Consider the following 57,052-nt stretch of genomic DNA (forward strand, 5'->3'; position numbering starts at 1 on the left):
CCGGGGAGATCAACGAGGAGGAGATGCTCCGGCGCACGGATTATTTCGAGCGCTGGCGCTTCGACTACCGCCTCTACCGGCCCATCCTGCGCTTTGCCCGCGAGCATGGCATCCCCGTCATCGCCCTGAATCTGGATGGGGCGATCACCGCCAAGGTCGGCAAGGAGGGTCTGGATGGCCTGGACGAGGGGCAACGGGCCCAGGTGCCGGTGGACATGGATCGGGACGACCCGGCCTATCGGGAGCGGATCAAGCAGGTTTTTGACAGGCATCCCATGGAGGAGGGCAAGGACTTCGAGAATTTCCTCCTGGTGCAGCTCCTCTGGGACGAGGGTATGGCGGCGCGGGCGGCGGCCTATCTGGAGGGCCAGCCCGGCAAGCGGCTGGTGGTGCTGGCGGGTCAGGGTCACCTGGAGTACGGTCAGGGTATCCCGCAACGCCTTCTGCGGCGCCTGCCGGCGTCCTCCGCCATCCTCCTCAATGGCTGGCCGCGCGAGATGGACCCGAAGGCCGCTGACTATCTGCTCTTTCCGCAACCCCTGGAGCTACCCGCCACTGGGCGGCTCGGGGTCCTGCTGGATACCGATGGCCAGGGGTCGGGCGTCGGGGTTCAGGGATTCGGTGACAAGAGCGGGGCCGCCGCCGCTGGGATCAAGGAGGGGGATCGCATCGTCCGGGTCGGCGGCAAGGAGGTCGCCATCTATGCCGATATCCGCCTCGCCCTTATCGATAGCCTCCCCGGCCAGAAGCTGCCAGTCGAGGTGGAGCGGTTAAGCGCGGAGGGCCAGCCGGAGCGTCTGACCTTGGAGGTGGAATTGCATTGAGGGGTGGCGGACCGGATTCGGACCGCATGGTTCATGCGGTCACAGCCGCGACTCGAATCCGCGTCCCCGGCGCCCCAGACGCACCTGGGGCAGGAAAAAGCCAATGAGGATGCCCCCGAAGATGACGCCACCCCCGATGAGGAACCAACGTTGGGCGTTCTCGTGGTCGAGTTCGCGGTTGATCTGTTCCAATTCGCCGACCTGGCGGGTCAGGTCGGCGACGGTCTGACGGAGTTCGCCCCGCTCGCGCAGGATGCGCGGGGCATCGCCGGCGGCCTGGCGAATACTGAGTAATTCCTCCTCCAGGCGGTGCTTGTCGGCCAGGGCGGACTCCAGGCTGGCCTGAACCTCCTTCAGCGAGGGCGGCAGCTTGTCGAATTTTTCCTGGAAGTCGGCGACCTTGGCCTCCAGAACGGCCACCTGGTCGCGGGGGATGGGCTCATCTTGCAGCCGGTCGCTGGCCACGAAGCCGGTGCGGCCGTCCTCGGTCCGGACTCTGGAATAGCCGGACTTGGCATTGCTGCTCAAGACTTCGAGGGGGGTGCCCGAGGGCAGGCTGCGCAGTACCTTGTACTTGAGGCTCTCCCCAGCGCGCAGGGGGATCTCGAACTGGTCCGTGACATAGCGGGTTTCGGCCATCGCCATCGGCGCGGCGAAGAGGCAGAGGAGCAGGGCCAGCAGGCGTTTCATGACCCAGGGGCTCAATGCCGCTCCACCAGCAGGAATTCCAGGAGGGCCTTCTGGCTGTGCAGCCGGTTCTCGGCCTCGTCCCAGACCACGGACTGGGGCCCATCGATGACCTCCGCCGCGACCTCCTCGCCCCGGTGGGCCGGCAGGCAGTGCATGAAGAGGGCCTCGGGATGGGCGAGGGCCATCAGGGCCTCATCGACGATGTAGCCCCTGAAGGCCTGCTCCCGCGCCTTTTGCTCCTCTTCCTGACCCATGCTGGTCCAGACATCGGTGGCCACCAGGTTCGCCCCCGCCACGGCCTCGCGCGGGTCGCGCAGCAGGATGCAGCGGTCGGCGACCGTTGCCAGTAGCCTGGCGTCCGGCTCGTAGCCCGCGGGACAGGCCAGGCGCAACTGGAAATCGAAGAGGCGGGCGGCCTCCATGTAGGACAGGCACATGTTGTTGCCATCCCCGATCCAGACGACGGTGCGGCCCTGGATGTCGCCCCGATGCTCGAACCAGGTCTGCATGTCCGCGAGCAGTTGGCAGGGGTGCAGGCGGTCGGTGAGGCCATTGATCACCGGCACCCGGGAATGGGCGGCGAATTCCTCCACGATCTGGTGGGCGAAGGTGCGGATCATGACCACGTCCACCATGCGCGACAGGACCCGGGCGCTGTCCGCGATGGGCTCGCCGCGTCCCAGTTGGGTGTCGCGGGGCGAGAGGAAGATGGCGTGGCCGCCAAACTGGGCCATGCCCGCCTCGAAGGAGACTCGAGTGCGCGTGGAGGCCTTCTCAAAAATCATGCCCATGACCTTGTTGGTCAGGGGGGCGTAAAGCGTGCCGGCCCGCAGCAACCCTTTGAGTTCGGTGGCGCGCTGGAGCAGGGCGCGGGCCTCGGTGGCCGTGATATCGGCAAGGCTCAGAAAATGTCTTGGCTGGCGGGGATGGTCCATGACGTGCGTTATCCTCCGGCGACCTTGGGGGCTGGCGTGGCCAGGAAGGCAACGATCAGCCGGGCGAGCTGATCGACCAGTAACTCCACCTGGTCCCGCTCCAGAATCAGGGGCGGCAGCAGGCGGATGACGCGCTCGGCGGTGACATTGATGAGCAGCCCGGCCGCCAGGGCCTGGCCCACCAGTTCCGCGCAGGGGCGGTCGAGTTCGATGCCGATCATAAGTCCCAGGCCGCGGATGTCGCGGACGCCGGGCTGGCGGGCCAGGGCCTGGCGGAAGCTCGCTTGCAATTGTTTGCCCAGGCGGGCGGCCCGGTCGACGAGGTGGTCGCGTTCGAGGATTTCCAGCACGACGCTGGCGGCGCGACAGGCCAGAGCGTTGCCGCCGAAGGTGGAGCCGTGGCTGCCGGGACCCAGCACCGTCGCCGCCACCCCGCGCGCCAGGCAGGCGCCGATGGGCACGCCATTGGCCAGCCCCTTGGCCAGGGTCATGACGTCGGGCTGGATACCGGTATGCTGGTGGGCAAAGAGGCGGCCCGTGCGGCCCATGCCGGTCTGGATCTCATCCAGCATCAGCAGCCAGCCCTGGCGGTCGCAGATAGCGCGCAGGCGTGGCAGATAGTCCGGGGCCGGGATGTTGATGCCGCCCTCGCCCTGGATGGGCTCGACCAGGACGGCGACGATGTCCTGGCGATTGGCCGCCGCGGTTGCCACCGCCCCCAGGTCGTTGTAGGGGACGCGCACGAAGCCCTGCACCAGGGGCTCGAAGCCGGCCTGGACCTTGCGGTTGCCCGTGGCGCTGAGGGTGGCCAGGGTGCGGCCATGAAAGCTGTTCTCCATGACCAGGATGGCGGGTCGCTCGATGCCGCGATGGTGGCCGTGGAGGCGGGCCAGCTTGATGGCGGCCTCGTTCGCCTCGGCCCCCGAGTTGCCAAAGAAGACCCGGTCCATGCCCGCGCACGCCGTCAGCCGGGCGCCGAGCTCGGTCTGGGCGGCGATCTGGTAGAGGTTGGAGGTATGAATGAGGCTGCCGGCCTGCTCGCAGAGGGCGTCGCGCACCGCCGGGTGGGCGTGGCCAAGACCGCATACGGCGATACCCGACAGGGCGTCGAGATAGCGTTTGCCCGCCTCGTCCCACAGCCAGGCGCCCTCGCCATGGGTGAAGGTGACCGGCAGGCGCCGGTAGGTCGCCATCAAGGGATCACTCATGCTGAAACCCGCTCCAAGCAAAAAAAGAAAAAGGCGGCTCCTTTCTGGACGGGAACCGCCTCTATTCGCTGAATCAAGTTGTCGGATTATAGCCAGGTGCGGCAAGCGATGCCAAGCCCTTGACGTTCATTACGTTTTCGCGACATGTCGCGGATGGGCCACAAATTGGGGTCTGCTGGGTGTTTAGATATTAACTAATTGAATGTTAGCTATTATTTATCAGGGAGGCGCGGGTCGTTCGCCGAGGGCTGCCGTCGTCACGGCGGCCTTCGGGAAAGGGGCTCCCGGTTTCGCCAGGCGCCGCACCGTATTGGGCAGATGGTCCAGGAGAATACCGGCGAAGGCCTCCAGGGCCTGGACCCGGGGAAAACTGCGGCGGAAGACCAGCGAGATGCGCCGGAAGGCATCGGGCAGTTCCAGCCGGCGCGCGACAATGCCGGTGTCCGTCATCCAGCTCCCGCGGATGGCCAGGGCTGGCACCAGGGTGCAGCCAAAGCCGGCGCTGACCAATTGCAGCAGGGTTTCCAGGCTGGCGGCGCGCAGGTCCGCCATCTCGCCCCGCTGGGGGCGCTCCGTCAGGTGGCAGACCTCCAGCACCTGATGGGTCAGGCAATGGCCCTCCGCCAGGAGCAGCAGGTCAATCTCGGTCAGATCCTGGGCCGTGATTTCGTCCTTGGTATAGAGGGGGTGATCGCGGTGGTGGGCCAGCCAGAAGGGCTCGTCGAACAGGGGGATCACGGTCAGGTCCGGCTGCTCGACGGGGGTGGCGATGAGGATCGCGTCCAGGTCATGGCGCTGCAGGCGGCCGAGGAGGGACTCGGTGAGTTCCTCGGACAGTACTAGGCGCAGTTGCGGGTACTGGCGTTTGAGGGGCACCAGGATCAGGGGCATCAAATAGGGGCTGAGAGTCGGGATGGCGCCAATGCGCAGCGGACCGTCCAGGGGATCCTGATGGGCACGGGCGACCCGTTCGATGGCATCGGCCTGTTCCTGCAGCAGGCGGGCGTGGCCCAGAATGGCCTCCCCGATGGGCGTGATATCCACGGAGCGGTTGGTGCGCTCGAACAGGGTCACCCCCAGTTCTTCCTCCAGCTTCTTGATCTGGCCGCTCAGGGTCGGCTGGCTGACAAAGCAGCGATCCGCCGCCCGGCCGAAGTGGCGGGTATCGGCAACCGCAAGGATGTATTTGATGTCGCGCAGATTCATGGCGAGGGTGTCGAATGTTAGCTATCTCCAGCAGCCCGCGGCCAGGGATAATGAACAGGAGCCTGGATCACCTTGGTTGAGCTACCCGATGTATTTGAATATTGCCCTCTTATCAGCGCTAATGCCATGAAAATTATCATAGCTCCCAATGCCCTCAAGGGCAGTTGCGACGCCAGTGCCGCTGCCCGGGCCATGGCCCGGGGCTTGCGGCGCGTGGCGCCCCAGGCCGAGTTGGTGGAGATTCCCGTCGCCGATGGCGGTGATGGCATCCTGGCCTTGGCGATCCAGGCCCTGGGCGCGGAGCGGATTCCCGTCCAGGTGACGGGTCCACGCCTTGCCCCCGTCGCGGCGGCCCTGGCCTGGTTGCCGCGACGGCGCCTGGCCCTGATAGAGATGGCTCTGGCCAGCGGCCTGGCCTTGCTGACGGAGGAAGAGCGTGATCCCTGTCTCGCCACCAGCCTGGGTACGGGGGAACTGATGCGCGCGGCCCTGGATTTGGGGGCCGAGACCCTGGTGGTGGGTATTGGCGGGAGTGCCACCAACGACGGCGGTATCGGCATGGCTAGCGCCCTGGGATGGCGCTTTCTTGACGGCGATGGCCAACCCCTGACTCCGAATGGCGCCGGCTTGACCGCCCTGGCCCGCATCGATGGGTCGGGCCTGGACCCGCGTCTTGCCCGAGTCCGCATCCTGGCGGCCTGCGACGTGAACAATCCCCTGACGGGTCCCCAGGGTGCATCCGCCATTTATGGTCCTCAGAAGGGAGCTACTCCCGCCCAGGTGATGGCGCTGGATGTCGGGCTTGCCCATCTGGCTGATCTGATCGAGGGCTGGGATCAGGCCTGGCCGGACCCGCGACGCGATCAGCCCGGTGCCGGCGCGGCCGGGGGCCTGGGCTTCGGCTTGCGGGCCTTTTGTGGCGCCCACTTGCGGCCCGGGGCGGAGCTGGTCCTGGACATCCTGGATTTTGATGCCAGGCTCGCTGGGGCGGACCTGGTGCTGACGGCGGAGGGTCGATTGGATGGCCAGACCCTGTCCGGCAAGGCCCCCGCCCAGGTCGCGGCCCGTGCCCGGCGGCAGGGCATTCCCTGTATCGCCCTGGCCGGTGCTCTGGAGGCGGACCTGGAACGCCTCGCCGAGGTGGGAATCCGCGCCGCGGTCAGCCTTTGCCCCGGCCCGCTCGCCCTGGCCGAGGCCATGGCCCGCGCCGAGGAACTGCTTGCGGATACGGCGGAGCAGGTGTTGCGCATCTTTCTGGCGGGGCGAGCAGCCGGACCAAGAGGCCGGCCTTTCCGCCACCGGTCCGAAAGGGCAGAATAGTCCCCCATTCCCCTCAGCCCCGGCCTCATGCCATGAAGTCTCGCCATCTCCTGCCTCTTGCCGTCCTGATGCCCCTCCTTCTCGCCCCCAGCCTCGGGATCGGCGCCAAGGCTACCAAGCTGCCGCCGATCTGGGGCTATGGCGTCAAGTCCTGCACGACCTTTCTCGCGGCGGCGGACGGCCGCGCGGCGGGGGACGCCCTCCAGGACCTGGAATTCCAGCGTTACGAGGATTGGCTCACCGGCTTCATTACCGGGCTCAACCTCTCCATGGGCAAGGATGTGCTGGTGGGGGCGGATATCAACGGCGCCCTGAAGCGTATTCATGCCTATTGCCAGGGGCATGGCAAGGAGGATGTCTTCACCGCCACCATGGACCTGGTCCGCATGCTGGGCCGCCTGAAATGAGGCCTGGGCCCCGGCGATGACCCCAGCGGGGCCGGCCAGTCCCCTTGCCCTGCTGCGCCAGGTCTTCGGCTATCCGGAATTTCGTGGCGCCCAGGAGCGGATCATCGACCGGGTCATCGCCGGTGGTGATACCCTGGTCCTCATGCCCACGGGCGGCGGTAAGTCCCTCTGCTTCCAGATCCCGGCCCTGGTGCGGCCCGGCACCGGCATCGTCGTCTCGCCCCTCATCGCCCTGATGCAGGACCAGGTGGACGCCCTGCACCAGCTCGGCCTGCGGGCAGCCTTTCTCAACTCCTCCCTGACCGCGGGGGAGGCGCGGGCGGTGGAACAGGGCCTGGTGTCCGGCCAGTTCGACCTGCTGTACGTGGCACCGGAGCGGCTGCTCAGCGAGCGTTTTCTGGCCCTGCTGGACCAAAGTCGCGTCGCCCTCTTCGCCATCGACGAGGCCCACTGCGTCTCTCAGTGGGGGCACGACTTCCGGCCCGATTACATCCAGCTCAACCTGCTGCATGAGCGCTGGCCGCGGATCCCGCGCATCGCCCTCACCGCCACCGCCGATGGCTTGACTCGCCAGGAGATCGTCGAACGTCTCGGCCTGGCGGAGGCCGAGCAGTTCGTCTCCAGCTTTAATCGGCCCAACATCCGCTATCGCGTGGTCCAGAAGGACCAGCCGCGTCGCCAGTTGCTGCGCTTCCTGCGCGAGGAGCACGCTGGTGATTCGGGCATCGTCTATTGTCTGTCGCGACGCGGGGTGGAGGAGACCGCCGACTTCCTGAGCAGCGAGGGTTTTCGCGCCCTGCCTTACCACGCCGGCCTACCCGCCGAGACCCGGCGCCGGAATCAGGCCGCCTTCCTGCGCGACGATCAGGTCATCATGGTCGCCACCATCGCCTTCGGCATGGGCATCGACAAGCCGGACGTGCGCTTCGTCGCCCACCTCGATCTGCCCAAGAGCGTCGAGGGTTACTACCAGGAGACGGGCCGCGCCGGGCGCGACGGTCTGCCGGCCAATGCCTGGCTGGCCTACGGCTTGTCCGATATGGTCACCCTGCGTCACTTCATCGAGACCTCGGAGGCCGAGGAGCGCTTCAAGCGGGTCGAGCACCACCGGCTCAACGCCATGCTCGGCTTCTGCGAGACCACCGCCTGTCGCCGCCAGGTGCTGCTCAACTACTTCGGCGAGGAACAGGCGCGGCCCTGCGGCAACTGCGACACCTGTCTCGAACCCGTCCAGAGTTGGGATGGCACCCAGGCCGCCCGCAAGGCCCTGTCCTGTATCTTTCGCACCGGCATGCGGTTTGGCACCAACTATCTGATCGAAGTCCTACTCGGCAAGGACAGTCCTCGCATCAAGAGTTTCGGCCATGATCGCGTCTCCACCTTCGGCATCGGCCAGGAACTGAGCGCGGACGAATGGAAGTCCGTCTATCGGCAACTGGTGGCCGCCGGCCTGGTGACGGTAGATCTGGCGGGCCACGGTGCCCTCCAGCTCACCGAGCAGAGCCGCCCCGTCCTGCGGGGCGAGTGCGAGGTCCGGCTGCGGCGCGATCCCTCATCCCGGGGCCGTGCGGTTGGGGGCCACCCTGCCGAGGGCCGAGCCGCCGGGGGACGCCAGGAACGGGGGCGGCGCAAGTCCGGCTTCGAGGGCGACCTGGAGGCCAGCGCCCTCTGGGAGCGCCTGCGCGCCCTGCGCCTCGCCCTGGCCCAGCAGCAGAATCTGCCGCCCTATGTCATCTTCGGAGATATCACCCTGCGGGACCTGGTCCGGTACCGTCCCCGCAACCTGGATGAGATGAGCCGTATCAGCGGCATCGGCGCGGTCAAACGGGAGCGCTATGGCGAGGCCTTCCTCGCCGCCCTGGCGGCCCATGCCGCCGAGTACGGCTACCCGGCCAACTGGCGGCCTATCTAGCGCGGGGGATTGGGTCACGCGGACTGGGCCAGCCAGAGGTTTCGTTAACGGTGCTCAGCCATCTCTTTGGGGTCGGTGATATCGATGAATCGCGAAGGCAAGCACCAGCCGGAGGCCAGGTGGTCGCCCTGGACATGACAAGCGGCCCTTGTGCCAGGAACCCCGGGAGGCGCCTGGCGCCTATCGGGCACCTCCGGTCGGCGGCAACCGGGATTCAATCACCGTCTTTGCCCTCCATTTCCCTGCCGAGATCCAAGGGGCGGAAGGCGGCGAGAAAGGCGGTCATCTCCTTGGCGGGGACAGGGCGGCAGATCCAGTAGCCCTGGATGGCATCGCACCCTAGATCGCGCAGGCATTCGGCCTGGCCCCGGGTTTCCACGCCCTCGGCGATGAGCTTGAGGCCGAGGCTATGGCCCAGGGCGATGATGGCCTTGGCAATGGCCACGCTGTTGCGGTCGGTAGTCAGCCTGCGCACGAAGGAGATATCGATCTTCAACTCGCTGACATTGAGTTGCTGCAGGTAGGCCAGGGAGGAATAGCCGGTGCCGAAGTCATCGATGGACACGCCCACGCCGAGGGCATTGAGTTCGGCTAGGACCTGCATGGACTGGTCCCTGTCACCCATAATGACGCTCTCGGTGATCTCGAGGACCAGCTGGCGGGGCGTGACCCCCGTTTCTTCCAGAATCCCGGCGATGGTCTTGGTTAGGTCGCCGCGGTTCAACTGCATCATGGAAACATTGACCGCGATCGGTCCATGGGGCAGACCCGTCTCCGACCATTGTCGGATTTGGCGACAGGCGGTGCGCAGGGCCCAATCCCCCAAGCGGGCGATCAGGCCGCTTTCCTCGGCGAGGGGAACGAATTCGGCGGGAGAGATCCAGCCGCGCTTTGAATGGTGCCAACGCGCCAGGGCCTCAAGGCCGAGGATGCCGCCCTGGCGCAGGTCCACCTGCGGCTGGAAGTGCAGGCACAGGCCCCCATGGTCAATGGCATGGCGCAGATCGGCCTCCAGGTTGAGGCGGTTCCTGGCACCTTGGGTCATCTCCGGGGAGGAGAAGCGCAACAGGCCCCGGCCCTGGGCCTTGGCCAGATGGAGGGCGGCGTCGGCGCTGCTCCTCAGGGAGGCGGCATCCCGACCATTGGCGGGATAGAGGGCCACGCCGATGCTAGCCCCGATGAAGAGGTTGTTGCCATCCACCGGAATGGGGTGGTTGATGGCCTCAAGTATGCGCTGGGCCAGCTGGACGATGCCGGGGAGGCTGGCGTCCTGTTGCAGGATAATATTGAACTCGTCGCCGCCAATGCGGGCGACGGTGTCCATGTCCGGGAGCAGGGCGCGCAGCCGGTTGCCGACCTCCAGCAGGACGCGATCGCCAGCGTCATGGCCCAGGCTCTCGTTAATGGTCTTGAATTGGTCGAGGTCCAGTAAGAGGAGGCCAAATTCCTTCTGGGCATGCTCGTTCTGCTGGATGGCGAGATTTAATAACTCGATGAAGAGGGTGCGATTGGGAAAGCCCGTCAGGGGATCGCGGTGGAGGAAGTAGTCCAGATCCTGTTCGGCGCGGCGCCGATCGGTGATGTCGCGGTTGGACCCCCGCCGCCCCAGAAAACGCCCCTCGGCGTCGAATACGGGCTTGCAAACATGTTCAAGCCAGCGTTCGTTACCGCTACGATCCAGGATCCGGACCAGTCGCGACTCGGGTTCCGGCCTCGACAGGTTGGCGAGGTGGGCGTGCCAGTCTTCGAGGTCCTGGGGGTGGACCAGCTTTTCCATGAGGTCCGGATCGGCGAAAAAGTCCGCCGGGGGATGGCCGGAGACGGCCTGGCAGGCGGGTGAGACATAGAGGTAGCCCCCGTTGGGGGCCCGCCAGTACTCCCAGTTGGGGGAGTAGTCAGCGAGGATGCGGTAGCGCTGCTCGCTCTGCTGAAGCAGGGCCGTGCGTTGGGTCACCCGTTCCTCGAGCCGGTTGCGCAAGTTCGCGAGTTCCAGGTGGGTGCGCACTCGGGCGCGCACCTCGTCGATGTTGTAGGGTTTGGTGATGTAGTCGGCGGCACCGATAGCGAAGCCCTTGACCTTGTCCTGGGTGGCATCGACCTGGGTAACGAAGATGATCGGAATGCGCTGGCCATAGGACAAGGCCTTGATGCGTTGGCAGACCTCGTAACCGTCCATGCCCGGCATGAGGATGTCGAGCAGAACCAGGTCCGGCGGGGTGGGGCCAGTGACGATTTCCAGGGCCTTGGTGCCTAAGGTGGCGACCAGAATGCGATGCTCTTCCTTGAGGGCCTCGATCAGGCCGTGGATATTGTCCGGGATGTCGTCCACCACCAGCAGGTGCGCCGGGCGGTCGGCAACCAAGGAGGCGTGGGCCAGGGTGATGGCCTGTTCCCCGCCATCCTTCGGCTGCCAACCGTAGGCAGGGCCACGCCGCCGGTTGCGTAATTCCACTTGGGTGCGCACGCGTTGGCGTAACAGATCGGGATTTACCGGCTTGGTGACATAGTCGGCGACCCCGAGCTGGAGTCCCCGCACCTCGTCCTCCGTCTCGGCCAGGGAGGTGACGAAGATGACCGGGATCTCGGTGGTGAGGGGGTTGGCCTTGAGGTGGGCCAGTACCGAATAGCCATCCATGCCGGGCATCTTGACGTCCAGCAGAATCAGCTCGGGTTGGGGCTCGCGTTGGGCCAGGTCAAGCGCCTTCTCGCCGCTGGTGGCGGCGGCAATGGCATAGTCATCGCGCAGTATCTGCATCATGACATGCAAATTTTGATGCATGTCATCGACGATCAGAATGCTCGGACGCTGATTTGGCTGAAGGGTCATGATGTTCTCTAGGATGCGGACTCCAGCCGCTGTTGCAAGCCTGCTAGCGATTGCCTGGCGGCGTCAATCTCGAACAGGTCCACCCGCGCGCCGAGCTCGGCGATCTCCGCCGCCAGGGGCGTGCCCACGACCCCAGCGGTCATTCGCTCCAGCAGAGGTTCCGCTTCACCCAGGTCAAACGCCAGGGCCTGGTCCAGGCGCCCCAGGAGTTCCCGGACCTGCCGGGGTTCCAGGAGGGTGGCCTTGCCGGGGGGTCTCGCCACGGCGGCCAGGCGATCGATATCCGCCATGACCTCCCCCAACCGATCCCGCAGTGCCTCCAGAGCGGCGGTGTCCGGCATCTGGTCCTGCTTGAATTGGTTATCGATGGTGGCGATCTGGTTGAAAAGCGCCAGGGCGCCCAGGTTACCCGCCACGCCCTTGAGGGCATGGCAATAGGCCCGAGCCTCGGCTATGCCTTGATCGGTCAAACGTTGCTCTAACTCCTGGACCGCATCGGGGTAGTGCTGGCGGAAGCGGAACAACTGTCGGCGATAGGCATCGATCTTGCCGCCAATACGGTGGATACCGGCCCGGGTGTCGAGGCTCGCTAGGCTGGCCAGCAGATCCACCTCGTCGGGTTCATCCGTTATCGGGTCGGAGGTGGGCGGGTCGGAGGCTGGCAGGGTAGGGGAGGCTCCGGCACTGGCCCGGTGCGCGGGCAGCCGCACCCAGTGGTGCAGCGTTGCCATCAGCAGGTCGGGGTCCACCGGCTTGGTGACATGGTCGTTCATGCCAGCGGCCTTGCTCTTATCCGCGTCTCCGGCCATGGCCAGGGCGGTCATGGCGATGATCGGGAGGTGGGCGAAGTGCTCGCCGCCGGGCTGCTCCGCTAGCGAGCGGATGCGGCGCGTCGCCTCCAGGCCGTCCATCACCGGCATTTGGATGTCCATGAGCACGGCATCATAGTCCTCCGTCCGTACCTTATCCAGGGCATCCAGGCCGTTGACGGCCTCCGCCACGGTCATGCCTTCGCTGGTCAGGAGTTCAGTGGCGAATTCACGGTTGATGTCGTTGTCCTCCACCAGGAGGATGCGGGCCCCGGCCATCGTACTCGGGGAGGGGCGTTTGGCCGGGGTCGGGACCGGGGTCGGTCTGTGTTGGCGGCCGAGCAGGCGCCCGCGGCCCAGGACCGAGATCAGGGTATCCAGCAGCAGGGAGGGCGTGACGGGCTTGATCAGGAAACCCTCGACCCCTGCCTGCTCCGCCAGACGGATGACATCCTCGCGGCCATGGGCCGTCACCATCACCACCTTGGGCTTGGGTCGGATAGTCGGATCACCCTGGATGCGCTGGGTGGCCTCGTCGCCATTCATGCCAGGCATGCGCCAATCCATGAGCACCAGGTCGAAGGGGGGCGAGGCGGTCCCGAGGATGTTCATGGCCTCCGCCCCACTGGCCGCGGTGGCGATGCTGACATGGAGGCGCTTGAGCATCGCGGTCAGGATTCTCCGCGAGACCTGGTTGTCGTCGACCACCAGTACCCGCGCGCTCGCGAGCAGCCGGCCCGCCTCCGCCACCAGGTCCCGGCGCTGGGATTGGGCCTGGGGGGCGATCCGCAGGGGAAGAGTCAGGCAGAAGGTGCTGCCCTGGCCGGGCTGGGACTTCTCGATCCAGATCTGGCCATCCATTAGGTCCACCAGGCTGCGCGTGATGGCCAGACCCAGGCCGGTGCCGCCAAAGCGGCGGGTGGTGGACTGGTCTGCCTGACTGAATTTCTGGAAGAGGCGGTATTGGACGCTTGGGGACATGCCGATGCCGGTATCGCGCACGCAGATTTGCATCAGCAGTTGGGTTTCGTCCCGGGTGAGACAGCGAAAGGCCAGCTCGATCTCGCCTACCTCGGTGAATTTGAGGGCGTTACCACAGAGGTTCAGTAGGATCTGGCCGATGCGCAAGGGGTCCCCCACCAGCACGGGGGGGAGGGCGGTGTCATGGCGCACCAGGAACCTGATGCCCTTGAGTTCCGCCTGGGGGCCTATGGTGTCGGTAAGGTGCTCGCTGAGGGTGTCGAGGCTGAACTCGACCGCCTCGATTTCCATCTTGCCGGCCTCCATCTTGGAGAAATCCAGGATGTCGTTGAGGATGCCCAGGAGCGAGTGGGCCGCGCCTTGAGCCTTGCCGAGCTGGGTGCGCACGGCCGGCGGCAAATCGGCCTTGAGGGCCAGATACAGGATGCCGAGGATGGCGTTCATCGGCGTCCTGATCTCGTGGCTCATGTTGGCCAGGAAGTCCGACTTCATGCGGGTAGCCTCCTCGGCCAGGTCTCGCCCCCGCCGCATCTCCTCGACAGCGGCGCGTTCGGCGCTGATGTCGTCGATGATCCAGACCGTGCCCTTCACCGGATCCTGGCTATCGACGGCCTTGCCCGTGAGGCGCGCCCAGAAGCGGCTGCCGTCGCGGCGCAGCAACAGCTGTTCCCGGCTGTAGACCTCGCCACGCCAGATAGCCGCGTAGTCCGGGTCGCTCGTGGCGATATTGGCCTCCTCGTCGGGGTACCAGATGGTGATCGGCTTGCCTCCCATCTGCCCGGGCAGCCAGCCGAACATTTCATGCAGCCTGTGGTTGCAGCGTTGGAGGATGCCGTCCTTGATCAGGGCGATGCCCGAGGTGGCGGTCTCCAGGATGGCCTCTTGCTCGACATTGGCGGCGCGCAGGGCCAGTTCGAGCTGCTTGCGCGCCGTGAGGTCGGTGTGGGTACCCACCGCCCGGACGGGATTGCCGTCCGCATCGCGGGTGACGACCTTGCCACGGCTCAGGATCCACTTGTAGCCGCCGTCCCGGGTGCGCAGCCGGAATTCCAGTTCAAAGTGACCGGGATCCGCGAGGAGGCGTTGAGCCTGCTCCAGGGTAGTATCGCGGTCGTCCGGGTGGAGCAAGCCGAACCAAAGGGCGATTGCGGTGGGCGGGAAATCGTCCGGCTGGAAGCCGAGCATGGTGAAGTAGGGGGGGCTGCAGTAGCCTTCGTTGGTGGGGATAGTCCAGTCCCAGAGGCCGTCCGTGGAGGCATCCATGGCCAGCGTCAGGCGCTCCTCGTTGTGCCGCAGTTGTTCCTGGAGGCGGCGGTCCTCGGTCAAATCGACGAGGGTGACCAGTAAGCCATCCTCGCGCAGGCGGCCGCAGATGAGCAGGACGCGCTCCTGGCCATTGCAGGTAACGCGGTATTCGTGTGCCGTGACCACGCCCTGGGGCCTTTCCGCCTTGGCGATGGCCGCGCTCCAGGTCTCCTGGAATCCGCGCCGATACGCGGGGTCTGGAAAGGCCTGGTGCCACCAGTCCTCCGTATTGAGCAGGTTTCCGCGGGTAAGACCAAAGAGATCCAGGAAACGCTCGTTGACGATCTCGATCCGGTCCCCGCGCAAAAAGGTGAGTGCCACCGGGGCGGCATCGAAGAGGTCACGGAAACGCCGGTCACCCTCGGCCGCGAATGCTTGCCTCAAGCCTCGGGTCTGGGCTTGGATGCCTCGGCGCAACTGGATATTCCAGGCGGCCAAACCCAGTACCACCAGGCACAGGGTTATCAGGACATAGTCGGTTGGGGGTAAGTTCATTCGGCATTCCCGAGTCCGTGAGTGCCATGATGATAGGCGAGGTCGCCACGGATGCCCAGAACAAGCGGCGGGTCGGGCGGGGCTGGCCGGGACAAGATCCCGGGGGCCACCTCGATTTGCCGATGAGTTCGGGTATTCTCGCTATACGACTTGTCCCATACCGCAAATTATCATTTGTTATTTTACTTATGAAGTATCCTCCGCTAAGGTACTGCCCGAGTACCCGAGCGCTGGTTTTTGACCGGGGACCGGGAGGGGGGGACCGCCCCTGGGGTGGCCCGTAGAATATCTAAAATAGAATGGGTAAAAAACATGGCACTCGACCAGTCCGCGCGCTACTCCGACCTCAGCCTGAAAGAAGCCGACCTGATCGCGGGTGGCAAGCACATCCTCGTTGCTTACAAGATGAAGCCCAAGGCCGGTCACGGCTACCTGGAGGCCGCCGCCCACTTCGCCGCCGAGTCCTCCACCGGCACCAATGTTGAAGTCTCCACCACCGATGACTTCACCAAGGGCGTCGATGCCTTGGTCTACTACATCGACGAAGCGACCGAGGATATGCGCATTGCCTATCCCCTGGACCTGTTCGATCGCAATATGACCGATGGTCGCATGATGATCGTGTCCTTCCTGACCCTGGTCATCGGCAACAACCAGGGCATGGGGGACATCGAGTACGGCAAGATCCATGACTTCTACATGCCCGAGCGTGCCATCCAGTTGTTCGATGGCCCGGCCAAGGACATCTCCGACATGTGGCGCATCCTCGGCCGCCCCATAAAGGACGGTGGCTACATCGCCGGCACCATTATCAAGCCCAAGCTGGGTCTGCGCCCCGAACCCTTCGCTGCCGCCGCCTACCAGTTCTGGCTGGGCGGGGACTTCATCAAGAACGACGAGCCCCAGGGCAATCAGGTTTTCTGTCCCGCCAAGAAGGTTTACCCCCTGGTCTATGACGCCATGAAACGCGCCCAGGATGAGACCGGCGAGGCCAAGCTCTTCTCCGCCAACATCACCGCCGATGACCACTATGAGATGTGCGCCCGCGCGGACTTCATCCTGGAGACCTTCGGGCCCGACGCGGACAAGGTCGCCTTCCTGGTGGATGGTTTCGTCGGCGGCCCTGGCATGATCACCACCGCCCGCCGTCAGTATCCCGGCCAGTACCTGCACTACCATCGCGCCGGTCACGGCATGATCACCTCGCCGTCCGCCAAGCGTGGCTACACCGCTTTCGTGCTGGCCAAGATCTCCCGTCTCCAGGGTGCTTCCGGTATCCACGTGGGCACCATGGGCTACGGCAAGATGGAAGGCGAGAACAGCGACAAGAACATCGCCTACATGATCGAGCGCGACGAGGCCCAGGGCCCGGTGTACTTCCAGAAGTGGTATGGCATGAAGCCCACCACACCCATCATCTCCGGTGGCATGAACGCCCTGCGTCTGCCCGGCTTCTTCGAGAATCTGGGTCACGGCAACGTCATCAACACCTCCGGTGGCGGCGCCTACGGCCACATCGACTCCCCGGCGGCCGGCGCCATCTCGTTGCGCCAGTCCTACGAGTGCTGGAAGGCTGGTGCCGATCCGATCGAGTTCGCCAAGAGCCACAAGGAATTCGCGCGTGCCTTCGAGTCCTTCCCTCACGATGCCGACAAGCTCTACCCGGGTTGGCGCGAGAAGCTGGGCGTACACAAATAGGCGGCTGGCCCGAGATTAGGGCGCTGGTGGTGGGGTAGGGATACCCCGCCTGTCTGGGGGCGCTCCCGCGTCCGTGGTCTATGAATCAGGGAAGACGGGGAGGACTCTCGCGCAAGGCCCCGCGGTCTGGCCCTGTGTCGGAGTGAAAACGATAAGTCGGGTAACGACAAGCCGCCGGACTCCTTCTGTTCAGTCGGTGGAGGCGGGTACCGGTGGCGCCTCTTCCGATGCACCCCATGATTTCGTGCGACTTTGGCTGGGTTGGCCATCTGGCCAGGCTAGGCGTTTCAGTGTCACCGCCACGGCAAAAAGTCCGGCGGTGGCCGTGAGGTGGGTGGCGGAACCAAGCCCGCCGCAGTTGAGATGGGATGGCTGGCCTGCAATCCCGCAGGAAGGGACCCCGTCCGGCGACAGGATACTGTCCTCCATGGAATAGATGGCGGGCACGGCAAAGCGCCGCTTCGGGTTGAGCGGAAAGCCGAAGCGCTGCCGTAACTCCTTGCGGGTCCGCGAGAGCAGGCTATCCTTTTCGGTGCGACTCAAATCGGCGATGCCAAGGCGGGTGGGATCGACCTTACCCCCCATCCCCCCCACGGTCACCACGAACTGCTTGCGACGGCGACAGCCGGAAATGATCAGGGCCTTCTCGCGGTAGTGGTCGATACAATCGATGACAGCGTCGAATCCACTGTCCAGCAGGCTGTCCAGGTTGGCGGTATGGACGAAATCATCGACCAAATGGATCTGGGTGGCGGGATTGATGTCCGTCACCCGCTCGGCCAGGACCTGAATCTTGGCGCGGCCCAGGGTCGAACTCAGGGCCGGGAGTTGGCGGTTGATGTTGGACTCGGCGATATGGTCCATATCGACCAGGGTCAGGCGACCCAGGGCACTCCGCGCGAGGGCCTCCACCACCCAGGAGCCGACACCGCCGACCCCAATGACGGCGACGTGGGCCAGCCGCAGCCGCTCCAGCCCGGCGCGGCCATACAGGGCCGCGATGCCGCCGAAGCGGCGTTCCGCGTCCATCACGCCGCCTCCTGGCGAGCAGAGGGGGGACGCCCCTGGCCCAGGGGACTAGAATGCCGCCAATCCCGCTCGCCAGGCCGCCGGGCCCGCGGTATAAAATTACCAGGAGAAGTCACAGTGCCGAATACCATCACTCAATACAAAGTCACCCGAGAGCCCTATTACAACCCCCAGGGTGACGAGATCATCCTCTTTGAGGCGGCCTACGCCGAGCGCCTGCCGGTCATGATCAAGGGACCGACCGGCTGTGGCAAGTCCCGCTTTGTCGAACACATGGCCTGGCGTCTGGGCAAGCCCCTCATCTCGGTCGCCTGCAACGAGGACATGACGGCCTCCGACCTGGTGGGCCGCTATCTGCTCGACGCCCAGGGTACCCGCTGGGTGGATGGCCCCCTGACCACGGCGGCCCGCATCGGCGCCATCTGCTACCTGGACGAGATCGTCGAGGCCCGTCAGGACACCACGGTCGTCATCCATCCCCTCACCGACCATCGCCGCAATCTGCCCCTCGACAAGAAGGGGGAGCTGGTCCAGGCGCACCAGGACTTCCAGCTCGTCATCTCCTACAACCCCGGCTACCAGAGCCTGATGAAGGATCTCAAACAATCCACCAAGCAGCGCTTCGCCGCCATGGATTTCGATTATGCCCCGGAGGCGCTGGAGGTCGAGATCGTCCGCAAGGAGACGGGCATGGACCAGGACATCGCCGCCAAGCTGGTCAAGATCGGCATCGCAGCGCGCCATCTCAAGGGTCATGGCCTGGACGAAGGCATTTCCACCCGCCTGTTGGTCTATGCCGGCCAGCTCATCCGTCGCGGCATCGCCCCCGGGCCTGCCTGTCGCATGGCCATGGTGCGTCCCATCACCGATGACGCGGACATCCGGGCCACGCTCGACCACGCCATCGACGCCATCTTCGGGGCCTGATCCCGCGCGATCTGGGCAAGGACTTCGGCAAGCACGACCCTAGGCGGCACTCCGGGACATCCTCATGGCCAATAACGACGACCCGCTCAAGCGTTACCGCGAGCGCCTGACCTGTAACTTCCCCCAACTGGAGCAGGTCTTCCCCGATTGCATGGTGGATGCGGCCCAACGCCTGACCCCCGCGGGCATCGAGGCCTACCTCGCCGGGGCCTCCCTGGTCTGCATGATCGGGCGCGGCTTCGAGCCCGTGCTGGTCTATCTGGAGGAGATGCCCCGGGTCGCCGCCCAACTGGGGGAGGGCAGCCTGGAACTGGTCTCCCAGACCGTCTGGAAGCTGTCCCGCACCCCCAACGGCAAGGCCATCCTGCCCTTCCTGCAGACCATCGCCGAGGCGGCGCGGCGCTTTGGTAGCCTGGAGCTGCTGGAGCGCTACATTGGCCTCATCCTGGATCTGATGGCCAGGACCACGGGCTCCATCCACGGCTTCCACACCACCATCCCCAGCCCCGGCCTCCCGGATATGCTGGAACAGATGCCCCAACTGCTGCGCCATCTCAGCGTTCGAGGCCTGGGCAACTGGATGGATTACGGCATTCGCAATTACGGCAAGCACCCGGAGCGCCAAAAGGAGTATTTCAGCCTCCAGTCCGCCGACAGCCGCGCCATCCTCCAGCGCGAGCGCCACGGCACCCTCTTCGCCGACAAGGAGCGTCAGCTCGACCTCTATCTTATGGCCCTCTGGGATCTCAAGGAACATCTGGTGCCCTACTCGGAGGGCTGGGAAGACCAGAGCAAGCCCTTACCCTATTGTGATGACTTGGGCATCCGCATCCCGGATGTTTACGACGATCGGAATGGGGTGCGGGGGATCGACCGCTATCGGGCCACCCTGGCCCACCTGGCGGCCCACAAGCGGTGGAGCGGCCAGGCCGTGGCCGACAACTTCAGCCCCTTCCAGCGCATCGCCATCGAGCTGTTCGAAGACTGCCGGGTCGAGCAATTGGCCATGCGCCTCTACCCCGGGTTGCGCCACCTCTGGCTGGCCCTGCATCCCAACCCCGGGGAGGACGACTGCGACCCCGCCAAGGAATCCTGCATTCGCCATCGCCTGGTCCTGCTCTCCCGCGCCATCCTAGATCCTGGCCATGGCTATCGTAATCCCGATATCCTGGCGTTCGTCGAGCGCTTTCGAGGTCTCCTGGCCCAGGGCGAATCCAGCAACCAGGACATGGTCGATCTCGGGCTCGCCTTCATCGCCCGCACCCGTCGCCAGCAGGACCAGATGGCGCGGGTCTATTTTCGCGACACGGAGGTGGACTACCGGGACGACAACCGCCACCTCTGGCGTTTCATCGAGGAGGGTGATGAGGAAGAGACCGCCCCGGACCGCCGGCCCCAGCAGCAGGCCGAGGAACTTCAGGGCCTGCCGCCGCGCCACTATCCCGAGTGGGACTATCAGTCCCAGACCTACCGCCCGGACTGGGTCAGCCTCTACGAGAGCCTGCACCCCAGGGGTGATGCCGGCGCCATCGACCGGCTGCTCGCCAAGCACGCCGCCCTGGCCAAGCGACTGAAGCAGATCCTCGATCTCCTCAAGCCCCAGCATCAGGTGCGGGTGCGCTACCAGGAAGAGGGCAGCGAACTGGACCTGGACATCGCCATCCGCTCCCTCATCGACTTCCGGTGCGGCTTCACCCCGGACCCGCGCATCAACATGAGCCATCGCCATGATGACCGCGACATCGCCGTCATGCTGCTGCTGGACCTGTCGGAATCCCTCAGCGAGACCCCCGCCGGCGCGAGCCAGACCATCCTCGAACTCAGCCAGGAGGCCGTCGCTCTGCTCGGCTGGTCCGTTGACCACCTGGGGGACGAGTTCGCCATCGCCGGCTTCTCCTCCAACACCCGCCATGAGGTGCGCTATCAGCACATCAAGGGCTATGGCGAGTCCTGGGACGATCGCGTCAAGGGCCGCCTCGCCGCCCTGGAGGCGCGCTGGTCCACCCGCATGGGGGCCGCCCTGCGCCATGCCGCTCACTACCTCGCGGCCCGCCCCGCCGAGAAGAAGCTGCTGCTCATCCTCACCGATGGCAAGCCTTCCGATATCGACGTCGAGGACGAACGCCATCTGATCGAGGACGCGCGCAAGGCCGTGCAGGAGATCAAACAGCAGGGCATCTACCCCTATTGCATCAACCTGGACGCCGGCGCCGACGACTATGTCCGCGACATCTTCGGCAAGCAATATAGCGTCATCGACCGGGTCGAACGCCTGCCCGAAAGGCTGCCTCAGCTCTTTTTGGCCTTGACGGGGTGAGGCGTGGCTTAGGGGGGTAGGGGCTAACAGGGAGGCCAAGCGGTTGTGTTCCCCATCCTGGCTCCCCTACAATCCCGCGTGGCTTTTCCAATCAAACAACCGCGGTATCAGGAGGCATGATGGAGCGTCGTTCATTTTTGCAGGGCGCCGGCATGGCAGGCATTCTGGCTTCCGGCATCGCCCCGGCCTTCGTCCGGGCCCAGGAGCCCATCCGCTGGCGCCTGGCGTCCAGCTTCCCGAAATCGCTGGACACCGTCTATGGCGCCAGCGAGTCCTTCGCCCAGTATGTCGCCGATGCAACCGGCGGGAATTTCCAGATCTCGGTGCACCCCGCGGGTGAAATCGTCCCCGCCTTCGGCGTGGTGGACGCCATCCAGCAGGGCACGGTCGAGTGCGCCCACACCGCGCCTTACTACTTCTTTGGCAAGGACGAGACCTTCGCCCTGGATTGCTCGGTGCCCTTCGGCATGACCTCCCGCCCCATGACCGCCTGGATGTATGACGGTAATGGTATGAAGCTGCTGCGCGACTTCTATGCCCGTTACAACATCGTCAACTTCCCCTGTGGCAATACCGGCGCCCAGATGGGTGGCTGGTACCGCAAGGAAATCAAGTCGGTCAAGGACCTGGATGGCATGAAGATGCGCATCTCCGCCTTCGCCGGGCGCGTCCTGGCCAAGGTGGGCGTGGTGGCCCAGACCCTGCCGGCCGGCGAGATCTATCAGGCCCTGGAGAAGGGCACCATCGACGCATCCGAGTGGATAGGTCCCTACGATGATCTGAAGTTGGGCCTGCATCGGGTGGCGCCCTACTACTACTACCCGGCCTGGTGGGAAGGCAGCACCCAGTTCTCGGTTTATATCAACACCGAAAAGTGGCAGAGCCTATCCAAGGACTATCAGGCCATCGTCGCCGCGGCCGCCTCCGCCGCCCATGTCCAGTGCCAGGCGCGCTACGACGCCCGCAACCCGGGTGCCCTGAAGCAACTGGTCGCCGAGGGCGCCAAGCTGAGCCGCTTCCCCAAGGAGGTCATGGACGCCGCCTTCAAGGCCGCCCAGGAGGTCTATAAGGAACTGGACGAGAAGAACGCGAACTGGAAGAAGATCTATCCCGACTACAGCAGCTTTCTGGCCCAGCAAATGCAGTGGCAGTCGGTGGCCGAGGCCAACTACACCCAGTACCTCGCCGCGCAGAAGCTCTAGGCCCCGGCCCGGTGATCCGGCGCGCGACCCGCGGGTTACCGGTTCCCTCACCCCTTGTTGATCGCGGAGGCCCAACGACGAGCGCCACCCCACTGGCCTCGGCGTTTTGCCATCCCTATGGTCTCGGGCCATCTCCATGAAGATCCTTCTCCGCCTGTCTCGGGTCATCGACGGCATCAGTGGCCTCCTGGGCAAGCTGATCCCCTGGCTGGTGCTGGCCGCCGTCCTCATCAGCGCCTCTAACGCCGTGGCCCGCAAGGCCTTCAATCTCAGCTCCAACGCCTTCCTCGAGATTCAGTGGTACCTCTTTGCCGCCGTCTTCCTGCTCGGCGCCGGCTACGCCTTCCTGGTGAATGCCCATGTCCGCATCGACGTCCTGGCGGGCAAGCTGACGCCGCCAACGCGCAACATGATCGATATCGTCGGCATCCTGGTCTTTCTCCTGCCCTTGTGTGGCTTCATGATCCACCTCTCCTGGCCCTATGTCTGGCAGGCCTTCACCTCGGGGGAGATCTCGCAAAATTACGGTGGCCTCATCCGCTGGCCCGCCTACGCCCTGGTGCCCATCGGATTTGGCTTCCTGGGTCTGCAGGCCCTGTCGGAACTCATCAAGCGCCTGGCCTTCCTGAGCGGGCAGGGGCCCAATCCCCTGGCGGTGGGTAGCACCGACGAGGAGATCATCGAGCAGGGGCATCGGGTCGATGCCACCGCCGCTAGCCGCACCGCTGGAGGCATCACGAAATGATCGCACTCCTCACCGCCCACATCCCCGAACTCATGTTCGCCTCTCTGCTGCTCTTTTTGCTCACCGGTTTTCCGGTGGCCTTCTCCCTGGCCGCCGTGGGCATGACCTGGGGCTTCATCGGCATGGAGCTGGGCCTGCTGCCGCCGATTCTCTTCCAGGCCTTGCCCCTGAGGGTCTTTGGCATCATGCAGAACGAGACCCTGCTGGCCATTCCCTTCTTCACCCTCATGGGCCTGATCCTGGAACGGAGCGGCATGGCGGAGGACCTCCTCGACACCGTCGGCCAGGTCTTTGGGCCCATCCGCGGCGGCGTGGCCCTGGCGGTGATTCTCGTCGGGGCCTTGCTGGCCGCGACCACCGGCGTGGTGGCGGCCTCGGTCATCTCCATGGGTCTCATCTCCCTGCCGATCATGCTGCGCTATGGTTACAGCCCGGCGATCGCCTCCGGCACCATCACCGCCTCGGGAACCCTGGCGCAGATCATCCCGCCCTCCCTGGTGCTGATCGTCATGGCCGACCAGCTCGGCCGTAGCGTTGGCGACCTCTACATGGGCGCCTTCATCCCGGCCTTCAGTCTGGTGGGGCTCTTTGCGCTCTTCATCATCCTCCTGGCCATCTTCAAGCCGAGCCTGGTGCCGGCCCTGCCCCCCGAGGCGCGCACCTACCAGGAGCCCAACGGCCGCTCCGGCCTGCGCTCCCTGGCGATCTTTACGCTGATCATCGTCGCCCTCGCCGTGGCCTTTGGACTCCATTACGGCGAGATCCTGACGGCTATCGAGGGCACCCTGGTCAAGCCGGCCCTGGACGAGACCATCGTCGTGGGCCTTACTGGCGGCACCCTGCTGGCTTGGGTCGGCGCTGTCATCAACCAGGGGCTGCACCTGGGCCTGCTGTCGCGCATCACCGAGCGCGTCACCTTCGTCCTGATCCCGCCCCTCATCCTCATCTTCCTGGTGCTCGGCACCATCTTCCTGGGCGTGGCAACCCCCACCGAGGGCGGCGCCATGGGGGCCGTCGGCGGCCTGATCCTGGCCATGGCCCGCGGCAAGCTGAGCTGGAGCCTGTTCCGGCAGTCCCTCGACTCCACCGCCCGGCTCTCGGCCTTCGTGCTCTTCATCCTCATCGGCTCGACCATCTTCAGCTTCACCTTTACCGCAGTCGATGGCCAACTCTGGGTCGAGCATCTCTTCGACAAGCTGCCAGGGGGCGAGATCGGCTTCCTGGTGTTCGTCAACTTCGTCATCTTCATCCTGGGCTTCTTCATCGACTACTTCGAGATCGCCTTCATCCTGGTGCCCCTGCTGGCGCCGGTGGCGGACAAGATGGGCATCGATCTGGTGTGGTTCGGCGTCCTGCTGGCGATGAACCTCCAGACCTCCTTCCTGACGCCGCCCTTCGGCTTCTCCCTCTTTTTCCTGCGCAGCGTGGCCCCGGCGCAGGCTTATATCGACCGCATTACTCACCGGCGCGTCGAGGGCGTCAAGACCCTGGATATCTACCGGGGCTCGATCCCCTTCGTCATCATCCAGATCGCCATGGTCGCCACCCTGGTCGCCTTTCCCGGACTGGTCACTAATGCCCTGCACAAGGGTGTCCAGGTCGATCTGGATACCGTAAATATCGAGGTGCAGAGCGGCGGCGGAGATTGGGGGCAGGGCGGAAATAATTGGGGCAACGAGGCGCCCAGCGAGGGTGGCGATGCTGGTGAAAATCCCCCACGGGGTGATACGGAGGAGTCCAGAGCCGATCCCCCCAACCCCGACTGGGGCAATCCCCGGAGTGGCTGGTAACCCCCCACGTGGGGTGGACCGGAGCATTTCGCGCGCGCCCTCGGGCGCGCGTTGGCTGATGGCCCACGCATTCTTTGCTCTATACTAGAACTTACCCGCCCGGATCCTGGCTGTACTCGGCGGCTTCCACCGTTGAACTCGAGGAGGCCCGATGCGCCGTTCTAATCTGATCCGACAGCGCCTGACCGCGCTGGCCTTTTTAGGCGCCTTCGTCTTCTTTTCGCCCCTGGTGCTGCTGTTCGACCGGGTGGTGGTCCCCGGGGGGATGCCCCTGCTCTACTTCTATCTCTTCGGGGCCTGGGCGCTGATCATCGGCTTGAGCGCCTGGATCCTGGGAATGGACGGGGAATGAGCCCTGGGTCCCCTGGGATGGCCTGGCGGATGGCGCGGCCTTGATGACGATCAGCGGGCCCCTCATCGCCGGCGTTGCCTTCGTCTATCTCGGGCTGCTCTTCGCCCTGGCCCATTGGGCGGACCGGCGAGCGGACCAAGGGCGGTCGGTGATCGCGCGGCCCACGGTCTATGCCCTGTCCCTGGCGGTCTATTGCACGGCCTGGACCTTTTACGGCAGCGTGGGGCGGGCGGCCAACGGCGGGCTGGGCTTCTTGACCATCTACCTCGGGCCCACCCTGGCAGCCCTGCTGTGGGGGTCGCTGCTCGTGAAGATGGTGCGGGTGAGCAAGGCGGAGCGCATCACCTCCATCGCCGATTTCATCGCCTCGCGTTATGGCAAGAGTCACCTCCTGGGTGGCCTGGTGACCCTGATCGCCGTGGTGGGGGTCGTGCCCTACATTGCCTTGCAACTCAAGGCCATCTCCCGCAGTTTCACCATCCTGCTGGAGTACCCGGCCATCGTCATGCCGGACCCGGCGGCCACCTTGCCCATCTGGCACGATACGGCTTTCGTGGTGGCCCTGCTGCTGGCCCTTTTCACCATCCTCTTCGGCACCCGTCACCTGGACGCCAGCGAACGCCACGAGGGCCTGGTGGCAGCCATCGCCTTCGAATCCATCGTCAAACTGGCGGCCTTCCTGGCGGTAGGGCTCTTCGTGGTCCTGGGCGTCTTCGGGGACGTCAGCCTCGGTACCGCCACCCAGGAGTTGGGGACCGCGGGGGGGAGCGCTCAGGCCCTGTTCGAGCCCCGCATCGGTAACTTCGCCGATTGGTTCGCCATCTCGCTGCTGGCGGGGCTGGCGGTCATGTTCCTGCCGCGTCAGTTTCAGGTGGCGGTGGTGGAGATCAGCGACGAGCGCCATATCCAGCGCGCCATCTGGCTGTTCCCCCTCTATCTGTTTCTCATCAATCTCTTTGTCATCCCCATTGCCCTGGCGGGGGTGCTGACTTTCGGCGCGGGCGGGGTGGATGCGGACAGCTTTGTCCTGACTCTGCCCATGGCCCATGGCCACCCCTGGCTGGCTCTCTTCGTCTTCATCGGCGGCCTCTCGGCGGCTACCGGGATGGTGATCGTGGAGACCATCGCCCTCTCCACCATGGTCAGCAATGATCTAATGCTACCGGTCCTGCTGCGGCGCTGGCAGGGCCTGCCACCCGAGGCGGATATGGGCAAGCTGCTGTTGCGCATCCGGCGTGGGGCCATCGTCGCCATTCTGCTGCTGGGTTACCTCTATTACCGGCTGGCCGGGGATGCCTATGCCTTGGTGAGCATCGGCCTCATCAGCTTTGCCGCCGTCGCCCAGTTCGCCCCGCCCATCATCGCCGGCCTCTATTGGCGCGGTGGGACCCGTGGTGGGGCCCTGGCGGGGCTGACGGCGGGTTTCGCCGTCTGGCTCTACACCCTGCTGATCCCCTCCTTCGCCAAATCTGGCTGGCTGCCCCTGGGTTTCCTGGAGCAGGGCCCCTTCGGCATTGAACTCTTGAAGCCTCAGGCCTTGTTGGGGTTGGCCGGCCTCAATGAAATCACCCATGCCCTCGTCTGGAGCCTGACGGCCAATATCGGCGCCTTCCTGATCGTGTCGTCGCGACGGATGCCCAACGCGGAGGAGATGGCCCAGGCCAGCGCCTTCGTGGATGCCCTCAAGAATCCACGGCGGGCCCAGCTGGCCCTGTGGCGAGGTAACGCCGAGGTGGCGGAGTTGCTGGCCCTGGCGGAGCGCTTCCTGGGCGCTGAGCGGGCGCGGACGGCCTTTGCCCGCTTTGCTAGCTCCCGAGGTGTGGCTCGGGTGGCGGACCTGCCGGCGGATGCCCGCACCGTCCATTTTGCCGAGACCCTGCTCTCGGGCGCCATCGGCGGTGCCTCGGCGCGGGTCATGGTTGCTTCCGTTACCCAGGAGGAGGCCCTAGGCCTGGACGAGGTCCTGGATATCCTCGACGAGGCCTCCCAGATCCGGGCCTACAGCCACGAACTGGAGCGTAAGTCCCAAGAGTTGGAGGCGGCGACGGCGGAGCTGCGGGCGGCCAATCTGCGGCTCCAGGAGTTGGATCGCCTGAAGGACGATTTCATGTCCTCCGTCACCCATGAGCTGCGTACGCCCCTGGCCTCCATCCGAGCCTTTTCGGAAATTTTGCACGACGCCCCAGACCTGGATGAGGCGGAGCGCCAACGTTTCCTTGGCATCCTGGTTAGCGAGACCGAGCGCCTGTCGCGCCTGGTCAATCAGGTCCTGGACCTGGCCAAGATCGAATCCGGCCACGCCGACTGGCGGGCAGAGGACGTAGACCTGGTGGAGGTCATCGAACAGGCGGTGATCAGCGTGGGACGGCTTCTGGAAGAGGCGGGCCTGAAGTTGGAGATGGACCTGGCGACCGGGGCGAGCCCCCTGGTCCGGGCGGACCGCGACCGCATGATGCAGGTGATGGTGAATCTGCTGGCGAATGCCGTCAAGTTTTCCCCCCGAGGGTCCGGACGTATCGTCGTGCAACTGGAGGAGGTGGCCGCCGGCTGGCGGGCCAGCGTTACGGACAATGGCCCGGGCATACCGGCCGCGGAACTGGAGAAGGTCTTCAAAAAATTTCACCAAGCCAGTGCGGGCGGCAAAAAACCCCTGGGGACTGGCCTGGGTCTGCCCATCTGTAAGCAGATCATCGAGCATTTTAATGGCCGAATCTGGGCGGAATGCCCCCCGGAAGGGGGCGCCCGCCTCGTTTTTGAGTTACCTTTCGGGCAGCGGGGTCCCCATGACGCGATGGGGCCCTCATGATCCTAACGAGCCACTAGAGGTGCGGAACCCGGTATGAGCAAGCAAGTCCTGATCGTCGATGACGAGCCCAACATTGTTATTTCCCTGGAGTTTCTCATGAAACGCGAGGGCTTCGCGGTGGCGGTGGCCCGGGATGGCGAGGAGGGTCTCGCCGCCATCCGGGCGGGGCGTCCCGATCTGGTGGTACTCGACGTCATGATGCCCAGGCGCAACGGTTACGAGGTGTTGGCGGCGGTGCGCGCCGACCCCTCCCTGGCGGGGGTGCGCATCCTCATGCTGACCGCCAAGGGCCGTCCGGCCGAGAGCGAAAAGGGGCTGGAGCTGGGAGCCGATGCCTATATGCCCAAGCCCTTCTCCACCCGCGAATTAGTGGACAAGGCTAAGTCCCTGCTGGCCGAGGGGGACCGGCAGCCATGAGTGCCTCCCTCAACCCCGCCCAGGCCGGGGCCAACGGCGGCGCCCTGGGCCTGGAAGGCGATCAGGCCCCCTTGCGGAGTCTGGCCAGTCGGTCGCCCCTGGTGATGTCCCCGGCCGCGACCCTGCGCGAGGTGCTCTACGCCATCAGTCAGGGCCGCGAGGACGCCGTGGTGGTGGCCGACGAGGCCAGCCAGTTGCCCCTGGGCCTGGTGACCCTGCGGGAACTCCTGCACGTCATCACCTTCGAGGGTGGCGATCTGGATGCCCCGGTGGCCGCCCACATGACCGGTGCCCCCCTGACGGCGGCGGCGGATTCCCCCGCCCACCGCGCCAAGGTCCTGATGGCCAAGAAGGGGGTCGGGCATATCCTGCTGGTGGAGGCGGATGGCCGTTTTTGTGGCCTGGTTCATCAGGCGGACCTGCTGGGGCTGCGCGCCGGCGGGGCCGAGGTGCTCATCGCCGCCATCGCCGCCACCCGTGACCTCAAGGGCATGGTCCTCGTCGCCGACCAGGTGCGCCGCCGTGGGGCGGAGCTGTTTAACGCGGGCATGGGGGTCGAGGCCATCTGCCAGTGGATGTCGGGCCTCAATGACCTCATCGCCATGCGCGTCATCGAGTTGATCGAGGACGAATTTGACCTGCCGGCGGTGCCCTGGTGCTGGCTCCTCTTCGGTTCCGAGGGCCGCCTGGAGCAGACCTTCACCACCGATCAGGACAATGGCCTCATCTTCGAGCCCAGCAATGTCGGGGACACCGAGGCCCTGCGCGCCGCCTTCCTGCCTTTTGCCCAGGCCGTCAATGACGCCCTGCATTACTGTGGGTTCGAGCGGTGCCGGGGCGGCATCATGGCCAGTAACCCGGACTGCTGCCTCAGCAGCGATGAGTGGATGGCGCGGTTTTCGAGCTGGCTAAGGGTGCCGGACCCCGAGGCCCTGCTCCAGGGCACCATCTTTTTCGACTTCCGCCCTGTCTATGGTCGCTACGAAGTGGTGGACCGGCTGCGGGCCTGGTTGATGGCCAAGGCCCCGGAACATCCCCTCTTCTTGCGCCTCCTGGCGGAACTGGCCTTGGGGGTGGCGCCGCCCTTGGGCTGGGCCGGCCGCTTTATCTATGACCGCAACCGCGCCTTTCCCCATACCCTGGACCTCAAGCTCCAGGGTGCCCGCCTCTTTGTCGATGTGGCCCGCGTCGCCAGCCTGGCCAAGGGCATCTGGGCCACCAGCACCGCCGACCGCCTGCGCGCCGCCGGTACCGGCCCCGGCCGCTCCGCCGAGGACATCGCCGCCGAGGTCGAGGGCTTTCACCTGGTGCAGCGCTTCCGCATCCGCCAGCAACTGGCGACCCCGGACCATGACGCCGCCAATCGCGTGGACCCCGCCGGCCTCAACGAACTCAACCGGCTCATGCTCAAGGAGGCCCTCAAGCAGGCCAAAAAGATGCAGGCGCGACTGCGGCAGGCATATAGCCTCTGACCTGGACCCCGGGGTTCAGAACCCCGGCACCGCCCGCAGGAAGCAGGTCTTGAGATAGGCGGTTTCGGGGATGGCCGGGTGGATGGGGTGGTCCGGTCCCTGGCCGCCGGACTCCAGCAGTTGCAGACCGATATTGGCGCGGCGGGCGCCCTGCTGGATGGTGCGCAGAAACTCGTCGCGGCCCAGGTGGAAGGAGCAGGAGGAGGTCACCAGCAGGCCGCCGGGTTCCAGCACCTCCAGGCCGAGGCGATTGAGGCGCTGATAGGCCTGGAGGCCCTCGCGCTCGTCCTTGCGGCGCTTGATGAAGGCCGGCGGATCGAGCATGACCAGGTCGAAGCGCTCGCCCTGGTCCTTGAGCAGGCGCAGCACCTCGAAGGCATCGCCCTGGACGCCCGTGATCTGGTCCAGCAGACCATTGCGCTCCGCATTCTCGCCCACCCGCTCCAGAGCCGTCGCCGAGCTATCGACGCAGACGACCTCCTCGGCGCCGAGGCTGGCCGCCCGCAGCCCCCAGGCGCCGATATAACTGCAGACATCCAGGGCGCGCCGGGGCTGGCAAAAGCGCGCCAGGCGGTCGCGATTCTCCGCCTGGTCGTAGAACCAGCCGGTCTTTTGGCCCGTCAGCGGCGAGACCAGGAAGCGGTTGCCGTGCTCCGGGACCTCGATGTCGGCCGGCGGCGCGCCCAGTACCACCTCGTTGGCCAGGGGTAAGCCCTCCAGTTCGCGCACGGAGGTGTCGTTGCGCAGCAGGATGCTGGTGGGGCCCACCACCTCCTCCAGGGCCGCCAGGATCTCGGGGCGCGCCCGTTCCATGCCGGCGGTGGTGATCTGGACCACCAGCAGGTCGCCGTAGCGGTCCACCACCAGGCCGGGGAGACCATCACTTTCGCCAAAGACGAGCCGGTAGAAGGGCTGGTCGTAGAGTTGCTCGCGCAGTGCCAGGGCCTGGCTGATCCGCTGCTCCCACAGGGCCGGGCCCAGGGGCCGGCGGGGGTCATGGGTGACCAGGCGGGCGCAGATCAGGGAGTGGGGGTTGACGTAGCCGTGGCCGAGGGGATGGCCGCCGTGGCTGAGTATCTGGACCGCCTGGCCGGGCTCGAAGCCCTTGAGCGGCGTCGCCTGGGTATCGACCTCGTTGCTGTAAATCCAGCAGTGGCCGGCGAGCAGGCGGCGATCCTGGTCTTTGTTGAGGCGCAGGGAGGCAAGGCTGGTCATGTTGTCTGTTTCTCGGCGGTGGCCTTGCCCTGGCTCGGCGCTGGGCGTGGCGATGGACTGGGGATGGCTTGGATGTTGGGCCTGGCAGATTAACAGATTCGCGGCCTCGGGTTGGCGGCGGTATGGGTGCGCGGGCTGGTGCTCAGGCGGCCGATGAGGAAGCGGGCCAGCGCGAGGGGATCTTCCTCGCCAGGTGGGAGCCATACTCAATGCTCCGTCTCTCGATGAGGTACCAGGAAAGAAATCCCATCACGACCGAAATAAAAATAGCCGATATCTGGTTGAAGCGGATGCCGTAATCAACAAAGAATAAGACCAGTATCTGCTGAACGGGCCATCCCCATAGATAAATTCCATAGGAAATGTCCGCGGTCGGCTTGAGGCGAACGAGAATATCGTGGCTTGACAACTGAATGATCGACATGAACAGGGCGAGATAGAAAAGATAAAAATTACAGCAGGATTGCTTGAGCAATAAAAAGGCTATCCAGGCCGCCAGGCAGGGCATCCAGCCGATATCCACCTTGTCTTTCCAGATAGCCAGCAGAGCGCCGAAGGCAAAGCAGGGTGCCAGAAGCCTGATCTCCGGATTGGCTGGTAGCCAGGTGAAAATGACCGGATTTTCAAGTAATGGATCAATGAGTATTAAAATAAAAATGGGTATTGTCAGTAATCTGATCCGTGAATTCAGTAACCCCAGTATAAAGAACGAGGCAAGTGTCAAATAAGCAAATACCTCGTGGGGAATGGACCACAGCGAGCCGTTGACGGCCCGGAAGGCGTTATTCTCGAAAACCCCAGGCAATTCATATTTGATGTTCATTGACAATCCCTTGTAAAAATACGCCAAAACCTTTTTGTTCGAAAAATACTCGGCGGGGGATTGCTCCGACAAGAGGGGTCCGAGCAGGAAGGCGGACACCAGGAGGGTGAAGGCCAGGGCCGGCCATATTCTAAAAAATCTTGCTATTAAAAACGGGATGAGGCTCCTTTTGGTAAGCAGGCTGTTGGTTACCACCAGTCCGCTCAAAAAGAAAAATATTTTCACGGCGAGGGAGCCGGAATAGTCAAACCCCAGTAATCCCTTAAGCACGTCCCCTGACCCGGTGGACGGCAAGATCGCGTAGGCATGGCCATAAATGACCATGAGGGCGGAGATAATCCTGAAAATATCTAAATTATTTTTTTCTTTATTCAGGATTTCTTGCAACAGCATCTGAGAATCCCAGGGGGCTGGCGCCTCCGGCCTAACCCCCCAGTTTGGCCTTCAACAACGCATTCACCTGGTCGGGATTGGCCTGGCCCTTACTGGCCCTCATGACCTGGCCGACGAAGAAGCCGAAAAGTTTGTCCTTGCCGGCGCGGTATTGCTCTACCTGGGCGGGATTGGCGGTGATGATGCCGTCGATCAGGGACTCAATGGCGCCCGTATCCGTGATCTGTCGCAGGCCCCTGGCGGCGATGATGGTGTCGGCGTCCCCCTCGCCGTGCCAGATGGCCTCGAAGACCTGTTTGGCGATCTTGCTGGAGAGGGTCTGGTCCTGGATGCGGGCGATGAGGCCGGCGAGTCCCGCCGCGCTGACAGGCGAGTCGCCAATCTCCAACCCCGCCTTGTTGAGGGCGGCGGAGACTTCCCCACCGATCCAGTTGGCGGCCAGCTTGGCGTCGCCGCTGGCGGTGGCGACCTCCTCGAAATAATTCGCCAGGGCGCGGCTGGCGGTGAGCAAATTGGCGTCGTAGTCCGCCAGCCCGTATTCCGAGCGGAAGCGCGCGCGCATGGGGTCGGGCAGTTCCGGCAGGTCGCGGGTGGCCGCCGCCAGGAGCGGGGCGTCGATCACCAGGGGCAGCAGGTCCGGGTCCGGGAAGTAACGGTAATCATTGGCCTCCTCCTTGCTGCGCATGGAACGGGTCTCGTCCTTGTCGGCGTCGTAGAGGCGGGTCTCCTGGACCACCTGGCCGCCGCTTTCCAGGACCTCCATCTGGCGCTCGATCTCGAAGCGCAGGGCCCGGTCCAGAAAGCGGAAGGAGTTGATGTTCTTAATCTCGGCTCGGGTGCCCAGGGTGTCCGTGCCCAAGGGGCGGAGGGAGATGTTGGCATCCATGCGGAAGGAGCCCTCCTGCATGTTGCCGTCGCTGATGCCGATCCAACGCACGATTTGATGGATCTTGCGGGCATAGGCCACCGCCTCCTCCGGCGAGCGCATGTCGGGCTCGGAGACGATCTCCAGCAGGGGCGTGCCAGCGCGGTTCAGATCGATGCCGGTGAGGCCATGAAAGTCCTCGTGCAGGGACTTGCCGGCGTCCTCCTCCAGATGGGCGCGGGTAACGCCGATCTCCTTCAGGGTGCAGTCATCGAGCTGAATCTGGACCTGGCCGCGGCCCACCACCGGGTGCTCATACTGGCTGATCTGGTAGCCCTTGGGCAGGTCCGGGTAAAAGTAGTTCTTACGCGCGAAGACCGATCGTTCGGCGATCTCGGCCTCGATGGCCTTGCCGAAACGCACCGCCAGGCGGACCGCCTCGGCGTTGAGGACGGGCAGCACACCGGGCAGGCCGAGGTCGATGGCGCAGGCCTGGCTGTTGGGGGCGGCGCCAAAGGTCGTGGGCGCCCCGGAGAAGATCTTGGACTGGGTGGCGAGCTGGGTGTGAATCTCCAGCCCGATGACGGTTTCCCATGGCATGGTGGCGTTGACCTCGTGTGCGAATTAAGGGGATTGTGGGCCGGCCGGGGCTTGCGGGCAAGCCGGAAGGGCGACGGCATCAGCCCCTCTATCGCACTAGCCCCTGCCTCATCGTCGCGGTCCTCCCCCTTGAGCTTGGCTCCCGTCTTCCCAATCCCTCGGCCAGCAACATGGTCACCAAGGTGTTTAGGGACGTACCCTCGGCCTTGGCTCGCGCTACCAGGCTGGCGTGCAGACTGCGCGGCAATCTCTGCATCAGGCGGACCGGCTCGGCGGATTCTCCATGTCTTGTCGGCTTCGGAATGGGCTTGCCCGCGTGCGCACGCGCCGAGATCCACGCCGAGAAGGCGTCACGCGCATTGACCAGCGCTTCGGCTTCGCTTTCGCCATCGGACATGCAGCCGGGAAGGTCGGGGAACGTAATCAGATAGCCCCCACCATCCGCCTCGGACAACGGCTCGACCACATGCGCATAGGCCTCGAATGGATACGGCGGCTCGACGTGCGGAACACTGATTTCACTCATGATTGGAACGCGATCGGCGACAGCTTTGAGGTCGTCGATTCGCCAGTCGCGCGGGTTGTTGCGCATCCGCGCGAGAAGTTTTTCGTGTGTGCCCATTGCGACTAATAGTGTCACTGACGACACTAGAGATCAACCGAGACAGGCTTCGGGCCGCATCGAACAGCGTGCCATCGGGAGGGATTTCCTGGGCGGGTTTGGCAATGCCTTGTCATGGACCCGGCCCAACCGCTAGGATCAAGGGCGATAAAGGTTACTGCCGCGCGCGCGGCCGGAGGTCATCATGGGCCAGGCCATGAGGAAGCATCGGTACGACGAGGGCGAGTATCTGGCCAGCGAGAGCCATTCCCCCGTCAAACGGGAATTCGTCGCCGGGGAGGTCTATGCCATGGCCGGGGCGACGGCGCGGCATAACCGCATTTCCCTGAATGTGGCAACCCGACTCGATGCCGCCACCCGTGGCACCCCCTGCGAGGTCTTCATGGCGGACATGAAGGTCAGGGTCGCGGCCCACCGGGCCTTTTATTATCCGGATGTCCTGTTGGCCTGCGAGCCCGGCGACGACCAGCCCCTCTATCGCACTCGCCCCTGCCTCATCGTCGAGGTCCTCTCACTCTCCACCGCCGGCATCGATGAGCGGGAGAAGTGGCACCATTACCGGGATATCCCCACCCTGCGCCATTATCTGCTCATCGACTCCGAGTCCCGCCAGGTGCGCCTGCGCACCCGGGCGGGGGCTGACTGGCTGGAGCAGACCCTGGGCGAGGGGGACACCCTGACCCTCTCCTGTGGCCCGGTGCGGCTGGAGCTGGGGCTCGCCGAGATTTACGACCGCAGCGGTGTGGCAGCAGCAAACTAAGTATTGTAAGGTAATACCTTGAGATACTTTATCGGAGGCTGTCATGACTGCTACTGCCATTCGCCCGGTTGCGATCAAGATTGACGATGACACCAGGGCCCGCGTGAAGCGCTTGGCCGATGTTCGCCATCGCACCCCTCACTGGCTGATGCGCGAAGCGATCACCCAGTACGTCGAGCGCGAGGAAAAGCGCGAGGCTTTCCGCCAAGACACGCTCAAGGCGTGGGAAGAGTACCGCACCACTGGACTGCATGTGACCGCCGACGAAGCCGATGCCTGGTTGGCCCAACTCGAACAAGGCAAGGACATCGAGCCGCCAGAATGTCACGCCTGATCTGGTCACAACCGGCGCTGGTCGATGTGCAGCGCCTCTATCGCTTCCTGGCCGTCAAGAACATGGACGCGGCCAGGCGCGCCATCCAAACTCTGCGGCAAGGGGTGAAAGTTCTTGGATATCAAGCCGGTATCGGCCGTCCCCTTGAGGACATGCCCGACGAGTTCCGGGAGTGGATCCTCGACTTCGGCGACAGCGGCTATGTGACACGCTACCGCATCGACGCGGATGCGGTCACGATTCTCGCTGTGCGCCACCAGAAGGAAGTGTGGGCGGCTTGATGCGGTTGCGATCATGAGACGAGATGCTTGATGCCTACGATCAGCCAATTCTTTGGGATCGTCATCCAGATGTTCTGGCGGGAGCATGCGCCTGCGCATTTCCACGCGCTGTATGGCGAGCACGAGGCGCTGATCGACATTCAGACGTTGGCGGTCATCCAGGGTAGCCTTCCCAGGCGTGCCCTAAGCCTTACGATCGAATGGGCCTCCGCTCACCGTGAAGAATTGATGGAGGATTGGAATTTATGCCAATCGAAGCAACTGCCGAAACGGATCGAACCGCTGGAATAACGCCGGGTGCTCCCTGGCGGATTAAGGCGCTAACCGTGCTACCGGGTCACCGCCTGGCGGTCACGTTTCAGGATGGAACTTATGGGGTCGCCGACCTCTCGTCGGTATTGAAGGCACCTGCATGCGGAATTTTTTGCGCCTTGAAGGATGCCGCCTTCTTTGCGCAGGCTCGTCTTGAGCTTGGGGTGGTGACCTGGCCAAATGGCGCCGATCTCGACCCGGCTTGGATGTATGACGAGCTAGCGAAATCTAAAACCTGGTCTGTCCCCCTTTAGTTCTCATCAAGAAGATTTGCCTGCTGACTGGAATTTTGCGGCAAATGGCAAGAAACCATTTCCAATCAAGGGGCTTGACCCATGAGGATTGCGGAGGTCCGTCCCCAACCGAATGGGGTGTTGTCCATCGTCGCAGGCGATGGTCGCATGGGCAGTTTCGATGTCGGCCCCTATCTGGGCTATGAGGCGTTTGAGGACCTTCGAGACCCCGGCGAATTGTTGAAGGTTGTCAATGGCGGCTATTTTGTCGAATGGGCATGTGGCGCCGATTTGTCCGCGGACACCATTGAGGCACGCTGGCAGGTTACTGGCACGGTCGGGTAGGGTGGGCACGCTGCTTGTGCCCAGGCGGCAGGCGTCGGAAAGGGGGCATTGCACCGCTCCCCTGCTTGATCCTGGTGGCGCACTACGGCGAGTCGATGCGTCTCGCCTCGGATCGTAGCTCTCGCCGAGGGTGCCAACAACGGGGCACTTGACGCGCGAGCGCGACGGCCAACATGCGATCGCGGTGAACGACCAATGGCGTATCTGTTTCAGGTTCGCCAATGGCGATGCCCACGAGGTCGAGATCACGGACTACCACTGACGAGATTTGCCATGAGTGTTCCGAATAGGGGTGAGATGAAGCGGCGACCCACGCACCCGGGCGAGATGTTGCGCGAGGACTTTCTCCCCGATTTTGGCCTCACTGTGGCGGCGCTTGCCGACGCGCTGGGTGTTTCCCGCCAGACCGTTAACGAATTGCTAAGGGGGCGTCGGGCACTGAGCCCGGAGATGGCGCTCCGACTGGCCCAACTCTTTGGCAATTCGGCGGAGTTCTGGCTCAACGTTCAGCGGGCCGTGGATCTGTGGGATGCCAGCCAATCGCTCGGCGAGAGCCTACGCCGCATCAAGCCGTTGCAGGTCGCTTAGCGGATTGGCGAGGGAGCGGCCCTGATCGGGGATCCTGCCGCCCTTGGCCGCGCGATCTAGGTACAGGTGGGTTGCTGACGCCAAACCTCCGCTCGGGTCGGGCGCTTCGGCGCGTCGCGTTGGCCGCGGGTGCGGCGCCCCGACGCGATGCACCCTTGTAGCCCTCCGCGACCCAATCCCGACCGCAATACCCCGTTGACGGGAGGGTCGGCTGGGTGTAATAACCATGACCAGAGAAACAGCCAATGGGGGGCCACCATGAGAACTGCCAACCTTCGCCCGCGCCCCTGGGTCGCGGGGCTTGGGCTCTGCCTGGCGCTCGGCGCCACTGGCGCGGCGGCGGTCCAGACCTGCAAGTACGACAGCATCCCCGCCACCGCCCCGGGCAGCCGCTTCACCGACAACGGCGACGGGACTGTGACGGACAAGGCCACAGGGCTCCAGTGGAAGCGGTGCAGCGAGGGCCAGACCTGGTCCGGCGGGACCTGCACCGGCTATTACACCATCCACATCTGGCAGGGGGCCCTGCAGCTTGCCGAGGGGGCGAGCTACGCGGGCAAGAGCGACTGGCGACTGCCCAACATCAGGGAGCTGGCGTCCATCGTCGAACATGCCTGTTATGACCCTGCCGTCGACCTGGCAGTCTTCCCGAACACACCGTCGTCGTACTTTTGGTCTTCCTCGCCCTATGTGGCCTACCCTGAGCTTGCCTGGTTGGTGGATTTCGTCGGGGGCGGTGTATCGTACAACTACAAGATTAATTCCTACTTCGGCCGGGTTCGGTTGGTGCGAGGTGGACAGTGATTTGCTTTTTGGCGATCCCTTGGTTTGCGGCAATGTCGCAGTCAGAGCGAGGGCAGGTGGTGAACGCAGAGAGGCGAATTTCAGATCGAGCGGCGGTTTCCAGCCCCCGTTTACGTTTCTGGGGCGCTGGCGTCGCCCTGCTTTCCTGCCTTTGGGCGGGCACGGCACCTGCGGCGACGGTGCCCACCTGGCCGCTCAACGACACCGGCATCGACTGGTGCGCCAACGTCAATACCAATTACCTGGCCTGTCCGGTGGCCGGCTACCCCTGGCAGGATGCTGAGGAGGGCCGCGACGCCACTCAGGACCACGACGCCGACGGCCACGCTGGCTTCGCCTTCACCAAGCTCGACGCCAATGGTGGCGCCCTATTGGCCGGTGCGAGTGACTGGTCCTGTGTGCGCGACAACATTACCGGTCTGATTTGGGAGGTCAAGACCGATGACGGCGGCCTGCGGGACAAGGACTGGAGCTATTCCTGGTACAACCCGGACCCGGCGGCCAATGGCGGGTCTGCGGGTTATCCAGACCGCGGCAATAATTGCTATGACACTACCCGCTGCGACACCGCCAAGTTCGCCGCCGACGTGAACCAGGCGGGTCTGTGCGGCGCCAGCGACTGGCGCCTACCGACTGTAGAGGAATTGCTCTCTATCGTCGATTACAGCGGTTACAGCCCTGCCATTGACAGCGCCTGGTTCCCGAATACGTTGTCCAGTTGGTATTGGTCTTCCTCGCCCGTCGCGTACCTCGACATCTATGCCTGGATCGTGTATTTCGACTCCGGCACTTGCGGGTACGGCTTCTACAAGAGCGACGGCAATCCGGTTCGATTGGTGCGTGGCGGACAGGCTTCGCCGCCACCTACCGCACTTCTCGGCCCCAGCGGCGGCCCCTCGAACCCCACCGGCTCTGCCGCCGAACCGGTCAACACTGCCACCGGCAACTATTACTACCAACACCCCGACCTGACCCTACCGGGGCGCGGTCTGGGTCTCGCCTTCACCCGCACCTACAATACCCAAGACGCCACCGTCGGTCCCTTCGGCCGCGGCTGGACCCACAGCTATCAGGTCCACCTGACCGAGAACGCGGACGGTTCAGTCATCATCCGCCACGGTGACGGCCACGAGACCTTCTATGACCGCAACCTCGATGGTACCTACAGCTCCCGCTATCCCGGCGTCCATGACCGCCTGGACAAACAATCGGCTACAAGCTTCCTGCTCACCGCCAAGGACCAGACCCGCCACGCCTTCACCAACGGCTACCTGACCCAGCTCAGCGACCGCAACGGCAATGCCCTGACCTTCGCCTACGACGGCGCCGGCCATCTGACCGGCATCACCGACACCGCCGGCCGGGTGGTAACCCTGAGCTACGACGCCAACGGCCGCCTGCTGCAACTGAGCGGCCCCCTGGGGCGCACCGTCCAGTACGCCTACGATGTCAACGGCGACCTGGTCGCCGACACCGACCCTGCCGGCGGCATCATGCGCTACAGCTACAACGGCGACCGCCGCCTGATCCGCATCACCAACCGGCGTGGCCAGATTCTGATCGACAACGTCTATGACGGCGCCGGGCGCGTGGTCGCCCAGACCAACGGGCGCGGCCTCGTCACCACCTTCGCCTGGGACAGCCCCAATCCCGGTGACACGACGATTACCAATCCGCTCGGCGAGGCGACGATCCACCGCCACGACAGCCAGCGCCGGCTGCTCGCCGAGATCGATCCCCTCGGCCATAGCATCCAATACGGCTACGACGCCAGCAACAACCGCATCCAGGTCACCGACCGCAACGGCCAGGTCACTGCCTACAGCTATGACGCCCGGGGCAATGTCCTGACCCAGACCGACGCCCTCGGCGGCGTTACCACCCTGACCTACGACGTTGGCGATAATCCCTTGACCCGCACTGACGCCCTGGGCCAGGTCACTAGCTACGGCTACGACGCCGCCGGCAACCTCTTGACCGAGACCGACCCCCTCGGCCAGACCACGAGCTACGGCTACGACGCCCAGGGCCAGCGCCTGAGCCGCACCGACGGCAACAGCCACACGACCATGTACGCCTATGACGCCCAGGGCAACCGCACCGCCATCACCAACCCCCTCGGCCAGACCACCCACACCGCCTACGACGCCGCCGGCCGCCCGATCGGTGTCACCGACGCCAACGGCCACGCCACGACCCTCGCCTACGATGGTAATGACCGGCTGCTGACCACCACCGATGCCCTCGGCCACACCGTCGCCTTGGTTTACGACCCCGACGGCAACCGTACCCAGATCACCGACGCCAAGGGGCAGACCAGCGTCACCGTCTTTGATGCCAACGACCAGGTGCTGAGCGTGACCGACCCAACCGGCGCGGTCACCGCCTCCAGCTATGACGCCGCCGACCAGCGGCTCACCCAGACCGACCCGCTCGGCAACCTGACCGAGTTCGGCTATGACGCCGGCCACCGGCTCATTGCGGTCACCGACGCCCTCAATCAGGTCACCAGTTACAGCTACGATGCCAACGGCAACCGGTTGAGCCAGACCGACCCGCTCGGGCAAATCGTCACCTCGGATTGGGACGCCCTCAACCGCCTCACCCGCGTAACCGACCCCTTGGGCAACGCCACCGCCTGGCAATACGACGCCCTCGGCCGGCGGATGGCCATGACCGATGCCCAAGGCCGCATCACGGCTTATGACTATGACGCCCTCGGCCGGCTGGTGCAGGTCACCGACCCCGCCGGCAACAGTAGCTACGCCGCCTATGACGCCGTCGGCAATCGGCTGAGCGTCACGAACCCCAATGGCCAAAGCACCGGCTACGCCTACGATGCCGCCGACCGGCGCCTCAGCGAGACCAACGCCCTCAACCAGGTCACGGCCTGGCAGTACGACGCCGTCGGCAACCCGACCCGGCGCACCGATGCCAAGGGGCAGGTCACCCAGTACGGCTACGATGTCGTCAACCGATTGGCCAGCATCCACTACGCCGACGCCACGACGGTCGCCTTCAGCCAGGATGCCAACGGCAATCTGACCCAGATGGTCGATCCCCTCGGTACCACCCTCTACCGCTACGACGCCCGCAACCGGCTGACCGGGCATACCGACCCCTTCGGCAACACCATTGGCCACGACTACGACGCCGCCGGCAACCGCAGGTTGCTGATCTACCCCGACAACAAGAGGGTCGGCTACGACTACGACGCCCTCAACCGGCTCGCCAGCGTCACCGACTGGCTCGGCAACACCACCCAGTACGGCTACGACGCCGTCGGGAACCTGACCGGCCGCTACAACGACGGTGCCGGCACCGAGGCCCTGTTCGACTACGACGCCGCCAGCCGTCTGGCCAGCACCCTCGACGGGCGCACCGACACCAGCGTCATCGCCCGCTACGACCTCACCCTGGACGCCGTCGGTAACCGCACCGCCATCGCTCGCCAGGACCCCGTGGCCCCCGGCTATGTCTCGCAGAACACCCTCGCCGTTTACGACGATGCCGACCGCCTGACCAACCTCGGCGGCAGCCCGGTCAGTCACGACGACAACGGCAACCTGCTCAGCCAACCCGGCGGCAGCTACCAATACGACGGGGACAATCGCCTGATCGTCGCCAACGCCCAGCACTACGCCTATGACGGGCAAGGGCATCGGCTCGCGGCCACGCGCAGCGGTGTCATCACCCGCTATGTCCTCGACCTCGCCACCCCGCTCAGCCAGGTCCTGATGGAGCGGGACAGCGCCGGCAGCGCGGTGGCTTACTATATCCATGGCCTCGGCCTGATCGCCCGGATCAGCCCCAGCGGCGACGCCCGTTACTACCACTACGACGCCAACGGCAACACAGTGGCCCTCAGCGATGCCGGTGGGCTGCTCACCGACGCCTATGCCTACAGCCCCTTTGGCGAGCCGCTCGCCCAACAGGGCAGCACCCCCAACCCCTTCCGCTTCCTGGGGCAGTTTGGTGTCCAGCAGGAGGGTAACGGTCTCAACTTTGTCCGTGCGCGCTATTACCACCCGGCCACTGGGCGGTTCCTGAGCAAGGACCCGGTGAGCGGTAAGCCCGAATCCGGCCAGACGCTCAATCACTATGCCTATGCGCTGAATAATCCGGTGCGGTTCGTGGATGTGAGTGGGTTGTCGGCGAAAGAAGGGAGTGGCGCGAGTAATGTCTATGGGCCGAGCGATGAATTGCACTCTGGATACTTGGCTAACAGAACCGAAATAGCTTTGGGGGCAAGGAATCATAATAATGAAAAAGACCATTGGTTGAATGGCAGACTAAAGGAACTATGGCTCAAGGAGTTACCGCTAGAGTTTGTGACCGATTACGCGGTCAGTGGGCTAGAAGCAATCAGTCCTGTCGGCGGAGCTGTGGTTGGTCAAATGATGAGTATATTTGGAATCGTTACCACGATACTTGCGGAAACCCCGGAGATTGTCGAAAACTGGACTCCTGTTATCAAAGATATTCAAGAGCAGAAAAAAGGTGCGCAACCGACTACTTCGGGTGGTGTCACTTGGCGAATTAGCCAATGCGATGCAAGACCGGATTGGGAGGAGTGCACGTTCGGGCCGTGATATTACGTGTGGCTGGCTTATGTGGTTCAGCTCCGTAGGAGCGGGCTTGCCCGCGCTGTGCCCGCCGCGAGATCGCAGCGCCGGCAAGCCCGCGCCCACGGCCGCGCCTACGGGCGGACCTCGGCGCAGCCGCCTCTTTAGATTCCGGGCCATTGATCCGGGCGAGCAACGAAGGACATAACCACCATGCATATTAACCGCGCCCCCTTCTGGACCCGTCTGGTCACACTCTGCGCGATCCTGCTGGCGGCCTTCCCCGCCCTGGCTGGCGATGCCACCTACCGCTACGACGCCCTCGACCGCCTGATCGGCGCCGTGGATGGCGATGGCACCGTCATCGAGTATAGCTACGACGCCGCGGGCAACCGCACCAGCCACGTCGTTCAGGCGGCAGCGAACTTGACCCTGACGCTGGCCATGGCCGGCACGGGTAGCGGCACGGTCGGCGGCGGTGGCAGCTATGCGGCGGGTGACCCCGTTACCCTCACCGCCACCCCGGCGGTGGGCAGCACCTTCGCCGGCTGGGGCCCCAGCCCCTGCGCCGCCAGTTTCACCATGCCGGCCACGGACCTGACCTGCACCGCCACCTTCAGCCTCCCCACCCTCAAGATCAACGACGTCAGCAAGGCCGAGGGCAACAGCGGCACCACGGCCTATACCTTCACCGTCACCTTGTCTCCGGCCAGCACCGGTACCGTCACCCTCAAGTACGCCACCGCCAATGGCACCGCCACGGCGGGCAGTGACTATACCGCCATCCCGGCCACCCTCTTGACCTTCAATCCGGGCCAGACCAGCCAGCAGGTGACCGTCAAGGTGACCGGTGACACCATCCCGGAGGCCAACGAGACCTTCTTCGTTAACCTGAGCGCCCCCAGCGGCGCCACCCTGTTCGATGGCCAAGGCAAGGGCACCCTCCTCAACGACGAGGGACCCGTACTCAAGATCAACAATGTCAGCAAGGCCGAGGGCAACAGCGGCACCACGGCCTATACCTTCACCATCACCTTGTCTCCGGCCAGCACCGGTACCGTCACCCTCAAGTACGCCACCGCCAATGGCACCGCCACGGCGGGAAGTGACTATGCCGCCATCCCGGCGACCCTCTTGACCTTCAGTCCGGGCCAGACCAGCAAGCAGGTGACCGTCAACATCACCGGCGACACCACCCTGGAGGCTAACGAGACCTTCTACGTCAACCTGAGCGCGGCCAAGGGCGCCACCCTGTTCGATGGCCAGGGACTCGGCACCCTCCTCAACGACGAGGGGCCGGTACTCAAGATCAACGACGTCAGCCAGGCCGAGGGCAACAGCGGCACTACGGCCTATACCTTCACCATCACCCTCAGCCCGGCCAGTACCGGCACGGTCAAGGTCAAGTACGCTACCGCCAATGGCACCGCCAAGGCGGGCAGTGACTATACCGCCCTCCCGGCCACCCTCTTGACCTTCAGTCCGGGCCAGACCAGCAAACAAGTGACCGTTAACGTCAGCGGCGACACCATCCCGGAGGCCAACGAGACCCTCTTCGTCAACCTGAGCGCGGCCAAGGGCGCCACCCTGTTCGATGGTCAAGGCAAGGGCACCCTCCTTAACGACGATCTAGGCGATGTTCCAAACGTGGTTGATGTGCCAGAAGTGGTTGATGTTCCCGACGGGGAGACTGGCTCGGAAAACGTTCCCTAAGACCATCTTCCGTAACAGGTTGCTGCCTCGCTAAGGCGAGTACCTCCTTGGTCAAAGTGGTGCCGCGGCAACGGCAAGAGGCCGGCACCCAACATCGGCTCGGCTTCCTCGCGGGGGAGATCCGAGTCCCGGAGGGGTTTGACCGCATGGGTCAGGACGAGATCGAGGCCCAGTTCCTGGTCGGCGCACCCTGATCCTGCTGCTCGAACCCCTTCGACCGCTTGCTGATCGCCCAGGCCCGCGTAGAAGGCCTGACCCTGCTCACCACTGACACGCGGGCGGCATTCCCACGCAGAGATAGCGGGCATAAATGTCGCGCAGCGACAACCATGGCTTCAGCCCCAGCGGGGCATAGCCCGCCCAGGGGATCAGGCCGACGACGCTCCACCTGTGGTAGATCATGAGCCTCGCCCACCCCCACTGCGGGTCGGACTAAAGTCCAACTCCCCATCGCGGTACCCGCCTGCGCCGTCATTAGGCTCGCCATGCGTCCGGTGGCGATAAAAACAGTCAGGCTGCCGATATCGTGGCGGCAAAAACCTTGGCAGCCAACTTAGAGGAATTAGCTTCGATGACCAACAAAATCAAAGTTGCCGATCTACCGGAATTCGACATGGCCCAGTACCTCGGCACCGATGAGGATGTGGCGGAGTATCTGCGTCAGGTACTTGAGGACGGCGAGCCAGGAGAGCTTGCCGCCGCGCTCGGGCACATCGCCAAGGCACGCGGCATGACGGAAATCGCCAAAGCCTCCGGCCTCAAGCGCGAAGCCCTCTACAAGGCCCTGCGCCCGAATGCCCAGCCGCGGCTGGACACCGTGCAGCGGGTCTGCAAAGCACTGGGGGTCACGCTCACAGCGAAGGTAACCGATCCTCGCGAGACAACGCCGTCTCGTGGCTGTGGGTTGCGGCAGTCATGATCACAAATCCGACCGAAATACCCCGTTGACTGGTTGTCGCCGCCGCTGGCAAGGGGATTAGGGTTTTTGCTAAAATGATAGGCCCCCAGTCATGCCCTGGCAGGCCCATTGCAGTGTCCCATCAGGAGCGAAACCCGCCCTTTATCTGGCGGGTGCGGGTCTATTACGAGGATACCGACGCCGGTGGCGTGGTCTATCACGCGAGCTATCTCCGTTTCATGGAGCGTGCCCGTACCGAGTGGCTGCGGGAGATTGGCCTTGAACAGGGGGCCGTTCGCGCTAGCCTGAACCTGGGTTTTATCGTGCGCGCCGCGAGTCTGGACTATCGCCGCGGCGCCCGGCTCGATGACCTGCTCACCGTGAGCGTGGCCATTGCCCGCCGTGGCGGGGCCAGCCTGGATTTTGATCAGGAGGTGCGCAGGGTCCTTGATGGCGCCCTCTGCTGCCGGGGCCTGATCAAGATCGCCTGCGTGGCCAGTGACAGCCTCAGGCCTAAACCCCTGCCCCCACAACTGCTGGCGGAGATCGCCGATGTATGCTGAGCTTTCCCTCCTGGATCTGGTCCTGCACGCCAGTTTCGTGGTGCAGTTCGTACTGCTGATTCTGGTGCTGGCCTCGATCCTGTCCTGGACCATGATCTTCGATCGCGCGCGGGTGTTGCGCAAGGCGGCCCGGGCGGCGGAGGAATTCGAACGCCGTTTCTGGTCCGGCGGGGACCTCAGCGCCCTCTATCGCGACCTGGGCCAGGACGACAAGTCCCTGACCGGCCTCGCCGCCATCTTCCGCTCGGGTTTCAAGGAGTATGTGCGGCTGCGCAAGGGCGAGGATGGCGACCCCATGGCGGTCATCCAGGGCGCCGATCGCTCCATGCGCGTCGCCTTGAGCCGGGAGATGGACCGGTTGGAGACCAATCTCTCCTTTCTGGCCACCGTCGGCTCCACCAGCCCCTACATCGGCCTCTTTGGCACCGTCTGGGGCATCATGCACTCCTTTCACGCCCTGGGAAATGTCAAGCAGGCCACCCTGGCCCTGGTCGCTCCGGGCATCTCCGAGGCCCTGGTGGCGACGGCCATCGGCCTCTTTGCCGCCATCCCCGCGGTCATCGCCTACAACCGCTTCGCCGACCGGGTCGAGCGCATCAACAATCGCTACGAGGAATTCATGGAAGAATTCTCAACCCTGCTGCAACGCCAGGGGCGCGGCTGACCACCGGCCCAGACCATAAACGGGGAATTGAGATGAGAACGAAGCGTGTGCGCCGCCGGCCCATCGCCGAGATCAATGTGGTGCCCTACATCGACGTTATGCTGGTGCTGCTGGTGATCTTCATGGTCACGGCGCCCCTCATTACCCAGGGCGTGAATGTCGAATTGCCCAAGGCCGAGGCCGAGGTCATTAGCGGGGAGACCACGGATCCGGTCGTCATCACCGTGGACCAGTTTGGCGATTTCTACCTGGACCTGGGTGAGGAACGCAATCTGCCGGTCGATGCCGTGACCCTGCAGGGCCGGCTCGGGACCGTCCTGCGGCATAACCCCAAACTGCCCATCCTGGTCAAGGGCGATGCCGCCGTGGATTATGGCAAGGTGGTCCAGGCCATGGTGCTGGCCCAAGGCGCCGGGGCGCCAAGCGTCGGGCTGATCACGGTGCCGCCGGAGCGCCCAGAGCCTTGATATGTGGCAGACGGCGCGCCGCAATCCAGGCGCCCTCATCGCGGCCATCCTGCTGCACCTGGTCCTGGCTATTCTCGCCCTGACGGGTGTGGACTGGCTGGATTGGGGGGCGGAGCAGGTCGCCAGGCCCCAGGTGGTGCAGGCGACTATCGTCGATGCCGGAACCCTGAAGTCCGAGGCCGAGCGCCTGGATCAGGCCAGGGACGAGCGGGAGCAAGCCAGCCGGGAAGTGGAGCGCCAGGCGGCGGAGCGTGAGCGTCAGGCGGCCGAGGAGCGCGCCCAGGTGGAAGAGAGCGAACGCCAGCAAGCGGCGGAGGAACGCCAACGCCAGGAGGAGCAGGAACGACTCGCCCAGATCGAGGCCCAGCGTCAGGCCGAGGAGACGGCAAGGCTTCAGGCCGGGCAAAAGCGCCAGGCCGAGGAAAACGTCTGGCTGAGGAGATGGCCAAGCGCCAGGCCGAGGAGAGACGTCAGGCCGAGCAGGAGGCTAAGCGCCAAGCCGAGGAAAAGCGCCAGGCCGAGGAGCAGGCCAAGCGCCAAGCCGAGGAGACAGCAAGGCTTCAGGCCGAGCAAAAACGTTTGGCCGAGGAACGGCGTCTGGCCGAGGAGATGGCCAAGCGTCAGGCCGAGGAAAAGCGTTTGGCCGAAGAGATGGCCAAGCGCCAGGCCGAGGAAAAGCGTCAAGCGGAAGAGGCTGCGCGGCAGGCGGAGCAAAACCGCCAGCTTGAAGAAGCGGCTCGTCTTGCCGAAAGTAAACGGCAGGCGGAGGAGGCGGAGGAGGCGGCAAGGCGGCAAGCAGAGCAAAAGCGTCAGGCCGAGGAGCAACGCCAGGCGGAGCGGGAGGCCCGTCGCCAGGCCGAGGAGGCCGCGCGACTGGCCCAGGAGGAGGAATTAGCCGCGGCGGCCCTGGCGGAGGCGCAGAGAGCGGAAAGCCCAGAGCCGGCGGAACCCCTGGCCAGCGAGATCCAGTACTACGCCGCCGCCATCCGCAACCGTATCCAGCCCTTCTGGGTCCACCCCCCCGGCAGTCGGCGCGATCTTTCCTGCACCGTCGGGGTCCAACTGCTGCCGAGTGGCGATGTCGTGCCCGATAGCGTCCGCATCCTGAACCCCAGTGGCGATCTGGCCTACGATCGTTCCGTGGTCGCCGCTATCTATAAGGCCTCGCCGCTACCTGTCCCCCCGGGCCGCCTGTTCGAGGAGTTTCGCGATTTCAAGTTCGTCTTCAAGCCTTAAGGATGATCACGTCAAGAGACCCGCTACCCATGAAAAGACTCTTCCTTCTCTCCCTGCTGCTGGTCGGGCTGGCCAGGCCCGCGCTGGCTGACTTGACCATCGAGATCGTTGGCGGCCAGGAAGGGGCACAGCCCATCGCCGTGGTGCCCTTCGGTGCCCCGGAGGGCGTGGGCGGGACCATGGAAGACCTGGCCCAGGTGATCGCCGCCGATCTGGGGCGTACCGGCCGTTTCAAGCCCCTGCCACGCGGGGATATGCCGGCTAATCCCCAGACGGCGGAGGCGGTGGATCTGCGGGATTGGCGCGTGCTGGCCATGAATAATCTGGTGGTGGGTCAGATCAACCGTCGGCCCGACGGCCTGTACCAGGTGGACTTCGCGCTCATTGATGTTTATAGCGGCGAGCAACTGGCGATCATGAGCCTGCCAAGCAGTCCCGCCGAACTGCGCTACACCGCCCACCGGATCGCGGACATCATCTACGAGCGTCTCACCGGCGCCCCTGGCGCCTTTACCAGCCGCCTGGCCTATGTCACCAGCGAGTGGGGGGTGGATGGTCAGCGGGTGACCCTGCGGGTAGCGGACGCGGACGGCCATAATCCCCAGACCATCGTCTCCTCCAAGGAACCCCTCATGTCCCCGGCCTGGTCGCCGGATGGCCGTCGCCTGGCCTACGTCTCCTTCGAGAGTCGTCAGACCGCCGTCTTCGTCCAGGAGTTGGCCACGGGCCGGCGCGAGCGGGTGGCCTCCTTCCCGGGCATCAACAGCTCCCCGGCCTGGTCGCCGGATGGCAACCGCCTGGCCCTGACGCTCTCCCGGGACGGCAATCCGGAGATTTATGTCCTTGACCTCTACTCCCGCGCGACTACGCGCCTCACGAATAGCCCCGGCATCGACACCGAGGCGGCCTGGTCACCGGATGGCAGCGAGATCTACTTCACCTCCGGGCGGGGCGGCGATCCCCAGATCTATCGCATGCCCGCCACGGGTGGCGAGGCCACGCGCGTGACCTTCGAGCGCGACTATAACGGCCGCGCCTCTCTGTCGCCGGACGGGCGCTCCCTGGTGATGGTGACCCGCGTCAATGGCCAGTTTCGCATCGCCCTCATGGACCTGGCGACGCGCGCCACGCGCCTGCTGAGCCGGGGAGGGCTAGACGAGTCGCCGAGTTTCGCGCCGAATGGCAGCATGGTAATTTACGCCACCCAGAGCAACGGTCGCGGCGTCCTGGCCGTGGTCTCCACCGATGGCAAGGTGGGCCAGCGTCTCTCCCAGGATGCGAGCGAGGTGCGCGAGCCCGCCTGGTCCCCTCCGCCACCCTGATCGGCGCCACCTGGAGCAAGCCCATGAATAAGCCTATCACCCCGATTGCCGTCCTGATGATCGCGGCCCTGGGGCTCGCTGGATGTGCCAGCGAGCTCACCCAAACGACCGCACCCAAAACCGTTTCAGGCGGCGGGGCCGCCGTCACCGTCGGGGTGGCCGACCGCGCCCCGCCCCCAGGATTGAATGACCCTAACAGCCCCCTGTCCCAGCGGGTCATCTACTTCGATTACGATAACAGCAACATCAAGCCTGAGTTTGTCGAGGTTTTGCGGGCCCACGCCCGTTATATCGCCACCACCCCCAAGGCCAAGGTGATGCTGGAGGGGCATACCGACGAGCGCGGGACCCGCGAATATAATCTGGCCCTCGCCGAGGATCGCGCCGGTGCCGTGCGGCGCTTCATGCGCGCCGAGGGCGCGGCCGAGCCTCAGCTCGGGATTCTGACCTTTGGCGAGGAAAAGCCCACCCAGCCCGGTCAGGGCGAACAGATCTGGGCGTTGAATCGCCGCGTCGAACTTGTTTATTGAGGCCATCTCTATGAATCGCCATCGCCTTTCCCTCGCCATCGTCAGCCTGATCGCCCTGTCGCCAGCCTGGTCGTCCGCCGCCGATATCGAGGGTCGCGTGACCCGCATCGAAAATATGCTCGACAACCAGCGGGGTTCCGATCTGACCCTCCAGATGCAGGGCATGGAGCGAGAACTCCAACGGCTGCGTGGCTTGGTGGAGCAGCAAAAATACGAACTGGAAAACCTCAAACGGCTGCAAGGGGCGAGCCCTTTGAGTGGTCCGGCGGGGCAGGGGGCCCAGGCTGGGGAACCCCCGGTCGATCAAGCGGTGGTGCCAGCGGCCCCGGCAGTGGCTCGGGGGCAGCCCTCCGCCGTGGGGGAGGTAGCGAGGCCTCGCGCGGGTGTCGAGTCACAGGTGCCGCCGCTCTTGTCCGTCGCGACCCCCGAGCCCGGGGAGCCCGAGGAGACCCAGCCCGCCGCGGTGGCCCCGCCGCCGGTGGCGGAGCAGGCCCCCCCGCTGTCGTCGGGCGAGCAGGAGGCCTATATCAAGGCCGTCGAGCCGCTCAAGCAGCGGCGTTTCGAGGAGGCCTCCGTCGCCCTGACCGACTTTCTGGCCCGGTATCCTGATAGCGCGAATGCCGACAAGGCCCACTTCTGGCTCGCCGAGACCCATTACGTCAATCGCAACATCCCGGCGGCCCTTGCGGAATTCCAGGGCGTCCTCAAGGACTATCCCAAGAGTTCCAAGGTGCCGGGCGCCCTGCTCAAGATTGGTTACATCCAGGACGACGCCAAGGACCCCAAGGCCGCCCGCATCACCCTGGAGGAGGTTGTCCGCCGCTTCCCCCAAAGTGGCGAGGCCCGTCTCGCCCAGTCCCGTCTGGACCAGATGCGCAAGGAAGGGCGCTAACGGCCGGCGCCCGTATCAGGGCAGGCGCTCGATTTGGCGGATGAGGGTGTCGTAGCGTTCCCCCAAGGCCGCGGGCATGCCCGCCTCCTTGGCGCCGGCGCAGCCGCCGGCCTCCTTGAGCCGGGCGAGAAATTCTTCCTGTAACCGCGTCTGGGCGCGGCGGTAGGAGCCTTCGGGGAAGAAATCGTCCTGGACCTCCAGCACCGTCATGCGGAACTTGCTGGCCAGGGTCTTGTTCAGGTTGTCGGTGCGGCGACCGGACTGGTCACTCCGGCAGCGGGCGTTATAAAGATCGAAATCGGCGGCGGCGCTCACGGCCTCGACCAGCAATCGCTGGGTATTCTCGTCCAACAAGGGCTGAGCCGAGGACAGCCCGGACGCTAGGACCAGCGCCGCCAGGACGCCAGATCGCCGCCAACCGGTAGGGTGGGGGGTGCTCATGGGTGACCTGGGGTCAACTCTGCCCGTAAACGGGAATGGCGGCCCCGCTGACGGCGCGGGCGGCGTCGGAGACCAGGAAGAGGATGACGTCGGCGAGGGCGGCGGTGGTCACCCAGCGGCTCGGGTCCGCGTCCGGCATGGCGGCGCGATTCTGGGGGGTGTCCAGGGTGCCGGGAAGGACGCAATTCACCCGGATGCCAGCATCCCGATGCTCCTCGGCCAGGCTCTCGGTAAGGCGGATGACCACGGACTTGGCGGCGCAGTAGGGGGCCATGTGACCCTGGCCTTTCAGGGCGGCACGGGCGGCCACGTTGACGATGATGCCGCCGCCCGCCGCCAGGAGGTGGGGGATGACGGCGCGGCAGCTATTGAAGACGGTCCGGGCATTGAGGTCCATCATCTGGTCCCAGTCCGCGTCCGGGGTCTCGTGGAGGGGTGGCCCCATGGTGAAGCCACCGGCGACATTGGCTAGGATGTCGATGCGACCGAAGCGCGTCATGACGGCGGCGATGGCCTCATTCACCCCTTGGGGATCGATGAGATCGACGGTGAAGGCGGCGCTCTCGATACCCACCAGGCCTGCGCGCGTGGCCTCCAGGGCCTCGACATGGTGGCCAAGGAGGGCGATGCTCGCCCCTTGGGCGGCCAGGGCCTGGCAGACGGCCTGACCGAGATTGCCGGCGGCGCCGGTGACGATAGCGACCTTGCCCTTGAGTTCTGGCATGGATGGACTCCCGATGGTTGTCGTTTAACGGGCCGGCGGTTCCCGCCTCCCAGTGCCGGGGGGCAATCCCTGGGGTCGGGCCAGTCTCGCCGGCTCCTTGCCTGCTATCATAGCCGCATCTTCCGGGCTTCGGACACAGATGCCGTGGATTCACCCGCGCCTAAGCTCTCTCCCCCCTCACCCCTAAACAGGTTTGCCCCGCCGTCATGAGCGAATGGATCCTGCTGCTCCTGCCCATGGCCGCCGCCTCTGGCTGGTGGGCCGCGACGCGGAGCGCCCAGCGCGCTGGCGGGGGCGGGGCCCCCGACCCCGCCTATTTTCGTGGACTCAACTATCTGCTCGACGACCAGCCGGACAAGGCCATCGATGTCTTCGTCAAGCTGGCGGAGATGGACAGCGAGACGGCCGAGGTGCAGTTGGCCCTGGGGGGGCTCTTTCGTCGCCGGGGGGAGGTGGACCGGGCCATCCGCGTTCATCAGGGCCTCATGGCCCGCCAGGATCTCCCCAAGCCCCTGCGGGCCCTGGCCCTGCGGGAATTGGCTCAGGACTACCTGCGCGCTGGCCTCTTCGACCGCGCCGAACGCCTCTTCGAGGAGCTGACGGGATTTCGCGACCATCGCCGCCTGGCCCTGACCAGTCTGCTCGACATCTTTCAGCAAGAAAAGGACTGGCGCCGCTGCCTGGAGACCGCCGACCGGCTCCAAAGCCGGCTCGGCGAGTCCATGGGCCCCGCCATGGCCCATTACCAGTGCGAACTGGCGGAGGAGGCCCTGCGCCAGGGTGACGACGAAGGCGCCGAAACCTGTCTGCGCAATGCCCTGGCGACGGACCCGGGCTGCGTCCGCGCCACCCTGCTTCAGGCGCGCCTCGTCCTGGACCGCGGCGAGGCGGACCGCGCCATCCATCTCTACCGCCGGGTCGGCGACCAGGGGCCCCACTTCCTGCCCGAAATCCTCCCGGGGCTGCTGGAGGCCTTTCGTGGCCGCCCACCCTCGGACCTGCTGGAGACCCTGCGCGCCCTGCATCGCGAACATCCCAACGGCGCCTTGCTGTTGGCCATGGCCGATGCGGTCGAGCGGGTCGAGGGGCGTCAGCCCGCGATCCGCCTGCTGGTCGATTATGTGGGCGGCCACGCCGACCTGGCCGCCGTCGAGCGCCTGCTGGAACTGCGTGAACTGCCCCTGAGCGCCGAGGGGGCCGAGGCCCTGGACATGCTGCGAACCCTAGGCCGGGTCGCGCGCTATCTGCGCTCGCGCCAGCCCCGCTATCAGTGCGATCATTGCGGTTTCGTCGCCCGCCGTCTCCACTGGCAGTGCCCCGGCTGTAAGCACTGGGCCAGTATTCTGCCGGTCCAGCCCGCTACCCTCGGCGATGGCTTGGAAGCGGCGGTTGTCTAGGTAAGCCGGGGAAACAGGTCTAAAAGGGGGAAATCCAGTTGGAGCAAGAACCGCGCATCATCGTTGCCCTGGACTTTGCGCGCCAGGAACCCGCCCTGGCCCTGGTCGAGCGCCTGGACCCGCGCCGCTGCCGCCTCAAGGTCGGCAAGGAGATGTTCACCCGCTGCGGCCCGGCCTTGGTCGATCGCCTGGGCGGCATGGGGTTTCCAGGTCTTTCTCGACCTCAAATTCCACGATATCCCCAACACGGTGGCGGCCGCCTGCGTCGCGGCGGCGGACCTGGGGGTCTGGATGACCAACCTCCATGCCTCCGGCGGTCGCCGCATGATGGAGGCCGCGCGGGAGGCCTTGGCCCAGCGGGCCAATCCGCCCCTGCTCATCGCCGTCACCGTCCTGACCAGCCTGGACGCCAGCGACCTGGAGGCCATCGGCTGCCCCGGCGAGCCCCGCCAGCGGGTGCTGCGCCTCGCCACCCTGGCCCGGGATGCGGGTCTCGACGGCGTGGTCTGTTCCCCCCAGGAAGCGGCGCCCGTGCGCGCCGCCCTGGGGCCCGGCTTCCGGCTGGTGACCCCGGGCGTCCGTCCCGCGGGGGCCGCCGTCGGTGATCAGAAGCGGGTCATGACCCCCGCCGAGGCCCGGGCCGCCGGTGCGGATTACCTGGTCATTGGCCGGCCCATCACGGCGGCCGCCGATCCCTGGCGGCGCTGACCATGATCGAGAACGAATTAGGATCCTAACCAGGATGAGGGTTGGTCCAGGGTTCCTGGCCGGACCCTGGGCTTTCTTAGTCACGCCAGCCCCGGCATCGCCCAGGATGAGGGGCCATCACATCGAGCGAAGGTTTCCGATGGCCATAATTCGCAAAGCCGTATTTCCCGTCGCGGGTCTGGGGACCCGCTTCTTGCCGGCCACCAAGGCCAGCCCCAAGGAGATGTTGCCGGTAGTGGATAAGCCACTCATCCAGTACGCGGCGGAGGAGTCCGAGGCGGCCGGCATTTCGCAGTTGATCTTCGTGACCGGTCGGGCCAAGCGCTCCATCGAGGACCATTTCGACAAGGCCTACGAGGTGGAGGCCGAACTCAGCAACGCCGGTAAAAAGGACCTGCTGGACATCGTCCGCAACATCTTGCCACCCCATGTGACCTGTATCTACCTGCGCCAGGCCGAGGCCCTGGGTCTGGGCCATGCCGTCCTCTGCGCCAAGCCCGTGGTGGGGCACGAGCCCTTTGCCGTCCTGCTTGCGGATGACCTCATCAAGGGTGATGGCCAGGGCGTCGTGGCCCAGATGGCCGACGTTTACGAACGTTATGGCTGCTCGGTGCTGTGTGTCGAAGAAGTGCCCTGGGATGAGACCAACAAGTACGGTATCGTCGAGACCGAAAAGGGGCGGGATGGCGAATTGCGGGTCACCTCCATCGTCGAAAAACCCGCGCCCCAGGACGCCAAGTCCAACCTCGCCGTGGTTGGCCGTTACCTGCTCACCCCGCGTATCTTCGCCAAGCTGGAGACCACCGGGCGCGGCAAGGGCGGCGAGATCCAGCTCACCGACGCCATCTCCGCCCTGCTTCAGGATGAGCCCGTCATCGCCTACCCCTTCCGCGGCAAGCGCTACGACTGCGGCAGCAAGCTCGGCTACCTTCAGGCCCAGGTCGAATTGGGTCTGGCCCACAAGGACTTGGGCGAGGATTTCCGCGCCTACCTGCGCGGCCTGGAGTTCTGAAATAACCTTGAAGTCACGGGAAATGGGCTTGCCGCGAGGCAGGCCCCCTGGCTGCCAGGATCCTTAATACCGCCAGGAATTGGCAAGAGCCGGTCAGGGGTTGAAACCCTTACTCGACCGGCCATTGGCCGCGCAACCCACTCCTTCTTCCAGCCTTCCCTTTCAGAGGTCTTGCCGTGGATGCCGCACCCCTTGATGTCAAAAAAGAAAACTATCGGACGGCCGTGCGCGTGACCCAAATCGGGGCGGGCGCCGATACCCTGCTCACCTTGGGCAAGCTCATCGTCGGCTTCCTGGGCAACTCCGCCGCGCTGGTGGCGGAAGGTTTGCATTCGGCGGCCGATCTCCTGTTCGATATGGTGGTGCTGATCGGGATGCGCATCGCCCGCAAGGAGGTGGATGCGGATCACCCCTATGGCCACGGTAAGTACGAGAGTCTGGCGACGCTGCTGCTGTCCCTGATCCTGCTGGCGGTGGCCGTGGGTATTGTGTGGGATGCGGTGGGCCGCATTCAGGATCCCGAGCTGGAGGCCCCCGCGGCCCTCGCCCTCTGGATAGCCGCCGGGTCCATGCTCATCAAGGAGTTGCTGTACCAGTACACTATCCGCGTGGGCCGGCGTATCGGTTCGAAAATCATCGTCGCCAACGCCTGGCATCACCGCAGCGATGCCATTGCCTCTTTCGCGGCGCTGGTCGGTATTGCCGGCGCCCTCATGGGGTGGCCGGTCCTCGACCCCGTGGCCGCTATCGGCGTGGCCTTCTTCGTCGGCAAGGTGGGGGTGGAAATTGCCATCGAGGCCCTGCGCGAGCTTACCGACGCGTCCACCGCGATCGACAAGGAGATCCACGACACCATCCAGCGTCTCATCAACGACCATCCCGAGGTTCAGTCCGCCCACCTGGTCAAGGCTCGGCGCATGGGACCCGACATCATGGTGGATGTGCATCTGGTCGTGGATGCCTTCCTGTCGGTTTCCGAGGGCCATCAGATTGCCGATGAGGTGGAGAAAACTCTGATCAGGGAGGTCTCCGACATCACCTCGGTGATGGTGCATGTGGATGTCAGCGACGAGACCGCGTCGGAATCCGATATGACGGAGGGGGTGGAACGGATCACCCCTAGCCGTGGCCAGCTTCGGGAGCGCATCGAGGGGTTCGGCGCTCTGGAATGGCCCTTGCAGGAAATCCATAGGGTGGTACCGCACTACACCGCTCAAGGGCTGGTGGCGGAGGTGTTTCTGGTGGCTACGCCGGAGGCCAGTTTGGCACAGGTGAGCGCCGGCGCCTTGAAGCTCGGGCGGCGTCTGCACGAGACCCACCAGGACTATGCCAACGTGCGGCTACACCTGTTCCTCGGGGAGGATCGCGGGGGTAACGGGCCGGATGGCCGTCTGCCTGGATCCTAAAGCGAGAGGATGAAGCGTACACCAAAAACAGTGAGGTCGGGATAATCCATGGGTGGGTATTGGTTCTGTCCTGGATTGACCAGGTATTGAAAAAAGGGCTGAACTTTTAGCCAAGGCCTTATCACGGCTTGATGACCCATTTCCAGGAATGATTCATGGCTGGGTATGGCGTAGGTCGTGCCCGTGTGGAAATTCAAGGAGCGAATACCGTTGGCGTAGGCCGGACTCATGTTAAGTCGCGTATAGCCAATCCCGGTCCGATCAAGGGGCCGGCCCTCGATAAGACCGGTGTAAGTCAGGCCGACGTCAAACAGCCAATCGGCCAGATTGCGATCAACTTGGGGATTGATCGCAAAAGTCCCGAAGATATTGAGTCCTTGACCGCGGGTATCGGTCTCGTACCAGATGGGCTGCTCCGCCGTGGCATAAAGGGCATAATTCCCGGAATAGGATTTTGATTCGATGCTGGCATGAGGATCGTTCAATGGCCGGCCATTCGCGGCGGTCGTGAGGCTGTAAAATTCCCCGGAGTGATACCAACCACCCAGCTTGTAGGCATTGGGTAAGCGGGACTCACTGCCTGGTGAACTTGGTTCGTAACCCAATTCAATAAAAGTCAGCGCGCTCTGGCCCAGGGGGAAGCGGAGCCCATCGGTATTGCCAAG

Annotated in this window: 53 protein-coding genes and 1 pseudogene (2 of these 54 only partly in view); 38 read left to right on the plus strand and 16 right to left on the minus strand. The window is 64.9% G+C overall.

All coding sequences use genetic code 11. The features are described 5' to 3' along the window. Positions 1-824: the 3' portion of a ChaN family lipoprotein gene (locus IPN92_13205; protein MBK8639175.1), read on the plus strand. 340 nt of this gene lie to the left of the window's left edge; the window shows 824 of its 1,164 coding nt (coding positions 341-1,164); its start codon lies off the left edge, out of view; the stop codon is at positions 822-824. Between the two features lie 39 nt (positions 825-863). Here IPN92_13205 and IPN92_13210 read toward each other — a convergent pair whose 3' ends face one another. The 4 genes from IPN92_13210 to IPN92_13225 form a co-directional block, all read right to left on the minus strand. Beyond that, the gene (locus tag IPN92_13210) at positions 864-1,514 is read right to left on the minus strand and encodes a TIGR04211 family SH3 domain-containing protein (GenBank protein ID MBK8639176.1); all 651 of its coding nucleotides are present in this window, start codon (positions 1,512-1,514) and stop codon (positions 864-866) included. A gap of 11 nt (positions 1,515-1,525) precedes the next feature. Next, positions 1,526-2,449 carry an ornithine carbamoyltransferase gene (gene argF / locus IPN92_13215; GenBank protein MBK8639177.1) on the minus strand — a complete coding sequence of 308 codons (924 nt, stop codon included), beginning with the start codon at positions 2,447-2,449 and terminating at the stop codon, positions 1,526-1,528. Positions 2,450-2,457: 8 nt separating this feature from the next. Beyond that, positions 2,458-3,657, minus strand: a complete 1,200-nt coding sequence (locus tag IPN92_13220; protein ID MBK8639178.1) for an aspartate aminotransferase family protein — start codon at positions 3,655-3,657, stop codon at positions 2,458-2,460. A 219-nt stretch (positions 3,658-3,876) separates the two neighbouring features. Then, complete coding sequence (locus IPN92_13225; GenBank protein ID MBK8639179.1) at positions 3,877-4,863, minus strand: hydrogen peroxide-inducible genes activator; 987 nt, start codon at positions 4,861-4,863, stop codon at positions 3,877-3,879. Positions 4,864-4,989: 126 nt separating this feature from the next. Between IPN92_13225 and IPN92_13230 the strand changes: the two genes are divergently transcribed. From IPN92_13230 to recQ, 3 genes are read left to right on the plus strand one after another with little or no spacing between them, the layout of a single operon-like run. After that, positions 4,990-6,183, plus strand: a complete 1,194-nt coding sequence (locus IPN92_13230; GenBank protein MBK8639180.1) for a glycerate kinase — start codon at positions 4,990-4,992, stop codon at positions 6,181-6,183. 32 nt (positions 6,184-6,215) lie between these two features. Beyond that, positions 6,216-6,590: a hypothetical protein gene (locus IPN92_13235; protein MBK8639181.1), complete on the plus strand. Its 375-nt coding sequence runs from the start codon at positions 6,216-6,218 to the stop codon at positions 6,588-6,590. Between the two features lie 16 nt (positions 6,591-6,606). Then, the gene (gene recQ / locus IPN92_13240; GenBank protein MBK8639182.1) at positions 6,607-8,502 is read left to right on the plus strand and encodes a DNA helicase RecQ; all 1,896 of its coding nucleotides are present in this window, start codon (positions 6,607-6,609) and stop codon (positions 8,500-8,502) included. Positions 8,503-8,716: 214 nt separating this feature from the next. Here the strand turns inward: recQ and IPN92_13245 are convergent, their stop codons facing one another. Beyond that, on the minus strand, positions 8,717-11,329 hold the full coding sequence (locus tag IPN92_13245) for an EAL domain-containing protein (GenBank protein MBK8639183.1): 2,613 nt from the start codon (positions 11,327-11,329) through the stop codon (positions 8,717-8,719). Between the two features lie 8 nt (positions 11,330-11,337). Next, on the minus strand, positions 11,338-14,919 hold the full coding sequence (locus IPN92_13250; protein ID MBK8639184.1) for a response regulator: 3,582 nt from the start codon (positions 14,917-14,919) through the stop codon (positions 11,338-11,340). A 312-nt stretch (positions 14,920-15,231) separates the two neighbouring features. On the opposite strand from IPN92_13250, the gene IPN92_13255 reads away from it, so the two are divergent. Next, the gene (locus IPN92_13255) at positions 15,232-16,617 is read left to right on the plus strand and encodes a ribulose-bisphosphate carboxylase (GenBank protein MBK8639185.1); all 1,386 of its coding nucleotides are present in this window, start codon (positions 15,232-15,234) and stop codon (positions 16,615-16,617) included. A gap of 189 nt (positions 16,618-16,806) precedes the next feature. Here the strand turns inward: IPN92_13255 and IPN92_13260 are convergent, their stop codons facing one another. Continuing rightward, on the minus strand, positions 16,807-17,646 hold the full coding sequence (locus tag IPN92_13260; GenBank protein ID MBK8639186.1) for a tRNA threonylcarbamoyladenosine dehydratase: 840 nt from the start codon (positions 17,644-17,646) through the stop codon (positions 16,807-16,809). Between the two features lie 117 nt (positions 17,647-17,763). Here IPN92_13260 and IPN92_13265 point away from each other — a divergent pair, with 117 nt between their 5' ends. The 9 genes from IPN92_13265 to IPN92_13305 all read left to right on the plus strand — a co-directional run bounded on the left by IPN92_13265 (position 17,764) and on the right by IPN92_13305 (position 29,674). Beyond that, complete coding sequence (locus IPN92_13265; GenBank protein MBK8639187.1) at positions 17,764-18,573, plus strand: CbbQ/NirQ/NorQ/GpvN family protein; 810 nt, start codon at positions 17,764-17,766, stop codon at positions 18,571-18,573. A 64-nt stretch (positions 18,574-18,637) separates the two neighbouring features. Beyond that, on the plus strand, positions 18,638-20,890 hold the full coding sequence (locus IPN92_13270; GenBank protein MBK8639188.1) for a VWA domain-containing protein: 2,253 nt from the start codon (positions 18,638-18,640) through the stop codon (positions 20,888-20,890). 119 nt (positions 20,891-21,009) lie between these two features. Beyond that, positions 21,010-22,092 carry a TRAP transporter substrate-binding protein DctP gene (gene dctP / locus IPN92_13275; protein ID MBK8639189.1) on the plus strand — a complete coding sequence of 361 codons (1,083 nt, stop codon included), beginning with the start codon at positions 21,010-21,012 and terminating at the stop codon, positions 22,090-22,092. A 136-nt stretch (positions 22,093-22,228) separates the two neighbouring features. Next, positions 22,229-22,837: a TRAP transporter small permease subunit gene (locus tag IPN92_13280; protein MBK8639190.1), complete on the plus strand. Its 609-nt coding sequence runs from the start codon at positions 22,229-22,231 to the stop codon at positions 22,835-22,837. Beyond that, positions 22,834-24,627: a TRAP transporter large permease subunit gene (locus tag IPN92_13285; GenBank protein ID MBK8639191.1), complete on the plus strand. Its 1,794-nt coding sequence runs from the start codon at positions 22,834-22,836 to the stop codon at positions 24,625-24,627. The genes IPN92_13280 and IPN92_13285 overlap by 4 nt, the downstream gene beginning before the upstream one ends. Positions 24,628-24,778: 151 nt before the next feature. Continuing rightward, positions 24,779-24,979, plus strand: coding sequence for a hypothetical protein (locus IPN92_13290; GenBank protein ID MBK8639192.1), 201 nt, complete (start codon positions 24,779-24,781; stop codon positions 24,977-24,979). A gap of 43 nt (positions 24,980-25,022) precedes the next feature. Next, positions 25,023-27,785, plus strand: a complete 2,763-nt coding sequence (locus IPN92_13295) for a histidine kinase (GenBank protein MBK8639193.1) — start codon at positions 25,023-25,025, stop codon at positions 27,783-27,785. A gap of 33 nt (positions 27,786-27,818) precedes the next feature. Beyond that, positions 27,819-28,202, plus strand: a complete 384-nt coding sequence (locus tag IPN92_13300) for a response regulator (GenBank protein MBK8639194.1) — start codon at positions 27,819-27,821, stop codon at positions 28,200-28,202. Further along, on the plus strand, positions 28,199-29,674 hold the full coding sequence (locus IPN92_13305; GenBank protein MBK8639195.1) for a CBS domain-containing protein: 1,476 nt from the start codon (positions 28,199-28,201) through the stop codon (positions 29,672-29,674). The genes IPN92_13300 and IPN92_13305 overlap by 4 nt, the downstream gene beginning before the upstream one ends. Before the next feature lie 15 nt (positions 29,675-29,689). Here IPN92_13305 and IPN92_13310 read toward each other — a convergent pair whose 3' ends face one another. The 4 genes from IPN92_13310 to IPN92_13325 all read right to left on the minus strand — a co-directional run bounded on the left by IPN92_13310 (position 29,690) and on the right by IPN92_13325 (position 34,096). Then, entirely contained in the window at positions 29,690-30,889 is a 1,200-nt protein-coding gene (locus IPN92_13310) for a class I SAM-dependent rRNA methyltransferase (GenBank protein ID MBK8639196.1), read from the minus strand. 142 nt (positions 30,890-31,031) lie between these two features. Next, positions 31,032-32,105 carry an acyltransferase gene (locus IPN92_13315; GenBank protein MBK8639197.1) on the minus strand — a complete coding sequence of 358 codons (1,074 nt, stop codon included), beginning with the start codon at positions 32,103-32,105 and terminating at the stop codon, positions 31,032-31,034. 31 nt (positions 32,106-32,136) lie between these two features. Then, a complete protein-coding gene (gene gatB / locus IPN92_13320; protein MBK8639198.1) occupies positions 32,137-33,570 on the minus strand; it encodes an Asp-tRNA(Asn)/Glu-tRNA(Gln) amidotransferase subunit GatB in 1,434 nt (477 codons plus the stop codon). Positions 33,571-33,658: 88 nt separating this feature from the next. Further along, positions 33,659-34,096 carry a type II toxin-antitoxin system HicB family antitoxin gene (locus IPN92_13325; protein MBK8639199.1) on the minus strand — a complete coding sequence of 146 codons (438 nt, stop codon included), beginning with the start codon at positions 34,094-34,096 and terminating at the stop codon, positions 33,659-33,661. Between the two features lie 280 nt (positions 34,097-34,376). Here IPN92_13325 and IPN92_13330 point away from each other — a divergent pair, with 280 nt between their 5' ends. From IPN92_13330 to IPN92_13385, 12 genes are all read left to right on the plus strand, one after another. Continuing rightward, positions 34,377-34,952, plus strand: a complete 576-nt coding sequence (locus IPN92_13330) for a Uma2 family endonuclease (GenBank protein ID MBK8639200.1) — start codon at positions 34,377-34,379, stop codon at positions 34,950-34,952. Positions 34,953-34,995: 43 nt separating this feature from the next. Next, a complete protein-coding gene (locus tag IPN92_13335) occupies positions 34,996-35,286 on the plus strand; it encodes a ribbon-helix-helix protein, CopG family (GenBank protein MBK8639201.1) in 291 nt (96 codons plus the stop codon). Further along, complete coding sequence (locus tag IPN92_13340; GenBank protein ID MBK8639202.1) at positions 35,274-35,567, plus strand: type II toxin-antitoxin system RelE/ParE family toxin; 294 nt, start codon at positions 35,274-35,276, stop codon at positions 35,565-35,567. The genes IPN92_13335 and IPN92_13340 overlap by 13 nt, the downstream gene beginning before the upstream one ends. 30 nt (positions 35,568-35,597) lie before the next feature. After that, positions 35,598-35,858, plus strand: a complete 261-nt coding sequence (locus tag IPN92_13345) for a DUF4160 domain-containing protein (protein ID MBK8639203.1) — start codon at positions 35,598-35,600, stop codon at positions 35,856-35,858. After that, positions 35,855-36,133, plus strand: a complete 279-nt coding sequence (locus IPN92_13350; GenBank protein MBK8639204.1) for a DUF2442 domain-containing protein — start codon at positions 35,855-35,857, stop codon at positions 36,131-36,133. The genes IPN92_13345 and IPN92_13350 overlap by 4 nt, the downstream gene beginning before the upstream one ends. 81 nt (positions 36,134-36,214) lie before the next feature. Next, entirely contained in the window at positions 36,215-36,457 is a 243-nt protein-coding gene (locus tag IPN92_13355) for a DUF2442 domain-containing protein (protein ID MBK8639205.1), read from the plus strand. A 130-nt stretch (positions 36,458-36,587) separates the two neighbouring features. After that, positions 36,588-36,719 carry a type II toxin-antitoxin system RelE/ParE family toxin gene (locus IPN92_13360; protein MBK8639206.1) on the plus strand — a complete coding sequence of 44 codons (132 nt, stop codon included), beginning with the start codon at positions 36,588-36,590 and terminating at the stop codon, positions 36,717-36,719. An 11-nt stretch (positions 36,720-36,730) separates the two neighbouring features. Continuing rightward, positions 36,731-37,045: a HigA family addiction module antidote protein gene (locus tag IPN92_13365; GenBank protein ID MBK8639207.1), complete on the plus strand. Its 315-nt coding sequence runs from the start codon at positions 36,731-36,733 to the stop codon at positions 37,043-37,045. A 258-nt stretch (positions 37,046-37,303) separates the two neighbouring features. Next, positions 37,304-37,849, plus strand: coding sequence for a DUF1566 domain-containing protein (locus IPN92_13370; GenBank protein ID MBK8639208.1), 546 nt, complete (start codon positions 37,304-37,306; stop codon positions 37,847-37,849). Between the two features lie 179 nt (positions 37,850-38,028). Continuing rightward, positions 38,029-42,441 carry a DUF1566 domain-containing protein gene (locus IPN92_13375; protein MBK8639209.1) on the plus strand — a complete coding sequence of 1,471 codons (4,413 nt, stop codon included), beginning with the start codon at positions 38,029-38,031 and terminating at the stop codon, positions 42,439-42,441. Positions 42,442-42,627: 186 nt separating this feature from the next. Next, positions 42,628-44,127: a hypothetical protein gene (locus IPN92_13380; GenBank protein MBK8639210.1), complete on the plus strand. Its 1,500-nt coding sequence runs from the start codon at positions 42,628-42,630 to the stop codon at positions 44,125-44,127. Positions 44,128-44,174: 47 nt separating this feature from the next. Next, positions 44,175-44,321: a hypothetical protein gene (locus IPN92_13385; GenBank protein MBK8639211.1), complete on the plus strand. Its 147-nt coding sequence runs from the start codon at positions 44,175-44,177 to the stop codon at positions 44,319-44,321. Between the two features lie 67 nt (positions 44,322-44,388). Here the strand turns inward: IPN92_13385 and IPN92_13390 are convergent, their stop codons facing one another. Next, positions 44,389-44,529, minus strand: coding sequence for a hypothetical protein (locus IPN92_13390; protein ID MBK8639212.1), 141 nt, complete (start codon positions 44,527-44,529; stop codon positions 44,389-44,391). 169 nt (positions 44,530-44,698) lie between these two features. Between IPN92_13390 and IPN92_13395 the strand changes: the two genes are divergently transcribed. The 4 genes from IPN92_13395 (at position 44,699) to tolR (ending at position 46,719) form a co-directional block, all read left to right on the plus strand. Next, the gene (locus IPN92_13395; GenBank protein ID MBK8639213.1) at positions 44,699-45,046 is read left to right on the plus strand and encodes a putative addiction module antidote protein; all 348 of its coding nucleotides are present in this window, start codon (positions 44,699-44,701) and stop codon (positions 45,044-45,046) included. A gap of 74 nt (positions 45,047-45,120) precedes the next feature. Continuing rightward, entirely contained in the window at positions 45,121-45,588 is a 468-nt protein-coding gene (ybgC, locus tag IPN92_13400; protein MBK8639214.1) for a tol-pal system-associated acyl-CoA thioesterase, read from the plus strand. Beyond that, entirely contained in the window at positions 45,578-46,252 is a 675-nt protein-coding gene (tolQ, locus tag IPN92_13405) for a protein TolQ (GenBank protein MBK8639215.1), read from the plus strand. Before ybgC ends, tolQ begins: the two co-directional genes overlap by 11 nt. Before the next feature lie 32 nt (positions 46,253-46,284). Continuing rightward, the gene (tolR, locus tag IPN92_13410; protein MBK8639216.1) at positions 46,285-46,719 is read left to right on the plus strand and encodes a protein TolR; all 435 of its coding nucleotides are present in this window, start codon (positions 46,285-46,287) and stop codon (positions 46,717-46,719) included. Here the strand turns inward: tolR and IPN92_13415 are convergent. Next, complete coding sequence (locus tag IPN92_13415) at positions 46,688-47,125, minus strand: hypothetical protein (protein ID MBK8639217.1); 438 nt, start codon at positions 47,123-47,125, stop codon at positions 46,688-46,690. The two genes, tolR and IPN92_13415, sit on opposite strands and share 32 nt — an antisense overlap. 35 nt (positions 47,126-47,160) lie before the next feature. Between IPN92_13415 and tolA the strand changes: the two genes are divergently transcribed. The 4 genes from tolA to ybgF are packed head-to-tail and all read left to right on the plus strand — an operon-like array spanning position 47,161 to position 50,699. Next, complete coding sequence (tolA, locus tag IPN92_13420; protein ID MBK8639218.1) at positions 47,161-47,955, plus strand: cell envelope integrity protein TolA; 795 nt, start codon at positions 47,161-47,163, stop codon at positions 47,953-47,955. Between the two features lie 29 nt (positions 47,956-47,984). Next, positions 47,985-49,277: a Tol-Pal system beta propeller repeat protein TolB gene (gene tolB / locus IPN92_13425; protein ID MBK8639219.1), complete on the plus strand. Its 1,293-nt coding sequence runs from the start codon at positions 47,985-47,987 to the stop codon at positions 49,275-49,277. A 23-nt stretch (positions 49,278-49,300) separates the two neighbouring features. Beyond that, positions 49,301-49,807, plus strand: coding sequence for an OmpA family protein (locus IPN92_13430; protein ID MBK8639220.1), 507 nt, complete (start codon positions 49,301-49,303; stop codon positions 49,805-49,807). Between the two features lie 10 nt (positions 49,808-49,817). Further along, on the plus strand, positions 49,818-50,699 hold the full coding sequence (gene ybgF, locus IPN92_13435) for a tol-pal system protein YbgF (GenBank protein ID MBK8639221.1): 882 nt from the start codon (positions 49,818-49,820) through the stop codon (positions 50,697-50,699). A 15-nt stretch (positions 50,700-50,714) separates the two neighbouring features. On the opposite strand, the gene IPN92_13440 is transcribed toward ybgF, so the two are convergent. Continuing rightward, positions 50,715-51,089: a hypothetical protein gene (locus IPN92_13440; GenBank protein MBK8639222.1), complete on the minus strand. Its 375-nt coding sequence runs from the start codon at positions 51,087-51,089 to the stop codon at positions 50,715-50,717. Positions 51,090-51,153: 64 nt separating this feature from the next. Next, a complete protein-coding gene (locus IPN92_13445) occupies positions 51,154-51,864 on the minus strand; it encodes an SDR family oxidoreductase (GenBank protein MBK8639223.1) in 711 nt (236 codons plus the stop codon). A gap of 206 nt (positions 51,865-52,070) precedes the next feature. Between IPN92_13445 and lapB the strand changes: the two genes are divergently transcribed. The 4 genes and pseudogenes from lapB to IPN92_13465 all read left to right on the plus strand — a co-directional run bounded on the left by lapB (position 52,071) and on the right by IPN92_13465 (position 56,387). Next, complete coding sequence (gene lapB / locus IPN92_13450) at positions 52,071-53,261, plus strand: lipopolysaccharide assembly protein LapB (protein MBK8639224.1); 1,191 nt, start codon at positions 52,071-52,073, stop codon at positions 53,259-53,261. A gap of 32 nt (positions 53,262-53,293) precedes the next feature. Next, positions 53,294-53,969: pseudogene (pyrF, locus tag IPN92_13455) on the plus strand (orotidine-5'-phosphate decarboxylase). Positions 53,970-54,108: 139 nt separating this feature from the next. Then, entirely contained in the window at positions 54,109-54,981 is an 873-nt protein-coding gene (galU, locus tag IPN92_13460) for a UTP--glucose-1-phosphate uridylyltransferase GalU (protein MBK8639225.1), read from the plus strand. A 176-nt stretch (positions 54,982-55,157) separates the two neighbouring features. Beyond that, positions 55,158-56,387: a cation transporter gene (locus IPN92_13465; protein MBK8639226.1), complete on the plus strand. Its 1,230-nt coding sequence runs from the start codon at positions 55,158-55,160 to the stop codon at positions 56,385-56,387. Here the strand turns inward: IPN92_13465 and IPN92_13470 are convergent. Next, a protein-coding gene (locus IPN92_13470) for a carbohydrate porin (protein ID MBK8639227.1) crosses the window boundary here: on the minus strand, positions 56,384-57,052 show its end. Its footprint extends 702 nt past the window's final position; only the last 669 of its 1,371 coding nucleotides appear in the window; the start codon falls outside the window, past its right edge; it ends in the stop codon at positions 56,384-56,386. The genes IPN92_13465 and IPN92_13470 overlap by 4 nt on opposite strands.

The organism is Chromatiaceae bacterium, from assembly GCA_016714645.1.
GTDB lineage: Bacteria > Pseudomonadota > Gammaproteobacteria > Chromatiales > Chromatiaceae > M0108.

What these genes read in the sequence shown, in the direction of transcription:
- IPN92_13210 (MBK8639176.1), bottom strand. Translation starts at nt 1,514, where the DNA reads ATGAAACGCCTGCTGGCCCTGCTCCTCTGCCTCTTCGCCGCGCCGATG.
- argF (MBK8639177.1), bottom strand. Translation starts at nt 2,449, where the DNA reads ATGGACCATCCCCGCCAGCCAAGACATTTTCTGAGCCTTGCCGATATC.
- IPN92_13220 (MBK8639178.1), bottom strand. Translation starts at nt 3,657, where the DNA reads ATGAGTGATCCCTTGATGGCGACCTACCGGCGCCTGCCGGTCACCTTC.
- IPN92_13225 (MBK8639179.1), bottom strand. Translation starts at nt 4,863, where the DNA reads ATGAATCTGCGCGACATCAAATACATCCTTGCGGTTGCCGATACCCGC.
- IPN92_13230 (MBK8639180.1), top strand. Translation starts at nt 4,990, where the DNA reads ATGAAAATTATCATAGCTCCCAATGCCCTCAAGGGCAGTTGCGACGCC.
- IPN92_13235 (MBK8639181.1), top strand. Translation starts at nt 6,216, where the DNA reads ATGAAGTCTCGCCATCTCCTGCCTCTTGCCGTCCTGATGCCCCTCCTT.
- recQ (MBK8639182.1), top strand. Translation starts at nt 6,607, where the DNA reads ATGACCCCAGCGGGGCCGGCCAGTCCCCTTGCCCTGCTGCGCCAGGTC.
- IPN92_13245 (MBK8639183.1), bottom strand. Translation starts at nt 11,329, where the DNA reads ATGACCCTTCAGCCAAATCAGCGTCCGAGCATTCTGATCGTCGATGAC.
- IPN92_13250 (MBK8639184.1), bottom strand. Translation starts at nt 14,919, where the DNA reads ATGAACTTACCCCCAACCGACTATGTCCTGATAACCCTGTGCCTGGTG.
- IPN92_13255 (MBK8639185.1), top strand. Translation starts at nt 15,232, where the DNA reads ATGGCACTCGACCAGTCCGCGCGCTACTCCGACCTCAGCCTGAAAGAA.
- IPN92_13260 (MBK8639186.1), bottom strand. Translation starts at nt 17,646, where the DNA reads ATGGACGCGGAACGCCGCTTCGGCGGCATCGCGGCCCTGTATGGCCGC.
- IPN92_13270 (MBK8639188.1), top strand. Translation starts at nt 18,638, where the DNA reads ATGGCCAATAACGACGACCCGCTCAAGCGTTACCGCGAGCGCCTGACC.
- dctP (MBK8639189.1), top strand. Translation starts at nt 21,010, where the DNA reads ATGGAGCGTCGTTCATTTTTGCAGGGCGCCGGCATGGCAGGCATTCTG.
- IPN92_13280 (MBK8639190.1), top strand. Translation starts at nt 22,229, where the DNA reads ATGAAGATCCTTCTCCGCCTGTCTCGGGTCATCGACGGCATCAGTGGC.
- IPN92_13285 (MBK8639191.1), top strand. Translation starts at nt 22,834, where the DNA reads ATGATCGCACTCCTCACCGCCCACATCCCCGAACTCATGTTCGCCTCT.
- IPN92_13290 (MBK8639192.1), top strand. Translation starts at nt 24,779, where the DNA reads ATGCGCCGTTCTAATCTGATCCGACAGCGCCTGACCGCGCTGGCCTTT.
- IPN92_13295 (MBK8639193.1), top strand. Translation starts at nt 25,023, where the DNA reads ATGACGATCAGCGGGCCCCTCATCGCCGGCGTTGCCTTCGTCTATCTC.
- IPN92_13300 (MBK8639194.1), top strand. Translation starts at nt 27,819, where the DNA reads ATGAGCAAGCAAGTCCTGATCGTCGATGACGAGCCCAACATTGTTATT.
- IPN92_13305 (MBK8639195.1), top strand. Translation starts at nt 28,199, where the DNA reads ATGAGTGCCTCCCTCAACCCCGCCCAGGCCGGGGCCAACGGCGGCGCC.
- IPN92_13310 (MBK8639196.1), bottom strand. Translation starts at nt 30,889, where the DNA reads ATGACCAGCCTTGCCTCCCTGCGCCTCAACAAAGACCAGGATCGCCGC.
- IPN92_13315 (MBK8639197.1), bottom strand. Translation starts at nt 32,105, where the DNA reads ATGCTGTTGCAAGAAATCCTGAATAAAGAAAAAAATAATTTAGATATT.
- gatB (MBK8639198.1), bottom strand. Translation starts at nt 33,570, where the DNA reads ATGCCATGGGAAACCGTCATCGGGCTGGAGATTCACACCCAGCTCGCC.
- IPN92_13325 (MBK8639199.1), bottom strand. Translation starts at nt 34,096, where the DNA reads ATGAGTGAAATCAGTGTTCCGCACGTCGAGCCGCCGTATCCATTCGAG.
- IPN92_13330 (MBK8639200.1), top strand. Translation starts at nt 34,377, where the DNA reads ATGGGCCAGGCCATGAGGAAGCATCGGTACGACGAGGGCGAGTATCTG.
- IPN92_13335 (MBK8639201.1), top strand. Translation starts at nt 34,996, where the DNA reads ATGACTGCTACTGCCATTCGCCCGGTTGCGATCAAGATTGACGATGAC.
- IPN92_13340 (MBK8639202.1), top strand. Translation starts at nt 35,274, where the DNA reads ATGTCACGCCTGATCTGGTCACAACCGGCGCTGGTCGATGTGCAGCGC.
- IPN92_13345 (MBK8639203.1), top strand. Translation starts at nt 35,598, where the DNA reads ATGCCTACGATCAGCCAATTCTTTGGGATCGTCATCCAGATGTTCTGG.
- IPN92_13355 (MBK8639205.1), top strand. Translation starts at nt 36,215, where the DNA reads ATGAGGATTGCGGAGGTCCGTCCCCAACCGAATGGGGTGTTGTCCATC.
- IPN92_13365 (MBK8639207.1), top strand. Translation starts at nt 36,731, where the DNA reads ATGAGTGTTCCGAATAGGGGTGAGATGAAGCGGCGACCCACGCACCCG.
- IPN92_13370 (MBK8639208.1), top strand. Translation starts at nt 37,304, where the DNA reads ATGAGAACTGCCAACCTTCGCCCGCGCCCCTGGGTCGCGGGGCTTGGG.
- IPN92_13380 (MBK8639210.1), top strand. Translation starts at nt 42,628, where the DNA reads ATGCATATTAACCGCGCCCCCTTCTGGACCCGTCTGGTCACACTCTGC.
- IPN92_13390 (MBK8639212.1), bottom strand. Translation starts at nt 44,529, where the DNA reads ATGATCTACCACAGGTGGAGCGTCGTCGGCCTGATCCCCTGGGCGGGC.
- IPN92_13395 (MBK8639213.1), top strand. Translation starts at nt 44,699, where the DNA reads ATGACCAACAAAATCAAAGTTGCCGATCTACCGGAATTCGACATGGCC.
- ybgC (MBK8639214.1), top strand. Translation starts at nt 45,121, where the DNA reads ATGATAGGCCCCCAGTCATGCCCTGGCAGGCCCATTGCAGTGTCCCAT.
- tolQ (MBK8639215.1), top strand. Translation starts at nt 45,578, where the DNA reads ATGTATGCTGAGCTTTCCCTCCTGGATCTGGTCCTGCACGCCAGTTTC.
- tolR (MBK8639216.1), top strand. Translation starts at nt 46,285, where the DNA reads ATGAGAACGAAGCGTGTGCGCCGCCGGCCCATCGCCGAGATCAATGTG.
- tolA (MBK8639218.1), top strand. Translation starts at nt 47,161, where the DNA reads ATGGCCAAGCGCCAGGCCGAGGAGAGACGTCAGGCCGAGCAGGAGGCT.
- tolB (MBK8639219.1), top strand. Translation starts at nt 47,985, where the DNA reads ATGAAAAGACTCTTCCTTCTCTCCCTGCTGCTGGTCGGGCTGGCCAGG.
- IPN92_13430 (MBK8639220.1), top strand. Translation starts at nt 49,301, where the DNA reads ATGAATAAGCCTATCACCCCGATTGCCGTCCTGATGATCGCGGCCCTG.
- ybgF (MBK8639221.1), top strand. Translation starts at nt 49,818, where the DNA reads ATGAATCGCCATCGCCTTTCCCTCGCCATCGTCAGCCTGATCGCCCTG.
- IPN92_13445 (MBK8639223.1), bottom strand. Translation starts at nt 51,864, where the DNA reads ATGCCAGAACTCAAGGGCAAGGTCGCTATCGTCACCGGCGCCGCCGGC.
- lapB (MBK8639224.1), top strand. Translation starts at nt 52,071, where the DNA reads ATGAGCGAATGGATCCTGCTGCTCCTGCCCATGGCCGCCGCCTCTGGC.
- galU (MBK8639225.1), top strand. Translation starts at nt 54,109, where the DNA reads ATGGCCATAATTCGCAAAGCCGTATTTCCCGTCGCGGGTCTGGGGACC.